Source organism: Vibrio sp. ER1A (genome assembly GCF_000733315.1).
Lineage (GTDB): Bacteria > Pseudomonadota > Gammaproteobacteria > Enterobacterales > Vibrionaceae > Vibrio > Vibrio mediterranei.
The window spans coordinates 1-57,671 of the sequence record NZ_JPJA01000096.1; the positions used below are offsets into that span (position 1 = coordinate 1).

The window sequence follows — 57,671 nt, forward strand, 5'->3', positions numbered from 1 at the left end:
ATAGGTTTATATTGTTAAAGAACATTCTCTTCAGAACTCTGCGTTTCGCTTTCCGTTTGAAGAGGCGGCTATTCTAGCGAGATGATTCTCAGTGTCAAACACTTTTTTCTAATTATTTTTGATTTTTTCAAATCTAACTAGAAGACCATCTTATTAGCTGAACGCCTTACTGACTCTTGCCTTGAACCCTTGTGGGCTCTGCCGTGTCAGTGAGGACGCATTATAGAGATCCGGATCACATTGGCAAGCGTTTTTTAAAGAAAATCTTTAAAAATAGGTCATTTGTAACTTTATTGACCAATAATGGCTAAAACAGAACGTTTTTCACTCATTAATCCTTTAACTTACCCCATATTGCATCTTGGTAAAGCCTTAGATGTCTGTTACACGTACGAATTCTATAGTAACTAATGAGCGTTATTGTCTTCAAAGTAGTAAGAAATTCGAGCTCGTGGGTTTAAGTATTCCCGAATCTCTTCTGGCAGCCTATCAGGGTGAATCACTGACTCCACTTTCAGCTCCTTCTCTTCAAGTGGAATGATGGGAGCTTGCAGTTTAGGTACGGTAGGATCGTAGATGAGTACATTCGGGCACAGTAAATTACCACTATTAATAGAAACGACGAGACCGACCATCTCATTAGAGAGTTTGACTACCGTACCAGGAGGATACACCCCCATATACTTAATAAGAATGTTTAGGTTTTCTTGGTTATACAACGCCTTTGTATGCTTATATAGATAAGACAAGGCGGTAAAAGGAATCTTTTTCTCACTCGGTATTTGGTGATGACATAGGTTATCAAACGCATTGGCAACAGAAATTATTTGTGCGAACGCATCAATTTCATCGCCTTTGAGACCCAACGGATAGCCACTGCCATCCAACAACTCGTGATGTTGTTCGATGACGGTAATGACTTCTTGAGGCAGTGTATCCATCATACCAGCGATGTTGCTACCATACTTGGTGTGAAGTTTTAGGTAGTTAGCTTCTGGCTCCGTGAGCGGCGTAGTTTTTCTCAAAATTGCCGGTGGAATCTTCACTTTACCAATATCATGAAATAGTGCAGAAAGCGCTACTAGTTTGATCTCCTCGGCCTCTAATCCCCTTGCTTTAGCAATCATCATAGACAGCACCGAAACATTTAAACTGTGAAAGTAGATGTCTTCAAATTCACTTTTACTGCCCATTAAGTGCAAGGTCACTTCATCTTCAGATAAGAGAGTATCGACAATATCATCTACTAACAAACGTGCTTCTTTCGTCGCTTGTTCTGGCCGACTTCTGAGTTTGGCCATGACATTTCTAATTCGAGCCAAAGAGCGATCAAACTCTTTTTCGCAACGAGAAACTCTTCTTCGATATGCGCTTAGTTGTTCTATACGCCTTTGCTTTTCTTCCCAAAGTAGATCCGAGCTTGCTTGAACATAAGCATTAGGTTTTTGAGAGGCTTGTTGAATAGGGAGCGGTAAAACATCACTTAAATCAGGGTTAACGTGGACGTACTTCACCCCTAACTGCTTAATAATGTGTACCTGCTCTTCTGATTTAATCTTAAAAACATTAAATAGAAACGGGTGGTCATTCCATTTGAGGGGAAGCCGGACATGAAGCCCAGGCTGAATTCGGTCCACTGAAATCTTGATACTTGCCACAATCCAACTGCAACTGACTGTAAAACACTCAGCGAGTTTAAAGAACTTCGTGCGCTAATTCATCTAATTATTATTAAAGTGTGACCAAATAATAAATTTGTAAACTAGCGCCTTTTCTATTGAGGGGACGCTACTCTTGCTCTTTTTCGCGATTACTAAGAATAGCCGCAATTCTAGGATCTAGCGATTTACCATGTTGCTGCTCAAACTCTTCTCGCTTGAGGTCAACGAGGTTTTTCACAGAGTGCTGAGCAAGGCCTTTTGGCACTTCTGTCACTAACTTGCCCTTCTCTTGCAAGCTCATCGCCTCACGATAAAACTCTTTAAAACGACGGACAATCAGAGATTGTGGCAATCGGCGAAGCTCATAGCCTTTGTTTTGCATAATCCACTTTTCAAGTTGATTATTGGGCTCTTTATTAACGACGCGATTCAAAGCTTCCAAAGACTCTGATTCAGTAAGCTGAGTCTTGAGCAATGTCAATTCACCCATAATGGGTGGCCATTTTTCGCCAGCTTGAAGTCTCTCTCGGCAATGCTGCATGACACGCATTAACTCAGCTTCCGTTAAACTATCTGCAAAATCGAGAAAACGTCCTGTTGGGCGTCGTCCGTAAGACTTAATCCACGTCGACTCATAAATACTCAGTAATGTACCGAATATATAGTTACACCAGTCACTAGGTTGACGTTCTTGTTCGACCTCGTTGATGCTTAAAGCCTTAGACGACGACGGAGTTGTCGTCGAGACTTGAGTCGACTGCGGCTCACGGCGACCCTTATCAACTTTTGGAGTAACAGCATTAGAAGCCTTTAAGTGCTCAAGGCTACCATTGACCCCCATTTCTCTGAGTTTCTTTTCCATTGTGCCAAAATCAACGTTTTTTGGCTTATTGCTGTTACTCATGTCTATTACCTATGTAAAGTGTGCACGCTGCGAGTCTTAAAAATTCGGATTCTTACCTTGTCCTCGTAAGTACTCACGAAACTCTTCTGAAGGACTCACATCACCAGACTTATTTGACGTTTGGTAAGATTGGCGACGTCTTTCTTCTGCTTGCTTACGTCGATCTTCTGCTTGTTTCTCGTTAACAATCCACAATCTAAGTTTATTAAGCATTTGAGTGACGTTGGTGTACTCATTTGCTCGGGTTTTGTAGTAAACCACAAACTTTTCCCAGAACAAGTTAGGATCAATCTCAAGTCGAGAAAAAGCGATCGTCTGCGACGCCCAGTCTGGTATTTCAAACTCATTGAGATCATGAGTTGATAAATATTGGCTGTTAGTGGCTGGCTGTGACTCTTTCTTACTAGAAGAAAACCCACTACTTTTATCCTTACGATAATTGGGTTGCTGTTCGCCAATCACCGCTTGTAAACTTCCCGAGCGTTTAGAGTATTCTAGCCAATCTTCAAGCTGACGCGCCAAACGAGTGATGTTCGTGGTGTTCGTCCCATGTTCACGTACAAAGTTTTGCCATACGCTGTCTCTGCTATTCGGCGGTACTTTATAGAGATCAAAGGAGGGTACTGCCCAACCTGGAGCACTCGATTCTTGCATCGTCGTAACGCGAGATGGCTGACGGACAACTGGAGCGGCACTTGAGGTTTCAATCACTGGCAATCGATTTGGTTCAGAACTTGCCAAAGTAAAGTGATGCCTTTGCCCTTGGGGGGTAGATTCAACCTCACCTTTGGTCAACAACCCCTTATTAGCAAGCGCAGTAAGCACATCTGCTAGCCCAAACTCTCCAAGTAAGCACTCTTTAGCAACATCTGACAGTGCGAAAGCCACATTCCCATCATTGCCGGAAATATCCGCTAACTTTAATAGTACTAACTTCTCACTAGCTGTGATGTCAGTTTGTTGCCAAGCAATATGGGTAAATTTTGCACTCACAGTAATTCTCCTATCTGTTACCTAGATTCTAGCGCTTCGACTGGTCATAAACAAACAGAGAAAAAGTGACCTTTGAGATTAGAACAGTATCAACGCTTATAAACGAGATTTATCGTCAATAGTTGGTAAGAGTTCGAAAAGAATGGGCTGCTGGATATGAGTCATCTTGCCGCAACGTGTTGGGCGTATCTCAACGTTTACATCTCGCAAAACGACGAAAGGCCGCTTAAATAAGCGACCTTTCTAATATGGTACCGGTGGGCGGACTTGAACCGCCACGCCCGAAGGCAACGGATTTTGAATCCGTCGTGTATACCAATTTCACCACACCGGCATCTTGGACTGATGTCCTTTGATGTTTGGCATTATACGTAAGCTCTCGTTGCGTGCAACAACAAAACGCTGAATATTCTATTGTTTGCTGATATTTTCGCCACAATGTGATGCTATTCGGGCAAAGAGGCTTTCTTCACGTCGATAGAATCGCTATCCTGTGGCCAGTTTTAGTTATTTAATGATGTATTCAATGGAAACTCAATCTCTTCCACCTGCGGGCTTTTTCAGACGACTTGGGGCGCTGTTTTATGACAGCTTAATTATACTTGCGGTTGTGATGATGGCCGGTGGCGTTGTTGTGGCAATAATGGAAGCGTTGGTCGCGGCAGGGCTAATGAGCTATGCACCGTATACCGATGCCAGTGATTTTCTCGGCAGCCATCCCTTTTGGAGCCCTGTTTACACCGCTTACCTAGCGTTTGCATGGATTTACTTCCTTGTGTTCTTCTGGACTCGCGCCGGACAAACATTGGGAATGCGAGCTTGGAAGATTGAGCTTCAAAACTTAGATGGTGGACGCATTACCGTGACTCAGGCGCTAATCCGTATCGCTACATCCGCGTTTGGTTTAGCGAACTTGTCAGTCCCTATCGACCCTCAAAAGCGAGGGTTTCATGATATTTGGGCGAAGACCAAGGTAGTTGTTTTACCTAAAGCAAAATAAATAGCGACGAATATAAAAAAGGTGCCGAAAGGCACCTTTTTTATTACAAACGGCTAAGCAGACAAAAGTTAAGCTTTGTATGCTTTAAACGCGTTGATTAGACCGTTAGTCGAACTGTCGTGAGAAGTGACTTCACTGTCGTCAGCAAGTTCAGGTAGGATTTGGTTAGCCAGTTGCTTACCAAGTTCTACACCCCATTGGTCAAAGCTGAAGATGTTCCAGATAATACCTTGAGTGAAGATCTTGTGCTCGTACATCGCGATTAGGTTACCTAGGGTACGAGGTGTGATTTGCTTCACTAGGATTGAGTTCGTTGGACGGTTACCTTCAAAGATCTTAAATGGTACAAGATCTTTCACTTCTTCCGCTGTCTTACCTGCTTTTGCAAACTCAGCTTCAACCGTCTCTTTAGACTTACCGAATGCAAGTGCTTCAGTTTGAGCAAAGAAGTTAGACATTAGCTTCTGGTGATGATCACTCACTTGGTTGTGAGAGATAGCAGGCGCGATGAAATCACATGGGATCAGCTTAGTACCTTGGTGAATTAGCTGATAGAACGCGTGCTGGCCATTTGTGCCTGGCTCACCCCAAATAATAGGACCAGTTTGGTAATCAACGGCTTCGCCATTGCGGTCAGTGAACTTACCGTTAGACTCCATGTTGCCTTGCTGGAAGTATGCAGCAAAGCGGTGCATGTATTGGTCGTAAGGCAGAATCGCTTCAGATTCAGCACCGTGGAAGTTGTTGTACCAAATACCGATAAGTGCAAGTAGCACGGGAATGTTGCTTTCTAGATCAGTTTCAGCAAAGTGCTTATCCATCTCATGAGCACCAGCAAGAAGCTCAACAAAGTTGTCGAAGCCTACAGCTAGAACAATAGATAGACCGATTGCAGACCAAAGTGAGTAGCGACCGCCGACCCAATCCCAGAATTCGAACATGTTGTCAGTATCGATACCAAACTCAGAAACTGCAGTTGCGTTAGTCGATAGCGCAGCAAAGTGCTTAGCAACGTGACCGTCATCTTGAGCCGAAGCTAGGAACCAATCGCGAGCAGAGTGCGCGTTAGTCATCGTTTCTTGAGTAGTAAATGTCTTAGAAGCAACCAAGAATAGCGTTGTTTCTGGATCTACTTTCTTAAGAGTTTCAGCGATATGTGTACCATCTACGTTTGACACAAAGTGCATGTTCAGATGGTTCGTGTAAGGCGCTAGCGCTTCAGTCACCATGTAAGGACCAAGGTCAGAACCACCAATACCGATGTTTACTACGTCAGTGATCGCTTTACCTGTGTAACCTTTCCAATCACCAGAAATGATGCGCTCAGAGAAACCTTTCATCTTCTCTAATACCGCGTTTACCGCTGGCATAACGTCTTCGCCGTTAACCATGATTGGTGTGTTGCTACGGTTACGTAGTGCAACGTGAAGAACAGAACGACCTTCTGTTTGGTTGATTGTGTCACCAGCAAACATGGCTTTGATTGCGCCTTTAAGCTCAGTCTCGTTCGCTAGAGCAAATAGGTTCTTCATTGTTTCATCGTTGATTAGGTTCTTAGAGTAATCAACAAGAATGTCAGAGCCGAAGCGCGTAGAGAATTTGCCAAAGCGGTCAGCGTCTTGTGCAAATAACTCTGCTAAGTCCATATCTTGCGCAGATTCGAAATGCGCAGTCAGTGCTTTCCAAGCTTCAGTTTGCGTTGGATTGATGTTTTTCAACATGGTCTCTATCCCAATTTTTAGTCGGTTTTATTCCCAATCCCCCCAAGGAAAAGGAACCCCCAGTTTAGCGAATAATAAACAGTATATTCTAAATACAGCCCAGTGCCTTTTTAGGTTCACTAGACGTTACAAACTTGTCTGTGGTTTACAAAGTGTAGACTTTGTTTTCGTAATAATTTTTCAGGCGTAATTATGAACCAGAGCCATTGCACTCACCTTGAGTTAGGTCACGTAACGGTTCACAATATAAACAAAATAGGTAAACACCCTACCATTAAGCAGCACTATAATACATAGGAGTGATTATGTGGCAACAAAAGACATTGTACCTCAGCGCTAAGGCGCGCGGTTTTCATCTGATTACTGATGAAATTGAACAACAACTGCCACAGTTACAAGACTACTCTGTAGGTTTACTACATCTCTTCATCCAACATACCTCAGCCAGTCTAACCTTAAATGAAAATGCCGATCCGACGGTACGTAGTGATATGGAAAGTCACTTCAATCGCTATGTCCCAGAGAATGCACCTTATTACAAACATACGTACGAAGGCAGCGACGACATGCCTGCTCATATTAAGAGCTCTCTTCTTGGAGCGAGCGTGACCATTCCAATTAGCCAAGGACAGTTAGCTTTGGGGACATGGCAGGGCATTTACTTAGGTGAACATCGAGATTTTGGTGGGGAGCGACGAATTATTGCAACGTTGCAAGGGCAGATTTGAGGTTAGAACCCTTGCGATGCCTTGGATGGCTAACTCCTTGTCTGCCTGTTGTGACGAGGCAGACAAAGGTTGGTTTGAAGGGCGCTGTAAGTAGATCCCTGCCTGCGCAGGGATGACAGTACTAGGGTTCGGTCCAATGCTTGGGCTCGGTATTGAAGTTCGGTATCGAATAGAGACCGACGTCACTTCGTACTGCTATAACTCATTTCAACGCGGGAAGTGAGCTTAGTCACCAGCTCATAAGCAATAGTACCAATGTGCTCGGCGACTTCTTCAGATGGGAGCGCTTCCCCCCATAAGATGGCTTCATCGCCCACCTGATCTAAGGCATCTGGACCTAGGTCAACAGTAAGCATATCCATCGATACTCGACCAGCGATTGGTACTTTACGACCATTCACTAGTACCGGTGTGCCATTTGGTGCTGTACGAGGGTAACCATCACCATAACCAATCGCAATCACCCCTACTTTAGTGTCTCTATGGCTGGTCCAAGTCGCCCCGTAACCCACACTTTCGCCTTTCTTTACATCGCGCACAGCAATCAAGTGAGACTTTAGAGTCATGACAGGCTTAAAGCCCATATCGGCTGCTGTCTTATCTCCAAAAGGGGATACTCCATACATAATGATACCTGGACGCACCCAGTCTAATCGACTTTGCTGCCACTCAAGTAGGCCAGCTGAGGCTGCCATAGAGCGCTCCCCATTGCAGCCTTCTGTTAGTGACAGAAACAGCTCTATTTGCTGTTGAGTCATGGTGTTATCAAGCTCATCGGCACAACCGAAATGGCTCATATAACGTAGCGGTTTAGCCACGTTATCACAGCGATGTAAACGCTCGACGAACTCTTGGTATTGTTCTTCACGAACGCCTAGACGGTGCATGCCGCTATCCACTTTAAGCCAAACAACGACCGGAGTTTCTAGCTCTGCCTGCTCTAGTGCATCGAGCTGTTCATAACAATGCACCACCGTTTGAATATTATTGGTCACCAACACCGGGAGATCATTGGGTGAGTAGAAACCCTCAAGCAGTAATATGGGTTTCACCACACCGCTTGCTCTTAGCTGCAACGCCTCTTCGATGCGAGCTACCCCAAATGCATCCGCACCCGTGGCATTTTTAGCAATGTGTCTCAAACCATGACCATAACCATTAGCTTTGACTACCGCCATGACTTTGCTATTCGGCGCTTTCTGTTTAATGCATGCTAGATTGTGCGCCAGCGCATCCAAATTAATGTGCGCTGTCGCTGCTTTCATATAACTCATACGTCTGCCCTACTACTCTTCGTCAAACGCAGGACCTGCGTAGTTATCAAAGCGAGAATATTGACCTTGGAAGGTTAAGCGAACCGAACCGATAGGACCGTTACGCTGCTTACCGATAATGATTTCTGCAATCCCTTTTAATGCACTGTCAGGGTGATAAACCTCATCACGATAAATGAACATGATTAAGTCGGCATCCTGCTCAATAGAGCCCGATTCACGAAGGTCTGAGTTAACTGGACGTTTATCGGCACGCTGCTCCAAGGAACGGTTAAGCTGCGACAAAGCAACAACAGGAACATTCAACTCCTTCGCCAATGCTTTAAGTGAGCGTGAAATCTCAGCGATCTCAAGGGTACGGTTATCAGAGAGTGACGGTACACGCATCAACTGAAGGTAGTCCACCATGATAAGGCTAAGGCCACCGTGTTCGCGAGCAATGCGTCGAGCACGAGAACGCACCTCGGTTGGGGTCAAACCAGAACTGTCATCAATGTACATGTTCTTTTTCTCCATGAGCATACCCATGGTCGTTGAAATCTTCGCCCAATCCTCATCATCTAATTGACCAGTACGGATCTTAGTTTGGTCAACACGAGACAGCGACGCCAACATACGCATCATGATCTGTTCGGCAGGCATCTCCAAGGAGAAGATAAGTACTGGCTTATCATCCGACATCGCCGCATTTTCACATAAGTTCATCGCAAATGTCGTCTTACCCATCGATGGACGTGCTGCGACAATGATAAGATCCGAACCTTGAAGGCCAGCCGTTTTCTTATTTAAGTCATTGAAGCCCGTAGTCACCCCTGTCACACCATCTTGTGGCGTTTTATACAGGATTTCGATTCGTTCTAGTGTTTTTTCAAGTATGTTATCGACATTTTGAGGGCCTTCATTCTCGCTGGTTCTTTCTTCCGCGATTTTAAAAACCTTACTCTCAGCCATATCAAGCAGATCTTCAGACGAGCGACCTTGTGGGTCGTAACCCGCATCAGCGATCTCGTTGGCCACACCAATTAGATTTCGTACCAGAGCACGCTCAGCAACAATATCCGCATAAGCATTGATGTTTGCTGCACTTGGGGTGTTTTTCGCTAGATCGGCAAGGTAGGCAAATCCACCAACATCGTCCAACTGCTCTCGCAGTTCAAGGAATTCAGATAAGGTAATCAAGTCAAGCGGCTTGCTCTCTTCTAACAGAGCTTGAATGCCTTCAAAGATTAGACGGTGAGGACGACTATAGAAATCACTGCTGATCACCTTCTCGGCAACGGTATCCCATCGTTGATTGTCTAACAACAGACCACCCAGTACAGACTGCTCCGCTTCCAATGAATGAGGAGGGACCTTCACTGATTCCACTTGAGCATCTTTTACTTTTTGATTTCGGATATCCGCCATGACTCTACTCGATAACACATTATGACCAGACATTATATACTCAACTAAGTGTGGGCTAAAGCAAAGAAAACGCGACTAAAACGAGGATTACTCCTTCAAAATTTGACCTATTGCTGACGATGGTCGAATATGCCACACATATAATCCCGAACCCCGTATCCGCTCCGAGAGGTTTTTGTGTCAAAGAAGGTACTTTTTGGTCTAGTATTGCTTGCTTCGCCTGCGATCTATGCTGAAGAATTTCTCCCGCCAAGCGACACGGAAGACTCGCCACCCTCACCACTTCAGTCCGAAGTGGAATTTGGCTATCAAGCACACTCGGGCAATACCGACTCTCAATCACTTAATGCGCGTGTTGCTGCGGAATATACCGAGGGACGCCATCGTACCAGTGGGGAATGGAAATATTACCAACTCTATAAGGCTTTGATGCGGAATTCAGCTAACGAGCGAGCGCTAGCTACTTAGCTGGCATTTTAAACAGCATACTGAGTTTCGGGCATACCTATCCCANNTTCGGCAACAAAGCCACTCTATAAAGACGGTGATGAAGATAAAAATCAGCAGAACTATTTATTGCAAACTGACTACAAGTTAGGCCCTAAAGCGTATTTGTACGGAAACTATAACGGCTTCTCTTCACTTTATAGCTCATATTATGAAGATCATACCGTTTCAGGTGGTTTAGGTTATCAGCTCGCCAATCGAGACAATTTCCTGTTTGAAGTCGAAGTCGGTCCGGGTTTTCGTTATCAAGAACCTAATCTTGATGAGATAGACGATAAAGACATTATTTTTAAGAACGTGGTTAAAGAAGCTATTATTCGAGGCAACATCAATTTGATTTGGAAGCCTTTGGATACTCTCACCGTCGGTACCAAGCTGACCGCTACATCTGGTAAAAGTAACACCCGTTTTGATACAGAATTAAATGTCACCAACGCCATTACTGAAACCATCGCGTTAAAGCTATCTTATGACAGCCAATACCACAGTAAAGTCCCTAGCCCTACTCTAAGCAAGCGCGACTCTATTTTCACCGTCAACCTGCTGTTTAGCTTCTAACCTTATAAAAAATGCAAAAAAAAACACCAGCCGAAGCTGGTGTTTTTCATTGTTCTTCTGACTGAGATTACTCAGCAGCAACAACTTGTAGGTTGATAGCAGCGAAAACTTCAGAGTGAAGTTGGATGCTGATTTCGAACTCACCAGTTGTGCGTAGAGCACCTTCAGGTAGGCGAACTTCGCTCTTAACTACTTCAACGCCAGCTGCAGTGATTGCATCAGCGATGTCGCGAGTACCGATAGAACCGAATAGTTTGCCTTCGTCACCAGCTTTAGAAGCGATAACAACAGCTTCTAGAGCGTTAACTTTCTCAGCACGAGCTTCAGCAGCAGTTAGTTGCTCAGCAACTTTAGCTTCTAGTTCAGCGCGACGAGCTTCGAACATTTCAACGTTACCTTTAGTAGCCATTACTGCCTTACCTTGTGGGATAAGGAAGTTACGAGCGTAACCAGATTTAACGTTAACTGTATCGCCAAGACCACCTAGGTTACCGATTTTATCAAGTAGAATAACTTGCATTGTTTAATCCTCTATCTAAATAAACGGTGCCGATTACTGATGCTTATCAGTGTATGGCAGTAGAGCTAGGTAGCGTGAACGCTTGATAGCGCGCGCTAGCTGACGCTGATATTTAGCGCTTGTACCAGTGATACGGCTAGGTACGATTTTACCAGCTTCAGTGATGTAGTTTTTAAGAGTTGCTACGTCTTTGTAATCAATCTCTTGTACGCCTTCTGCAGTGAAACGGCAGAATTTACGACGACGGAAGAAACGAGCCATGGGCTATCTCCTGATCTAAATTAAAGTCTTGTTGTCGGCAATTGAATCAATTACCAAGTACTAAATGAGTAACGAATTACTCTGCAGCTGCTTCTGGCTTAGCTTCAGTACGCTCTTCGCGACGTGGAGCACGCTCTTCTTTCTGCTTAAGCATGATAGAAGGCTCAGTGATTGCTGCTTTAGTACGCATAATCATGTTACGTAGAACTGCATCGTTGAAACGGAAAGCAGTCTCTAGCTCATCAATAGCTTCTTGTGGAGCTTCAACGTTCATTAGAACGTAGTGAGCTTTGTGAAGCTTGTTGATTGGGTAAGCCAGTTGACGACGACCCCAGTCTTCTAGACGGTGAACAGTACCGTTAGCTTCAGTGATAGAACCAGTGTAACGCTCGATCATGCCAGCAACTTGCTCGCTTTGATCAGGGTGCACCATGAATACGATTTCGTAATGACGCATTGGTTGCTCCTTACGGATTATTAGCTTCCACGTTTGGCTCGGTCGTCCAGAGGAAGCAAGGAACGAATAAAAAAGACCGAGAATTAAGGACCGCGAATGTTACAGAAAGGACGGAAAATAAGCAAGCAATTTTAGAGGTTTAAGAGGCTAAGCAATACTCCTCAATGCTTAGCCATCCAAAAAGCCTTGTTATTCATCAGCATAGATCTTTACAGTTAATTCACCATGGCAATCTACCGAGGCGCGGTACATGCCTGAGCTATTCATACCAAAATGAACATCACCTTGAGCATCCACTGCAATTAAGCCACCCTCGCCACCCATGGTTTTCAGTTCACCTTGAATTACCGCTTCACACGCCGTATGAACGTCTTCTTTTAGATAGCGCATTCGCGCCGCGACATCACCTGCAACGGTTTTACGGATAAAGTACTCACCCATTCCGGTAGTTGAAACCGCAACATTGCCGTTTTCAGCGAAGGTACCTGCGCCGATAATCGCAGTATCACCAACGCGGCCGTACTTTTTATTGGTTACACCACCAGTACTTGTCGCTGCAGCCAAGTTGCCATGGCTGTCCAGTGCCACCGCCCCTACCGTGCCGTATTTTTTGTCATCTGGATATTTCGATTCAGACAGGGCAAACAATCCTTTCTCTTTCATCGAAAGTAATTGTTCGTAGCGACGCTCAGTAAAGAAGTAATCTTGCTCGGTATATTCGTGTTGATGTTCAAACGCAAACTTCTCCGCGCCTTCTCCGATTAATAACACATGATCGCTATCGCGCATCACATCTCGCGCCAGCTCAATCGGGTTACGAATATGACGAACGCCAGCGACCGCGCCTGCATCCATAGCCGCGCCATGCATCACAGAAGCATCCATCTCAACCATTTCATCATGAGTTAATACCGAGCCTTTTCCCGCATTAAAATGTGGCGAGTCTTCCATCACTTTAACCGCTGCTACTGTTGCATCTAGAGCGTCACCACCCGCTTCCAATATCGCAGCGCCCGCCTGAACTGATTGAGTCAGTGCTGCCAATATCTCTTGCTTCAATGTCTCAGTCATCTGATCACGCAATATGGTTCCAGCGCCACCATGAATCGCAATTGCAAAAGGCTTAGTCATACCGTTCGTTCCTACTTCCCTACTGTTTAAAACCAAAAAGACCTCCCATAGGGAGGCCTTTCAAAACTCAACGATTAGTGAGAACCACAACCGCCACCACCGCAGCAACCGTCTTCTTTTTTCTCACCGTGGTCGTCACCACCACAACAGCCACCTTCTTCACCGTGACCTTCGCCGCCACAACAGCCGCCGCCCTGGTGAATATGACCATGTTCAATTTCTTCTGCCTTAGCTTCGCGAATCGCAACCACTTCAACATCAAACGTTAGTGTTTGGCCTGCAAGCATGTGGTTACCGTCAACCACAACTTCGTCACCGTCTACTTCCGTTACTTCAACAGGGATTGGACCTTGGTCTGTATCCGCTAGAAAACGCATGCCCACTTCGATAGTGTCAACGCCTTGGAATACATTCGCTGGTACACGTTGTACTAATGCGTCATTGTGTTCACCGTAAGCATCCTCTGGAGAAACAGTAGCTGTGAATTTATCACCCGCTTCTTTGCCTTCAAGTTCCTTTTCTAGACCAACGATTAGGTTGTTGTGACCGTGTAGGTAATCTAGAGGTGCTTCTACTGTTGATTGATCAACGACAACACCGTCTTCTGTTTTTACTTGGTACGCTAGGCTAACTACTGCGTTCTGAGTAACTTTCATGTGAGCTCCAAAGGATTGGCCTTGAGAGATCATTAAAGCAAAGCCTTTTTGCGAACAGCAAACCGACTCAAATGATCATCTCATCAAAAATTAATCCGCCTTTAAGCGGCGTGTTCGCATATTATGGGGTCAGAAATAAGAAACTCAATCATTCAGGCTTAAAAATTCCGATTAATTCCTCATCACTGCGTTCAGTTTTCTCTACAGCTTTTGGCGTGCGTTGTTCTTTGAATTCACACTCTACACACTCCACCCACTCAACATTGTTGTCTATCCACCAGCGCAAACTGTCTTGCTGGCTACACTTAGGGCAGCTTGCCCCCGCAATAAAACGTTTCTTGGTACTGCTCATGTTACTTCCTAATTCCGACCTTCAACCGCAATGGCTTTAACTTCAACGTTAATCCCAGAAATTACGCGATTGGCGATCATTTTCCATTTCACGGCCAAAGATTTCTTCGAGTTCTTTACGAGCTTCTTTCGATCTTTGTGCCAATTCTTTATCTTCACTGTGTTGAGGCAACAACTCTTTAAGCATGGCATTATCCAGCTTTCTAAAGTGCGCTTCTGCGCGCTTTGCCTCATAAGGATGAAATCCTAGCTCCACTAATGCCTGTCGACCTAAATCCAAGGCGCCCAAAAATGTCTCTCGCGAATAACATTGCACGCCATGATTCATAAGCTGATAGGCCTCTACTCGACTTCGAGCCCTTGCTAAGACTCTAAGCTTTGGAAAATGGTTATGACAAAGGTCCACCACTTCCATGATCTCCTCAGGAGAATCGGTACAGATAATGATAGCCTCGGCTTTATCGGCGCCCGCCGCTCTTAACAAATCCACCTGAGTCGCATCACCATAAAACACCTTATAACCGTATTTTCTTAACAGGTGAATTTGGCTCGCATCACTTTCTAATACGGTAACTTTGACCTTATTGGCGTACATCAAACGACCGACAATTTGTCCAAATCGTCCGAAGCCAGCAATGATCACTCTCGGCTGTCTATCCTCAACATCCGTTTTAATGGTGGTTTCTTCTACTTGATTGAGTGATTTCTCAAACCATTTTTTCTGTCCCATAAGCAGCAATGGTGTGGTTACCATGGACAAACTCACCACAACTAGCAGAAAGGCAGACTCTTCGGCAGGCAATAGCCCTTGCGCACTCGCCGCTGTAAAGATGACAAAGGCAAACTCACCGCCTTGGCTTAAAATCGCCGCCATTTTACTGCGCGATTTCGGTCCGATACCAAACAAACGGGCCAGTACGTACAAGATAAGCCCTTTGATAATGACCAAAGACACCACAGCAAACAGCACAGCGAGTGGTTCAGAAATCAGTAATCCAAGGTTTACCGCCATACCAACCGCGATAAAGAATAAACCTAGCAGCAGGCCTTTGAATGGCTCAATGGCGATTTCCAACTCATGTCGGTACTCACTTTCGGCCAGTAACACCCCTGCTAAAAACGTCCCTAAAGCCATGGATAACCCAAGCTTTTGCATAAAGGCAGCAATACCAATCACTAGCAGCAATGCGGCCACGGTAAACAACTCACGCACACCGCTCATGACGACATAACGAAACAGAGGACGAATCAGAAAGTGGCCGCCCACCAGCAAGCCTAAAACGCCCGCTAACATCCAAATAATGTCTGCCCAGTTGCCCGCTGTGTTGCCTGCTAATAATGGCAGTAATGCCAACATTGGAATAACCGCAATATCTTGAAACAGCAGAACGGCAAAGCCGGACTGTCCGGTCTCGCCGCCTCCTAGCCCTTGTTCTTCAATAACTCGAAGGGCTATCGCGGTAGATGAAAGCGCGAGGCCCATTCCTATCGCTAAACTGGTTTGCCAAGAGAGATTAAATAAAGAAGCAATCGCAGAAAGAATCAAAGTAGTGACGACAACCTGTGCGCCACCTAAACCAAGGATGGGAACTCGCATCTGCCACAGCTTCTTAGGATTCAGTTCCAAGCCAATTAAAAACAGCAGCAGTACGACACCAAATTCGGAGAAATGAAGTATTTCATCCACATCGCTAATAAGCCCTAGCCCCCATGGGCCAATGGCAACACCAGCCAACAGATAGCCGAGAACACTGCCCAATCCAAGGCGCTGGGCAATGGGAACCGCAACCACAGCAGCAGAGAGGAAAATAACACCGCTTTGCAAGAAATCGTTAGTCATCGCCATGTTCCACCTCCGCACCTTGCAGCGTGGACATCATCAAAGATTCATCAAACGGATGCATTAACCATTGGCGGTACAATTCCGCATGTTGATATCGATCCATATCACCGACACGTCGTGACCAATAGAGCACCAGCGGCTCCAGCCACTGCATTTTACACAAGGCAGCCGTTAGCTCGAATGGCTGCAAAATCTGCTCTAACGGGTACTTATTGTAGCCCGATTGACTAAAGGCAGACTCTTTACCTCCGGTAGTAATGACACTACGCCAGTACTTACCTTCCAATGCGCAATCATCACCGAAGGCAAAGCCTTTACCCAGCACACGGTCAATCCACTCCTTTAACAAAGAGGGGCAAGAGTACATATAGAGAGGATGCTGAAGCACAATTACATCGTGATCGAGCAAAAGCTGGTGCTCAGCTTTAACGTCAATAAAGAAATCAGGATACAGAGCGTACAGATCTCTTAGGGTTACATTATCAAGAGATTGAATCTTCTTGAGCATTACCTGATTGGCGATCGAGTTTTGCGGCTCTGGATGGGCATAGATGACCAGAACCTTGGGGGATGTGTTGGTGCTTTCGAGTATGGAAGTCATTCCTAGACGTCTATCCTTAAACCTAGCGATACCCTTAAAGCTTAAGGGTAGATAGATATGATTGTTATTTAAATCATTCTATTTTTGTTATCAGTTTGTTCCATCATAACCCAAACTTACGCCAAGGTGCAGGTTAGTTTGCGATGAGTAGGATCGGATAATGATCGACATTTAAACACTTTGCCCCTAGTATTCGTTGGTCAAAAACTCAATAACAAGCTAGCTGTATTCATATGATCACCTTCTCTGATATTCAATTGCTTCGAGGTGGTAAACCACTCCTCGATCAAGCCTCTGCAACCATTCACCCAGGTGATAAAGTAGGTTTAGTCGGTAAAAATGGCTGTGGTAAATCCACGCTCTTTGCTCTGCTAAAAGATGAGCTTTCCATCGATGCTGGCTCGTTTAGCCAACCTGCGCATTGGGAGTTAGCTTGGGTAGCACAGGAAACCCCTGCGTTAGATCGCAGTGCTATCGAATATGTCATTGATGGTGATAGAGAATATCGTGCACTAGAACAAGCTCTGGTTGAAGCCGAGAAACAAGACAACGGCACACTAGTGGCAGAGCTTCATGGTAAGATTGAAGTGATTGGTGGCTACAGCATCCGTGCACGTGCCGCTGAACTGCTTGATGGCCTTGGCTTTAGTCAAGCACAAATGAGTTGGAGCCTAACGCAGTTCTCAGGTGGTTGGCGTATGCGTTTAAACCTCGCGCAAGCTCTACTGTGCCGCTCTGATCTACTGCTACTCGACGAACCAACCAACCACTTAGATCTAGACGCCGTCATGTGGCTAGAGCGCTGGCTGCAAAACTATCCGGGTACCTTGGTTCTGATCTCGCACGACAGAGACTTTTTGGATCCGATCGTTGGTCGCATTATCCATATCGAAAACCAACTGCTAAATGAATATACGGGTAACTACTCTTCGTTCGAAGATCAGCGTGCGCAAAAGCTGATCTTGCAACAAGCGCAGTATCAGAAGCAACAAAAGCAGATGGCTCACATGCAAAGCTATATTGACCGCTTCCGTTATAAGGCGTCTAAAGCTCGCCAAGCACAAAGCCGTATTAAAGCATTAGAACGCATGGAGAAGGTGCTTCCCGCTCAGTTTGATAATCCATTCAGTTTCGAATTTAGAGAGCCAGCCGCGCTTCCTAATCCTATCATTATGATGGATGACGTCTCGGCCGGTTACGACGATAACGTCATATTAGAGAAGATTCGTCTAAATCTCGTTCCCGGTAGCCGCATTGGTCTGCTAGGTCGTAATGGCGCAGGTAAATCGACACTGATTAAGCTGCTCTCTGGAGAGCTCAACGCAAAGGGTGGCGATCTCAACTACTCGCAAGGCGTGAAAATCGGTTACTTTGCTCAGCATCAATTAGAGACACTTCATCCGGAAGAAACACCTTTACAGCACATGATGCAAATTGCGCCTCAACATACCGAGCAGCAGCTTCGTGACTACTTAGGTAGTTTTGGTTTCCAAGGAGAAAAAGCACTGGAGAAAGTCGCGCCTTTTTCTGGGGGTGAAAAAGCACGTCTGGTGTTGGCTCTGATCGTTTGGCAAAAACCAAACTTACTACTACTCGATGAACCGACCAACCACTTAGATCTTGATATGCGCCAAGCGCTAACTTTGGCACTGCAAACCTTTGAAGGTGCGATGGTTATCGTCAGTCACGACCGCTATTTATTGCGTGCGACCACCGATGATCTTTATCTTGTGCACGATCGCCAAGTGGCACCATTTAATGGTGATTTGGTGGATTACTATAAGTGGCTCACCGACCAGCAGCGACTAGAGCGCAAAGAAGCCCAAGAGAACGAGCCAGAGAAAAGCTCTAACAATAGCGCAGCAGCGAAGAAAGAGCAGAAACGTAAAGAAGCTGAGTTTAGAAAGCAAACTGCACCAATTCGCAAAACACTGACAAAACTTGAAGAAAAAATGGATAAGTTATCCGCCCTTGTCGCTGAGGCAGAAGAGCAATTGTCCGATACTTCTCTGTATGATGCGGAAAATAAAGCTAAACTCAATGAAGTACTTGCCAAACAGGCTTCTAGCAAATCCGAGCTCGAAGACGTAGAAATGGAGTGGATGGCCCAGCAAGAAGTTCTTGAGCAAATGGAACAGGAATTTAATCAGTAATGACAACAGAGCACGTATCTTCCACACTCACCCTAGAACACCTTTGGCAGTTTAGCCTGCAATATTACGGTGTGCGTGAAGTGAAAGAAGCGTGCTTAAATTTGCAAAATCAATTTCATGGTAATGTGAATCTGCTGCTGTTGCTGAAATGGCTCGATGAACAATCGGTTCGCTTTCAATCTGAAGACTGGCATCTAGTCCAGTCTTGCTTAGGTCGAACCGAACAGCTCCTGCACCAATATCGCGATATCCGTCGCCAACTCAAACACAACGTAGTTGATAGCCTTTATCGTGAAGCCCTAGAATTTGAACTCAGTCTGGAAAAACAACAGCAGTCCGATCTTGTTGACTGTATCAATAGCCTTGCACTGATCCCCCACGATCACGAGCCACTGGTACTGATCTACTGTCGACAACTTGGCGCCGAACATCTGGGATTGATCTTCGCTAAGCCGATCAGCGAACTCCCTACCAGATAAACACCACACAAGAAGCCGTCAGCGCCGCCATGCTAGAGTTAAAGCGTCGCCACGCAGTGGGAGTCGACAGCCAACGACGAATAAAGGTGCCAAAACCAACCCACACAGACGAAGTTTGTAGCTGAACCACTAGAAAAATCACCGAAATGCCAATCAAGGACCACCAATAATACTCACCAGCAATGGCAAATGAACTGACCGCCGTAACTGACATAACCCACGCCTTAGGATTCAGATATTGAAACAACATGGCTTCCAAGCATGTCATAGGCTTTGCCTGCTGAGCACCATCTCCTTTGTTAATGCCAGCGGTTAGAATGCGCCAAGCCAAATACAACAAGTATGCACTACCAAGCCATTTCAAAACTTCTTGCACCACTGGGTAAGTCTTAAACACCACACCTAAACCCACCCCATTGAGCAAGATGAGGCTAATCAAGCCAAATCCAATACCGAAAAAATGAGGTATCGAGCGCATGTAGCCAAAGTTCGCGCCTGAAGCTGTCAGCATGACATTATTTGGGCCTGGGGTCCCAGTCATGACAACGGCAAAAAGTGCCACAGACAAGAAAAATGACCAATCCATATGATTCCTCCAAAATTGTACCGATACAATTACAAAAATTACGTTGCTTTATTGTTAATTAGCGACCAAAATAACCCTAACAAACGATCAAAACAGACGCAAAAGGTTTATTGTCACCATGACAATCGAAACAATTACGGTATACAAGCAGGATCCAACACCGATCTACAAACAGATCGCCGATCAGATCGCACATCAAATTGAGTCAGGAGAATTGGCAAGCAACAGCAAGTTACCGACCCATCGTTGGCTTGCTGATCAGCTGCATGTCACGGTTGGCACCATTACTCGCGCCTACTCTGAAATCGAGCGTCGCGGCTTAGTTGAAGCGCGAGTAGGTGCCGGAACTTATGTGGCAGATACCAATAAACCCAGCTGGGCGTTTGAAGAAAGCAGTGTCGATCCGAATGAATACAATTTTGGTTATAACATTCCACCGCAGCTGGATCGCAGTGACATGCTGAAGCAAGCGATGCAGAGGATCTCCAGCTCTCCGGCTCATTTGAACCAACTAATGATCTATCAGCCTCCTTCTGGTCTGGATGCGCATCGTTCGATTGTCACTAAGTGGTTAAACAGCAAAGGCATTAAACTGCACGCCCACAAGTTACTATTTAGCTCGGGGGCTCAACATGCCATTCAAATGGTTTTAGATACTTTCACCAGAGCAGGTGATACGGTGTTGGTTGAAAAGTACACTTATCCAGGCGTCATTAGCCTAGCGCGCCAGAACCAATTGACCCTAAAAGGGGTTGAGATGGATGAGTTTGGTGTCACTCCAGAATCGCTTGAAGTCTGTTGTCAGCGCTATTCACCTCGATTTATTTATCTCACGCCGACACTACAAAACCCGACCACGGCAATCATGCCTGAAGAGCGTCGACTCGATATTATTCGTGTGTGTGAGCAGTACAATGTTTACATCATTGAAGATGAAATCAACGGATTGCTACTCGAATCTCCACCAGCCCCTATGGTGAATTACGCCCCAGAACGAGTGGTTCATATTGGCGCTTTCTCAAAATGCCTCGCTCCCGGGTTGAGGGTGGGCTATGTCCATGCACCAGAAAAACTGTATCAAAAGCTATTGGTGACGCTACAAACTCATAGCTGGATGATTAGCCCTCTACTCACTGCACTAACCTGTGAAATGCTAATCTCTGGTGACGCAGAACGTAACTTAACGCTCATACACAGAGAGATGAAAGCGCGTATTGATATTGCGACACGTGCTCTCAATGGTTTTGAGCTAGGCTATCAAACAGGTGGGTTTCATATTTGGCTAACCCTCCCAGAAAACTGGCGCCTTAGTGAGTTCGTTAGCAAAGCCCAAGAGATGGGTATTATCGTTAAATCCGGTGAACTGTTTGCCCCACCCGGTGGCTCGGTAGCGCCGGCAGTGCGTTTGTCGTTAAGCTCGCCACAAACGATCGAACAACTTCAAATCGGCGTAGACAAATTAAAAGCCCTGTTATTATCCAACACAGTCGATGAATTCACCTTATGAGTACTGCTAAATTTATTGCCGCCAAAGGACTTGGTAACCCACACATACAAACCTTGATTCCTCGCTTCGTAAGAAGAAAGCCTTTGTTTGAACCAATTTGGGAAACGTTGGACACGCCAGATGGCGACTTTGTTGAGCTTGCATGGAGTGAAGAGCCTCATTCATCAAGCGCGAAAAGCAAACCTGTTTTTGTTCTGTTTCATGGGCTAGAAGGCTGTTTCAATAGCCCTTATGCCAATGGCTTAATGCACGCTTTTGCTCAGCAAGGCTGGCTCTCTGTTATGATGCATTTTCGCGGCTGCGGTCCCAACCCGAACCGGCTAGCTCGTGCCTATCACTCTGGTGAAATTGGTGATGCTAGGCAGTTTATCGAGCTTTTGGATCATCGTTACCCAAATGCCAAGAAGGCTGCTGTAGGCATTTCGTTAGGGGGCAACATGCTGACGAATTATCTTGCTCACTACCAGAATGACAGCAAACTGGATGGTGCAACGATTGTCTCTGCACCGTTGGATCTCGGTGCATGTGCTCGACGAATTGAGCAGGGCTTTTCCAGGCTATATCGCTCATACCTACTCAGCTCAATGAAAAAGAACGCGCTAAACAAACTGCATCTTCTCAGTGATGTATTAGGTCTTACGGCGGAAAAAATCCAAAACATGCGCAAACTGTACGAGTTTGATGACCTAATCACCGCACCACTGCATGGTTTTCGGGATGCTGAAGACTATTACAATCAATGCTCTGGATTACAAAGAATGTGTGACATTACTGTTCCCACTCAATTTATCCACGCAAAGGATGACCCATTTATGAGCCATGAAGTCATTCCAAACTTCGCCCTCCCTGCTCATATTGACTATCGCCTGCACGAACGTGGCGGCCATGTGGGTTTTATGTCTGGCAGTCTGCGTCAACCTAAGTTTTGGCTAGAAGAAACCTTGCCAAACTACTATCGCCACCTACTCCACTCGTCCACATGACGGTATACTCTCCCGTATCATAGAGTGATGAGGTATTTATGATTATTCCATGGCAACAAATCGCAGCAGAAACGCTAGATAATTTGATCAAAGAATTCGTATTGCGTGAAGGTACTGACTACGGTGACACTGAGTGGTCGTTGGACGATAAGGTATCGCACGTCAAAGCTCAACTAGAGAACGGAGAGGCTGTAATTGTCTTCTCCGAATTACATGAAACCGTCGATATTCAGCTACGTCGTTCGATGTAAATGACGTGAGCATGACAATCTAGTGCTATAGTAAAACGCTATTGAACCTAAATGAGCAAACAACGTCTAAATAGTTCATAGGGTTAACAAAACAAAATTATAACTATCATTACACAGGAAGTGTTATGTCTGCAAAACACCCCATTATTGCGGTGACCGGCTCTTCTGGAGCAGGTACAACAACAACGTCAGAAGCGTTTCGCAAAATGTTCAACATGATGAGCGTGAAGCCCGCTTTTATTGAAGGTGACAGCTTTCACCGCTTTACTCGTCCAGAAATGGATATCGAGATCCGCAAAGCCAAAGAGCAAGGAAAACACATCAGTTACTTTGGCCCGCAAGCAAATGACTTCCCTGCGTTAGAAGAATTCTTCCGCAACTACGGACAAAATGGCACAGGTCAGTTCCGTCGTTACCTGCATACGTTTGATGAAGCTGTACCATACAATCAAATGCCTGGCACATTCACGCCTTGGCAAGATCTGCCTGAAAATTCCGATGTACTGTTTTATGAAGGCTTACACGGTGGTGTTGTCGACGGAGAGGTAAACGCAGCTCAACATGTCGACTTACTTATCGGCATGGTGCCGATAGTCAACTTGGAGTGGATTCAGAAATTTGTTCGTGATACTCGCGATAGAGGGCATTCCAGAGAAGCGGTTACCGACTCTATTGTCCGTTCAATGGATGATTACCTTAGTTATATTACCCCGCAATTCTCACGCACTCATATTAACTTTCAACGCGTCCCTACGGTGGATACCTCCAACCCACTCAACGCCAAAGGCATTCCAAGCTTAGATGAAAGCTTCGTGGTGATTCGTCTACGTGGTATCAAAAATGTCGATTTCCCTTATCTACTGGCAATGATAGATGGCTCGTTCATGTCGCGACATGACACCATAGTGGTACCGGGCGGTAAGATGAGTTTTGCGATGGAATTAATCGTCAGACCAATACTTCAACAGCTCATAGAAACTGGAAAAATAGGTTAGCTTTCACGCTTTAACCGTAGATGATTTTTTATACCGTGATCATGTGCACAGTTTTGTATAGAAAAATGGTCTGATGACACGATTAAAATCAAGAAAAATGGCGCAAAAAAGGATACTATTTCTAGGAAACAGAAGATCGCTTGCGCCATCTTCAAAGTGCTTTTATGCTAGTAAGTCTTAACCAACGGGCTTGCTAACAAATATGGAAAGCAGCAAGCATACCCTGCAGAGGAAGTAAGATATATGGTTCTAGGTAAACCTCAAACCGACCCAACGTTAGAGTGGTTCCTTTCACACTGCCACATTCACAAGTATCCTTCTAAAAGCACGCTAATCCATGCGGGCGAGAAAGCGGAAACTCTTTACTACATCGTAAAAGGTTCTGTAGCGGTACTGATCAAAGATGAAGAAGGCAAAGAGATGATCTTGTCTTACCTTAACCAAGGTGACTTCATTGGTGAACTTGGCTTGTTCGAAGAAGACCAAGAACGTACGGCATGGGTACGTGCAAAATCTCCTTGTGAAGTTGCGGAAATCTCATTCAAGAAATTCCGTCAGCTGATTCAAGTTAACCCTGATATTCTAATGCGCTTATCTGCTCAAATGGCAAGTCGTCTACAAGTGACTAGCCAAAAAGTAGGTGACTTAGCGTTCCTAGACGTAACAGGCCGCATTGCTCAAACGCTACTAAACCTAGCGAAGCAACCAGACGCAATGACTCACCCAGATGGCATGCAAATCAAGATCACTCGTCAAGAGATCGGCCAAATCGTTGGCTGTTCACGTGAGACAGTGGGACGCATTCTTAAGATGCTAGAAGAGCAGAACCTAATCTCTGCTCACGGTAAGACTATTGTTGTTTACGGTACTCGTTAATTTCTAGCGACGTTACTTGTACAAAAGCTAATAGCTAAAAAGCCACCGCAAGGTGGCTTTTTTATTATTGTTTTCACGCTCGGTTACTAGATAAGGCGTGTTCCTATCTCAAATTTTCGTCTCTCTGCTGGCCGTGCGCCTGCAAAAGCAGGAGTCTGCCCAAAGCTGTCACCCGCTGAAACAAGATCCCTGCCTTCGCAGGGATGACCGATTATTTTTGGAGTAGCAATGCTAAGAATGACTATATGCTTATCTCCGAAGTTCGTCACTCCTGCCAACAATAAAGCTTATTGGTGCGTGCTCTCAAAAATCTTATCCGCAGATGCTGCGACGAAGCCTTGATAGTAACTGCCGTCCGCCATTTGATATCGCTTAGCAAACTCATAGAAGCCGCCAGGGATAGTCTGTTCACCATCGGTGAACATCACTGGCACTTTATCCGCCATTGTTGAAGACTGCTCAAGTAACACCTCAGGAGAACCTTTCACTTCGCCGCCAGATTCATTGATAGCAAAACCGGCCTCACGAAGGTGTTGGTTTACTTCTACGACTTCCTGAAAACGATCCAGCTGATTTACGCTCACCGTAAAGTGGTTAGCGCCATAACCGTGGGCAGCCAACCACGATGCATACTCGCTCTCTTCGGCTAGCGTCTGAAAATCAGCGTAACTCAAGTCCCATAGACGCCCACCATAAAGGAAGTCTGCGCTATCCAACTTCGCCGCTTCAACTTGAGCCACCAGTTTAGCGACAATATCTTGCAGCTGCTGCGAACACAGTTCGACTCTAAGCTCACTAATAAACACTTTTGGTAATAGAGCATTACTATGCTCTAAATGAATCGCAGAGAGCTTCTTAGCCTCAAACACATAATCACCAGAGACTTTGTAGCCAAGAGCGATAAAGTGCTTTGCCAACGAATCGATGCCCAGAGGGCCGACATTAAAAGTACGTAGCGCAATGTGGTCGTTAATCAGCGCTTCATCCTCTTTGAGCAGAGCATGGACTTTATCAGCAGAAGGGCAAAGACGGCGAATATAGTCTTGCCATAAATGGTTAAATAGAGCGTCTACAGTCATAACAGAAGTTCCTTAGAGTTCAATACCAGGGCTTAGCGTTGCAGGAAGCACGGTATTGTCTCCTTCCATGGACGCCATAGGGTATGCACAGTAATCGGCCGCATAGAAAGCACTTGGTCTTAGGTTACCTGATGCACCAGGTCCTCCGAATGGCGCATCACCACTCGCTCCAGTAAGCTGACGGTTACGGTTTACAATGCCTGCACGAATATGGTCAACGAAGTACTGCCACTCTTCATCGCTTTGCGAAATCAAACCTGCCGACAAACCAAAGCGAGTATCGTTTGCGAGTTCTACTGCTTGTGGTAGCGTTTCATAGCGTACTAGCTGTAACAAGGGACCAAAGTACTCTTCATCTGGTAGCTGCTCGATATTCGTTGCATCAATCAACGCAGGCGTAACGAAAGCAGCTTGTAGGCGTTTCGCTTCCACTAAGCTCTTGCCACCTAGTTTCAGGAGCTCGGCTTGCGCCGCAATAATATGGTCAGCCGCCTGTTCAGAGATTTGTGGCCCCATAAATGGTGCTGGTTCGGCGAAAGGCTCATCGATACGAATCTTACCAATTGCAGAAACTAAGCGTTCAACCAGTTGATCACCTCTTTGCCCAAATGGCACATAAAGGCGTCTTGCACAGGTACAGCGTTGTCCAGCACTAATGTATGCCGATTGCAAAATGGTATAAACCGCAGCATCCATATCCCCAAAGTCTTCACTGATCACCAGCGGATTATTACCGCCCATTTCTAGCGCTAACATCTTGCCCGGTTGCCCCGCGAATTGCCTATGCAGAATGTGTCCCGTATTGGCGCTACCTGTGAACAGTACGCCATCAATGCCTTTAGAATCAGCAAGCGCAATGCCCGTCTCCTTGCCGCCTTGAACAAGGTTAATGACACCAGATGGAAGACCAACCTCTTCCCAAAGTTTCATTGCTAACTCACCAACTAGCGGCGTCTGCTCAGACGGTTTAAAGACCACTGTGTTCCCTGCTAGTAACGCAGGCACAATGTGACCGTTAGGTAGGTGACCAGGGAAATTATAAGGCCCAAATACAGCCATGACACCAAGAGGCCTGTGACGGAGGACGATTTGGTTGCCAGCGGCTTCGCGTTGGGTCTCGCCGGTACGCTGATGATAAGCACGAATAGAAATCGCAATTTTGCCAGCCATCGCTCCCGCTTCAGTGCGCGTTTCCCATAACGGTTTACCCGTTTCTTTGGCGATGGCTATGGCAATATCTTCACTACGTTCTTTCACTTTCTCTGCGAAAGACAAAACGATGGCTTCACGCTCTTCAAATGGACGCTTCTTCCACTCGATAAATGCCTGACGAGCAGCAGAGACGGCGCTTTCAACCTGTTGAGCAGTGGCTGACTGACCTTCCCAAATAGTTTGATTGTTGTATGGGGATAGTGACTGAAAAGTGTCACCTTGGCCTGCAACCCAGTTACCTGCGATCCATTGAGTCATAGTGAAGTTCCTTAAATTGAATGAGCTAAGAGCAAGCAGAACTTCCGCTTCTCTTAAACCGTGGTGGTAATCGACCACCATCTTATTATTTGACTGTTATTGAGCCAGCATACGCACCATATCGCCCTCGGAGACATTCAGTGCTTGTGCTGCTTCTGCTGTGAGCAATACCTTGCCACTTTCTGGGTCGTATGCCGCTTTGGCCGCGACCGCTCGGAAGTTCTCAAACGAGGTATTTGCCACCAAATAATCTTGAGAGCTCGAATGCTCTGCAATCGCTACTTGAGCTCGGAAAGAGTCACGAACCGCTTGAATATTGCGAAGGTCACATTCAACCGTTGGGCCTGCATCGAAAATGTCGACATAGTTACGGCAAGTAAAGCCTTCGTTTTCAAGCAGCTTCAAAGCCGGACGCGTATTCTCATGCACCTGCCCAATCACCTCTTGCGCTTCTTTGCTGAGCAAGTTGATATAGATAGGAAGCTTTGGCATTAGATCTGCGATAAAGCCTTTTTTACCAATTCCGGTCAGATAATCTGCCAATGTAAAATCGATAGAAAAGAAATGCTCTTGTAACCACTTCCAAAATGGAGAATTGCCTTCCGCATCGGACACACCACGCATTTCAGCAAAAATCGTTTTAGAAAAACGTTCTGGGTGCTCTGCCATCATCAAAAAGCGGCATTTAGACATCAATCGACCATTCAATCCGCCACGGAATTCAGGGCGTAAGAACAAGGTACAAATCTCACTGCATCCAGTGTAATTATTCCCAAAGGTCAGAAGCTTAACGACATTGTTGACGTTGAGTTTTGGTGACGAGTGCACCACCGTACTAATGTGATAAGAATAGAAAGGGACATCCCAGCCAATCGCACCTTCTATACCTGTGGTACCCGCCACTTCACCAGTGTCTGTATCAACACCCACCATCAAATAACCTTCGTCGGTCGGTGTCGTCACACCTTGCTTGGCAAAACTGTATTCAGAATGGGTAATTCGGTTAGTAAGAAGCTCTTCATTCACAGGAAGAGAAGTAAAACCGTGTCCTGATTCTACCGCGCAAGTATGCAGCGCGTCGTAATCAGACATAGAGATAGGACGAACAACAAGCATCAATAATCCCTCCTGACGCAAACTCTCCCGGCACATCCAAACATCCGAGAGAGTATTTAATTGCTAACTAAGTTTACGACGCCACTAAGGTGCTGATCGCTTTATCCAGTTTAGCTAATCCTTCTTCAACTTCTTGTTTGGTAATCACTAGTGATGGGGTAAAACGAACCACATTTGCACCCGCAACCAAGACCATTAGGCCTTGTTGGCCTGCAGCTACTAGAACATCACGAGCACGACCTTGCCACTCTTCATTCAGCGCAGCACCAAGAAGTAGGCCTTTTCCACGAATTTCGCTGAAAATACCGTATTTTGCGTTTATTTTTTGTAGACCATCGCGGAACCACGCTTCACGCTCAGCGACACCAGCCAGAACATCTGGGCTCGACACTACATCCACAACCGCTTCTGCTACCGCACACGCTAACGGGTTACCGCCGTAAGTAGAACCGTGCGTCCCCACTTTCATGTGTACAGCAAGTTTCTCAGTCGTTAGCATAGCGCCAATCGGGAAACCACCACCAAGAGATTTCGCCGTGCTCAAAATATCGGGCGTTACACCTAGACCCTGGTAGGCGTAAAAGTGACCAGTACGGCCATTACCCGTTTGCACTTCATCAAAAATAAGCAGTGCATTATATTTATCACATAACTCACGAACCGCTTGAACAAACTCAGGCTGAGGAGAAACAATACCACCCTCACCTTGTAGCGGCTCCATCATCACTGCACAGGTTTTCTCTGACATCTGAGCTTCAAGCGCAGCGATATCATTATAAGGAATGTGTGATACGTCGCCCGGCTTAGGACCAAAACCGTCAGAATAAGCAGCTTGACCACCAACAGTGACCGTAAAGAAAGTACGACCGTGGAAACCTTGGTTAAAAGCAATGATTTCTGACTTTTCAGTACCATGAACATCTGCCGCCCAGCGGCGTGCTAGTTTCAGCGCCGCTTCATTGGCTTCCGCACCTGAGTTAGCGAAGAAAACTCGTTCAGCAAAGCTAACTTCCGTCAATTTTTTCGCCAAGCGCAGTGCTGGCTCGTTGGTCATAACATTACTCAGATGCCAAATCTTGTTAGCTTGTTCAGTAACTGCAGTTACCATCGCCGGATGGCAGTGGCCTAAACAACTCACGGCAATACCACCCGCGAAGTCGATATATTCATTCCCCTGCTGGTCCCAAACGCGAGCACCCTCGCCTTTTACTGGAATCATTTCCATTGGGTTGTAGCAAGGTACCATTACCTCATCAAACCACTCGCGAGTTACCGCTTTTTCCGTTGTCATAACACATTCCTTCTCATTACAGCATGTGGGAGAAAGGCGCTTCACTCTTCCATTTTAAGTTACGGACCAAGAGCGATCCCTCGAACTCATAAAGAAAGAAAAGATTTTCTATCGCTTTTCCACAGATGCAGCATTGTATTTACAATTATTTAACCATAGCAATAGTGAAAAATACTTTTTAAGTAGCTAAAGAACAAAATTCACCGCTGCCTCATGAGTATTTATGCATCAAAAATGAATGAGAATGAAGCGTTTTTTCCTGCATCAACCGAGAAAGTCAGCAAATAAGGTTTTGCTCACTTTGATATCAGTAAAGACGAATAATCTTTCAATTTAATAAGTAAAACTTATGATGGATAAGAAAACAGAAAAGAGTGATCAAGATCGACTATTTTTGAGACAGGAAATTGTTAAGAAGTTCGTGACCTTGTTCGGTTTTGATAGATTCTGGGTGGAATTGAACCGCATGTAGACAAAGCGACTTGTGCTGATAACCCATAATTTCGTCGAAATCGCCATTCTCTAACTCAGTCCAAGCCGTTACTTCAAAGCAATCTGGAAGCGACTCTTTTTCGACGATTAATGAGTGATAACGGGTAACAGTTAATGGGTTATTGAGGCCAGCAAACACACTTTTGTTGTTATGACGAATGGGTGAGGTTTTACCATGCATCACTTCACGAGCACGGATCACCTTACCACCAAAGACCTGAGCGATCGCCTGATGACCTAAACAAACACCGAGTAGTGGCAATTTACCTGCAAAGTGCTTGATCACCTCTAAGGAGATTCCTGCCTCATTAGGTGTACAAGGTCCTGGAGAGATAACTAAATGAGAAGGGTTTAACGCTTCAATACCAGCAATATCAATTTCATCATTGCGCACCACTTTTACTTCGGCACCCAGTTCAGAAAAATACTGAAACAGGTTAAAAGTAAAGGAGTCGTAATTATCAATGATGAGTAGCATAGCGCTCGCTGTGGTATTGAGTTTGCGAAAAATAAGGCGGTATTTTGCAACAAGATGGCAGAAAGGCAAGTAAAAATGGGGAGAAAAAAAGCAGCAAGGCTGTAAACACCTTGCTGCAGAGGTTAATTATCCTTGTTTACGTCGACGTAGACCTAACAGCAACATCGCTGATAAACCCACTAAGCCAACCGAACCACCACGCATATTCAGATCAATCACCGCTGGATCATGGTCAGAAGAGCGGTAATGGTCTTGATACTTAGGCAAATCACCTTTGTACTCATCGTTATAGTCAAACAGCGTCGACTCCGCCGCATTGATGTGCCACTCAGTGGCATCAACGACACGCTTCGACAAGCTTGGACTAATAAGGATATGGTCGAGCGCGCCGACTTCATCATTGTATGAGTAACTCCAACCTTGTGGATGCATCTCTCCGAGTACGTTGACGTAACCATAGCTGTGGTCAATGACCGCACCGTCATCACCAAATTGCTCTTGCTCACCAATAAAGGTATTGCGAGCAGCACGAATGGTTTTGCCATACTTCTCTTGACTGTAGTCAGTTAGAATCAGCAGTGGATCTTCTTTTCCATACGCATTGAAATCACCCAAGACAATTTTATGTCCTTTAATCGCTTCTAACGCATCACCTAACGCAACAGCCGCTGCAACACGGAAGTTTTCACATGACCCTTGCTGGTCAGTATCTTTGCCTGCTTGGCCACCTTCAGCAATAGGAGCTGCATCTTCCCAACATTTAGAACCTTTTGATTTGAAGTGATTGACCGCTACCGTCAGCTTCTCCTTCGCCCCTTTCACCTTAAAGGTTGGTGCCAGAGTATTACGTTGATAGTTCTTACCGTCTTCAATCACTTTGCCATCCTCATCCAGCACTTCAGGCGCAACCTGACGAGGCATTTCCAGTACATTAACTTGTTTTAGTTTCACTTGCTTAGGACGATAAATAACGCCAGTTGTAATGGCATCGGTACCCACTGCATCAAGCTTATCGATGACACCATCTTGATTGCTGTCTAGCGAAACAAAGTCGTAGTGCAATTTCTTGTTATCTATACGAGCGTTAAGCTCTCTGACCAACTGAGCAATGGCTCCATTGTCACCAAAACCGTTGTTCTCAATTTCCATCAAACCAACAATGTCGGCATCAAGCTTGATAAGCGCATTGAGTATTTTCTCTTGCTGGACTTCAAACTCAGCAAAGTTGCTAGCACCTCGATTGCTGCCGAAGCGGTTTTCATCACCACCGAATGGCGAGGTAAAGTAGTTAAGAACGTTAAAGGTCGCAACACGTAGGTCTTTCTTGTTCCATGGCTGCTCAGCAAGCTCAGGAACTTCAGTGCGCGGTGTATTACGAACGAAGTTATCAGCAGAAATAGTATTCGTCACAAACAGGCGGTAGTCACTGTAGCTGTACCCAATGACCCCTTCAATATCGAACAAGGTATCGTTGATACGAATGTAATCTTCCGTGCTGCCATCTTGGTCCACATCGGTACGACCAAATTCTGGGTAGTACGGCACTTTGCCATTTGGTGCTGCCGTTGGTGACTCAACAAATAGTCGACGTAAGCCGTTATCTTCGCTTTGCGCTTTGGCTTCATCAGAACCTGCGGCAAACTGCTGATTTGGATGTAGATTCACGCGTTCATGCGCCAACACCACATTGTTGCGACGTGCGCCATAGTCATAGCCAAAGGTGCGACTAATACGCATATCAAGCGCTTTTGGTAGGCGTACTAGCATGCCTTCGTAACGCTCTAATGTCTGCTCAAAGTTCTCATCGGACTCAAGCACTTCAATTGCTGTCGCTTGTGGGGCGGCTTGTTCTCCTTGCTTAAACCAATCTTGTTCATTGAGCTTAAGCTGAGTCTGTCCATAGAACTCTTGGATTTGACCACGAACACAAACCACATCGCCAGCTGCTAGGCTTGGATTTGCTTGAGTGTAAACATACAAACCATTAGACGTTAACGGGTTATGATCATCCTGCAATGCCTCTAAATAGAAGCCTTGATTAATGCCCGTGCTTACCGCCGAGACCACGCCTTGAACAAAATACTGTTCACTAGTGATGTATGGGTAGCCATTGATATAAGGAGAACTGCTGCCTTCACCCTGAATCGCTTGAATGTCAGTAAAGGTTGGCGAAGAACCGTTGTCGAGACATTGGAAAGGTGCTGGTGGTGTTAGGTCCTCCAACTGACCTAAACCGGTAACATCGTTCTTACTCAGTGTTGCCCATTGATCTGGTTGGTAAGTCACTGATGGTTGATGATAAGGCGTGTAGCGTACTAAGGTTTTATCTGCACCAAAGTTGTCGCCCATAGTGCCAATCATATCGATGATTTGGCCATTGCTATCCATCAACGCAATCGGGTCGTCACCATTAAAATTCAATACTTGATCAAAGGTTGAAAGCGTTGCGACACCCAGAATGGCATCGTCTGCGCGAGAGTTTGCGAACACAAGTACTGACTTAGCTGGAATGACATAACTAGAGAGATCTAGTGTGCTCCAACTGCCGTTACCATTTGGCGATTTAGCCAGTTGGTAACCCACCAACTGAACTTCTGAGTCACCAGAGTTGGCTATTTCAACTGCCTTGTTATAACCGCTTCCCTCCACATATTGCGAAAGAAAGACCTCAGCGTTGGCACCTCCGGCTAATGCGGACGCTATCGCTAACGCTAACCACTGCTTTTTATTTGTGCGTGTCATCATTCACCTCGAATTAACTGGCAATGTTATCCCTTGCCTTATTGCACTTTGTTGAATATAAAAATGATTATTTTCGAGACGAGTGTTGTCATTTAGAGTGCAAATGAACAATGAATATTCAGTTAACTGAGATACACCTCTCATTCAAAGTTTGAACAATTTAGCCTGTGCCAAAAATTCAACAGGAAACGTTAGTAAGAGAATGCAGTGCGATAACACAAAAAAAGCCCTTTGGCGAACCAAAGGGCTTTTCAATATCTGGGAGTACAGCTTGTGCTATGGGCGAGTCACAAAACCTACCGCTTTGTAGGCTTCAGCCAGTGTCACTGCTGCACGAGCAGAGGCCTTTTCAGCGCCCTGGCGCATGACTTCATCCATATAAGCACGGTCGGCACGAATACGGTGGTATTCCGCTTGAATTGGCTCAAGCATAGCAACCAGCGCTTCACCTACATCTTTCTTAAACGGACCGTACATCTCCACACCAGCATATTGCGCTTCAATTTCTTCAAACGTTTTGCCCGTTGCTGCAGAGTAAAGGCCCATTAGGTTAGAGATGCCCGCTTTGTTTTCCCAATCGTTGGCAATGCGTGGCGGTGTCTCAGCATCGGTTTGCGCTTTATTGATCTTCTTGATGATCGACTTAGGCTCCTCGAGCAGAGTAATCACGTTCTTACGGTTATCATCCGACTTAGACATCTTCTTAGTCGCATCTTGTAAGCTCATAACACGAGCGTTCACCGTTGGGATATAAGGCTCGGGAATAGTGAAAATCGGTGCTTCAGGGCTGTAGATATTGTTGAAACGAGTCGCGATATCACGCGCTAACTCTAAGTGCTGCTTCTGGTCACTACCCACTGGTACTTGGTGTGCACCGTAAAGCAGAATATCTGCAGCCATTAGCACTGGATAATCATAAAGACCAACGTTAACGTCATTAGCGTAACGCTGTGATTTGTCTTTAAACTGAGTCATACGATTCAGTTCGCCCATTTGGGTATAACAGTTAAGAAGCCAACCAAGTTGAGCATGCTCAGGTACGTGTGACTGTACAAATAACGTGCTCTTCTTCGGATCAACACCAACTGCAAGGCAGATTGCGAGTGCGTCTAGTGTCGCTTCATGCAGTGCTTTTGGATCTTGACGAACCGTAATCGCATGAAGGTCAACAACGCAGTACTGGCAATCGTAATCATCTTGCATCTGTTGCCATTGACGTAGAGCACCCAAGTAGTTTCCGATACTTAGTTCACCTGACGGCTGAACACCACTCAATACGATGGGTTTGCTCATGATAATGATTCCTTCGACTTCTTAACGAGATAATTAGGATAATGAAAAACCGCGTAATTCCTTACGCGGTTCTAGCAGTGTACTCATTGGCGAGTATATTTCTAGTACTTTACTTGGCTTTTCACTCAGCAAAGCACTTTTTGTCGCGATTTAGCTGTCAATTCCCACGGCTTCAAGCACGTTCGACACGATATCAGCAACAAAGTCAGGGTTCGCATTGGCAATAGGTTCACCGTGGTTGTAACCATAAGTGAGTCCGAACGCTTGGCAACCTGCGTTACGCGCCGCCAAGATATCGTTTTTAGAATCCCCGACCATCAACACTTGTTCGGCAGATAACTGCTCTTGCTCCATCAACCAATGTAATGCAATTGGATCCGGTTTGCGTTTCGGGAACGCATCGCCGCCCAGTACATGCTTAAAGTACTTATCGAGCTTATGTTGCTCTAGCAATTCTGGAACAAACTTCGATGGTTTGTTGGTGAGCAGAGCTAAAGTAAAGCCATTCGCCACCAAGGTATCCAAGGTTTGATGTACAGCTGGATACAAGTGACTTAGCTTATGCCCACTGGCTTTATAAAAGTCATCAAACAAAGTACGAGCCTTCGCAAGCAACTCCGGCGACAACTCAGGGTCAACAGTGATACTTTGGCTTAATGAGCGACCAATTAAAATATCGGCACCGTTACCTACATAGTCACGAACTTGTTCTTCGGTGACACTCGGATAACCTAACTCTTGAACCGCCTGATCAGCCGCTAATGCCAAATCAGGTACGCTGTCGAGTAACGTCCCATCTAAATCAAAAACAACGAGTTTAATTGCGCTCATGTCTACTAATTCCAAATCTTATTTGCTGTTTACTTTTGCCAGTTCAGCACGCATCTCGTCGATAACTTCTTTGTAATCTGGACGATTAAAGATAGCGCTACCGGCAACAAACATGTCTGCGCCCGCTTCAGCAATTTCTCGAATATTATCGACTTTCACGCCACCATCAATTTCTAAGCGAATGTTACGACCAGAAGCATCAATGCGTTTACGAACTTCACGTAACTTGTCTAACGTCGACGGAATGAAAGATTGACCACCAAAGCCTGGGTTCACTGACATCAGTAGAATCAAGTCCACTTTGTCCATGATGTAATCAAGGCAAGAAAGAGGCGTTGCTGGATTGAGTACTACACCAGCCTGACAGCCGTGTTCTTTGATAAGTTGCAGTGTACGATCTACGTGCTCAGACGCTTCAACGTGGAAAGTAATCATACTCGCACCTGCTTTAGCAAAGTCAGGAACAATGCTATCGACAGGTTTAACCATTAGGTGAACATCGATTGGAGCGGTAATGCCGTAGTCGCGTAGAGCTTTACAGATTGGTGCACCAAACGTCAGGTTAGGAACATAGTGATTGTCCATCACATCAAAGTGAACAACGTCAGCACCCGCAGCGAGTACTTTTTCAACGTCCTCACCTAGACGAGCAAAATCTGCAGAGAGAATGGATGGAGCAATTAAAAAGTCTTTCATACCTAACCTCAGTTGAATTCAAAGCAAGCGAGTATCGCCAAGTTCGCGCAATTCTACCGAAGCGGTTGATTAAATCCTAGCCCTTACCAAGCAGTTATTGATCTTGCGGCTCAAATAACGCCAATAATTCGTCAACCTTATTACGACCTGCACCATTACGGCTGATGGTTCGCTTAACCTTGACCACATTCAGTTGCGCACCGTGATACAGGCGACGTGTCAAAGTGGTGTCGTGGTTAGAAATCAGCACAGGAATACCACGATCAAACGCAGCGTGCTCAGCAACGTCAGCAAGTGCAGCTTGGTCATCAAGACTAAACCCATTACCCGCATAAGAGGTAAAGTTGGCCGTGTTCGATAGTGGTGCGTATGGCGGGTCGCAATATATAACGCTGCCTTTGCGCGCTCGTTTAAAAGTGTCGTGATATCCCTCGCAAACAAACGTGGCTTTCTTCGCTTTCTCAGCAAAGAAAATCAGCTCATTTTCTGGGAAATACGGTTTTTTATAAGAGCCGAAGGGCACGTTAAAGCCACCTTTTTTGTTGTAACGGCACAAGCCGTTAAAACCAAAACGGTTCATATAAAGAAAGGCGACGGAGCGAAACAAGACGTCGTCAGTCTGATTAAACTGGGCGCGAATATCCAAATACACTTCTTTGCGATTGTGTTCAGCAGTGAATAGGCGCTTTGCTTCAGCGACGTAGGTCTCGGGATCTGTTTTTAACAGATTATAGAGGTTAATTAAATCGGGATTGATATCGGCAAGTAAATACTGATCGTAGTCAGTATTTAGGAAGATAGACCCAGCACCAACGAAAGGCTCTACCAGCTTTCTTGCGTCTGGCAAATGCTTTTGAATGTCTTCAACCAAGCCATATTTTCCACCAGCCCACTTAAGAAAGGCGCGTTGCTTTTTCATTACTTGCTCTATCTACTGCCACCCCAAAAATTAAGGCTGGGGAATATATCATAATTCAATTTGTTATGTTGACCTTTCTAGCAGAAAGGTCAGCGAAAATCACCCTCAGTGTTCACTGGAAGGTTACTCTTTCCAACGAGTAATTTCTCGCTGTACTTGGCTAAGAGATTTTGGCCAAGGTCCAAGAGACTGGATTTCTTCCGGTAACGCTTCCGCTGCATCACGTGCCGTTTGAATACTTGGATACACATCGTAAGTCACGATGTACCACTTCTCATCTCCACGCAACGTTGGATAAACACGGACTGGTTTGTCAAACGTGTGTTGGTTCAAAAACAACTGAACGTCTTTTAGCTCAGTCATCGCTGCGATTTGCAACGTGTAGTTGTTTGCAGGTAGGGCATTGAGTTCTTCACGAGCGAAGGAAAACGTAATTGGAGTCTGCAGTTTCTGCGCACTATCCACGTCAACTACTTCCACTTTTGGTGTGACCACATTTTGAACCTCAGCCGCTTTTGCCACTGCGACAGCAGTATTGTCATCTAATAAGGCATCTACGACGTCCGAGGTAATTACTACGCGCTCACCAGATTCTGCTACACCGACACTCGCGGTTTCTGATGTTACCGAAGGCGGTAGCGAAGCGGTATCATCCGTGGGCTCTAACTGGGACGGCATTTCTTTGTTAGCCCCTTCTGCTTGTTCTTCAGTAGCGGCATCGACTGGCCCATCTAAGGTAGGAATCACCGTTTGCTCAATCGGTACTTCGCTAGGCTCTGTGCTCTGCGGCGTTGGCGATTTTAGTAGCCAGCTGTAACCTAAAAATAGCAGCAAAACGATAACTGCCACTGTTGCTGCAATCTTGGCAGGTGAACCAACCAATGAACGAATAATCACCTTCTTTTCCATTTTTTGCTCTCCTAACGCCAAAATTTCACCCGGAAGCGGTTTAATGCTAGTAAACGCGCTTTTGACTCTTTTTTCAACGCTTTCATCAATATAGCGCAGCACAAGAGTATCAAAAAAACGCTCAGCCTCCGCGTCGGTCAGTTCATCAACATCCAGCTCTACCGGTTTACTATCAAGGCCATGACTCAATCGCGCTAGTCGAGAACTGAGCGAATCGCTAGCACTGAATAATACGATACTGATGTTCTGTTTAGTGACATGCAAAGAGGCGGTATACAACAGCCATAGCTCGGCGAGTAAGGCTTGTGAGATGTACTGAGCATCATCGACAACAATCACAATATTGCTCGCCTCACCCTCCAGAATACGCTCAACGCTGTCATGCAGTGAGTCGGTAGCGCTGTACATTGAATGAGGAAAGAGTTGACGAAGAATATTACTGCGGTTCACTTCATCATCTTGATTCGCGAAACAGGTAATCAGTGATTGGTTTTTGCCATGTGCCCAGGCTTCGAGATAGCGGTGTGCAAGCCAAGTTTTCCCGGCGCCAGACTCACCTTTGATAACGACAAAACTCGACGCAAATTGAGTCAGTAGCTGCACACGCTCTAGTAGTTGGGTCTGCGAATCTAATTCCAATACTCGCAGCTCATACGACAAACTCATTCTGATCCTATTTACCTAGTCATTAAACCTAAAAAAGGCCCCATTACGGAGCCTCACATCTAACTTACCTTCAATAGCATCGACAATATCGAACTACTGTCGGCACAAGTCGATAGCTTGTTTGATGATGTCACTCGGAACGTCAGAAACCACCTGAGCAGTACCAACAGACGTTGGTAGCACAAGGCGTAACTTACCCGATAAGACTTTTTTATCACGCATCATATGCTTGATAAAGTCTTCAAAACTCATTGATTCCGGAGTGTGTACAGGCAATTTAGCGCGCTCTAGCAAAGTGATAATACGGGTCACTTGCTCTGCGGTTATATCACCAAGCAAATGCGCGGTATGGGCGGCCATAGCTGTACCGGAAGAGACTGCCTCTCCATGTAACCATTTACCATACCCTAGTTCTGCTTCAATCGCATGACCAAATGTATGACCTAGATTCAATAACGCGCGAATACCCGACTCTTTCTCATCTTGAGCCACAACCTCAGCTTTAATCTGACAGCAGCGGGCAATAGCATAAGTCAGGGCTTGTTGATCCAATGCATAAAGCTTATCGAGGTTTTGCTCTAGCCATTCAAAAAAGGCTTCATCATAGATGATGCCATACTTGATCACCTCAGCAACACCCGCGGCGAATTCACGCGCTGGTAAGGTCTTAAGACAGTTGGTATCAATGATGACAGATTGAGGCTGATAGAAAGCACCAATCATATTTTTGCCAAGCTCGTGGTTAACGGCCGTTTTGCCGCCCACAGATGAGTCGACTTGGGATAATAGCGTGGTTGGGATTTGAACAAAATCCACGCCACGTTGATAGCAAGCGGCAGAAAAACCGACAAGATCGCCAATCACACCACCACCAAGGGCAACAACTACTACATCACGACCATAGTTACCTGACAGTAAATGAGTCATGACTGTATTGAAAGTGTCTAGTGTCTTGTATTGCTCACCATCAGGCAGTTCGAGTAATGAGGTTTTGCAACCTTTGTTATCAAGCTGCTTCAGAATAGCATCAGCGTAGAGGGGGGAAACGGTGGTGTTAGTGATAACAACCACTGATTTTCCATCTGGAATTTGGGCAAATTGAGCCGAGTCATTAAATAACCCGGCACCAATTGAAATTGGGTAGCTACGCTCACCAAGTTCGACCGTAATCCGTTCCATGGGTTGCTCTCCTATTGAAGAAAGAAAGTTAGACTTGACCTTCTTCTAGCATTTTTACGATCTGGTTGGCTACCACTTTTGCACTTTGATCATCAGTACGAACCACATAGTCCGCCACATCTTTGTAAAGATCATTGCGCTCGTCCGCTAAAGACTCAAGTACTTCGCGCGGGTTGTCCGTTTGAAGCAGCGGGCGTTTTTTGTCGCGATTTGTGCGAGCAAGCTGTTTTTCGATGGTTGTTTCAAGATAGACAACAATACCACGCGCAGAAAGGCGATTACGGTTGTCTTTACTTTTAACTGAACCACCACCTGTAGCAAGTACAATACCTTGCTGTTCGGTTAGATCGTTAATAACGGTTTCTTCGCGTTTGCGGAAACCTTCTTCACCTTCAACGTCAAACACCCATGCGATGTCTGCGCCTGTACGCTCTTCAATTACTGTATCAGAGTCAACAAACTCCATGTGTAGTTGTTGAGCTAGGTGTCTACCGATTGTACTTTTGCCGGCACCCATAGGGCCAACAAGAAAAATATTACGTTTCTCAGCCATGTTTAGCATTAATTTACAACGTTAATTCAATGACATCGCCACAAGAAAAGACCGAAAAGGAGCCTCGGAAAAAGGGCTTGTGGCACCAATTCCTCACAGATAAGTCGTGATAAGACCCGAAATTATCAAGGTAAGGTGCCTTGAATGCAACTTTATTTTTAGTCCTTTTGAATTATTTGATACTTTACAGATAGTTACTGAGTAATAATCTTAGGAGTTACGAAGATCAGTAACTCATTCTTACCGATGTTTTCATAGGTTCGTCTAAATAATGCCCCCAACCCCGGAATATCACCAAGAAGTGGCACTTTATCTACCTTGCTGGTCATGGCATGTTGAAAAATACCACCTAACACCACAGTTTCACCATCGTTAACCAGAACTTGAGTTCCTATCCTTTGAGTATCAATCGCCACTGTTTCACCCTCTAAAGTTTTCAACACTTCTCCAACCCTGTCTTGAGTCACATCTAAGTCGAGAATAAGGCGATTGTCGGGTGTGATCTGCGGAGTCACCGTCAAGGAAAGCACCGCTTTTTTGAACTCAACTGCTGTCGCTCCACTCGATGTCGATTTCAAATAAGGAATCTCTGTTCCCTGCTCTATATAAGCAGACTTTTTATTGGTTGTGATAAGACGTGGACTGGATATGATTTCGGCTTTCGATTCACTTTGTAATGCAGACAACTCTAGATCAAGTAACGTATTTGAGCCGAGGCTTGCTACTTGAAATGCGATACTGGCGGCATTGTCAGACAGCGCCCCCAAGTTAACATTAAGGAAGTCATCAATGTCCACTTCTCCCCCACCGATGCCAGACGAAGCAAGGTTGCCTTCTATCGTACTGCCGATCGTGGTGTCACCATTTATCGATGTATAACCCCACCGTATCCCCAACTCTTCAATATTACCCTCTTTGATAGTGACCACTCGCGCTTCAATTTGTACCTGTTTCACGGGTATATCGAGTGAGGCAATAATCTCTTTAATCACGCGAAGATTTTCAGGCAGTTCTCGCACCAATAAGGCGTTGGTGCGCTCATCGATAGCAACTGAACCTCGTTCAGATAACATACTGACATCACTATCTCCACCAATCATGGCCGCTACATCCGCCGCTTTAGCATAGTTAATATTAATGATTTCCGATTTTAGTTGACCGATTTGCTCGGCCAAGCGATTCTTTTCTAACGCCTGCTTCTCTTGTAAATCTAACTCTGCTTTAGGGGCCACCATAATGATGTTGCCCTTGACCCGTTTATCTAACCCTTTTACTCGCAGGATAATGTCTAGGACTTCCGTCCATGGCACGCCATCTAAACGCAAGGTTAAGTTGCCTTGGACACTATCGGATGCCACTAAATTAAAGTGGTTATAGTCAGCCAGAAGCTGTAATACACTGCGCACAGGAATGTCTTGGAAATTGATTGAAGTGAGCTTGCCACTATGACTACCAAACAATTTTTGTTCATCACTTTGTTGCTGAGACAGAGGTAAAATTGTCACTTTCAGTTGTTTACCATGCATCGTATATTGATATTGAACTGCCATAGCGGTCTCAACAAAGATCCGAACATCGGGACTATCATCAAATAGTTCTATCTGATTCACTGCGGTAGAAAAATCCGTGACATCCAAAATCGCCAGCTTGTCTGACGCTATCTGGGTTTGCTTTACCACTATCTTTATTCCTTGCGACTCGGCGCTAATATCTACAACACTACCAACATGAGAAAGCTCAACAACGACTACTGCACGCTTCTGTTTATCCAGTTCAAATGAGACATCAACAAGTTGATTAGTTTGGGGCGTGGCGATCAAATCAGTACTGATGATTAACGCCCACAAATAGACAGTCCCCCTCCAAGTGGACAACATTTTTCTCGTCACTGTTTGTATCTCCATTACTTCAGTGCCAATGTAATTTGCCTTTGACGCCAACACCCTAATCCATCGGGAAGCGTCTCATGAATAATTAGCTTATCTGCTGTTATCTGTTTAATTAGGCCGCTGTTTTCACCTATGTATTGTCCCGCGCTCACTGTCACTATTCGATTTATAGGTAAAGCCACTAGTCCTCTGCGCTGCTCCCCTTTCCCCATCACTCCTTTCAATTGCATGTCATCAAGCGAGTAACGCTCTAAAGGCACTTTGCTACGGATCTTAGGCTGCCAGCAAGATAAGTTGGCCACAGATTGAGAGTGATTCTGAATCATTGCAGGCAAGTCAAAAGGCGAGCTCCGATTTATGGGCGTAAACTTAATAACCTCGATAGTAGGGAAAAAAGGCGTATCGGCTTGTGTTGTTTTCGCCTCTCGCAACACCTGAGTAACGAACTCATTCAATGGGTCCTGTTTTGCTCGACAACCCATTAACACTGCAATGCTGATAAGCATTAAACTAATTCTTACCAGCATCGCCTTTCTCCCCAAAATCCTCATGCAATTGATAGGTTGCAGCTTGAACTCGGAAATGTAATACACTGCTTTCCTGACTCACTCGCTGCCACTCAGCATCTTCGATAAGCACCATTCGAGATAACTGTGCAATGGCCTGACTAAAGTGACCAATGTCATTGTAATTTCCGGTGAGTTCTATATTTATTGGCAGCTTATAGAGAAAGTGCTCCGAAGCGCGCTTGCCCCAGTCAATTCGAGTGAAAGTGAGTTGGTTGTGCAGTCCTTCTTGGTTGACACCGGCAAGTAGTGTCGCGAGTTCTTGTTGAACCGGTAATAAATGAAGTAACCGTTGATAGCGACTTCTCACCAGCTCAAGTTGCTGCTTTTTATTAGGCAGGTTCGCCGTTTGCGCAACTACTGTTTTTAGCTCTAGTTTTAACCGTTGTTCCAACTGCACAGCTCGTTCTAACTCATCAGAATAAGACTTTGCTGAAAACCAAAACCATGCATAACTCGATGACATGAAAACCAATAGGCCGATAACAAGCTGGTAGTTAAATGGCCAATCTTTTATGTCATCCAGTTCAAAGTCCAACACTTGTCGTTACCCCACTTCTTTTGACTGAAATATCTTTAGTGCTGGCGGCAACAAAGTACTCAGAGATACTTGAAACGAGAGTTCAAATGCTTGGTAGCTTTTATCAAACCGCTGATGCCCATGAACAATAGAGTGAATTTCGACATAACTAACAGTGGGTTCCTGTTCAAATCGTTCCAACATTTCGGCCAGCAGCGCTGTATTTTCACTGATACCAAACAATTTAAAACGCTTTCCTCGCATACGAATCTTATCGATGTACACACCTTGAGGAATCAGGGCTGGAATCAGATTCATTACTGCTGTTGTTTTGCCTCGTTCCGCTTGCAGTGTTTGCACCAACTCTAGACGCTGCAGAAGATTTTCGTATTGAGTGGCTACATCCGATAGCTGATTCATCCGCAGCCTTTGCTCAGTGATAGCCTTTTGAAGATAGACAACACGCTGATTCTGAATCGCCACCTCCGACTCGAAATGGTGCAGCGCTAATGTACAAATAAAGTAGCCACCTAATACAGCAGTGATGTTCAATATTACAAAGCGTTGTCGGTGATGACGACGCTGCTGCTCACGCCAAGGCAGTAAATTAATCACTGACATTTAGTGCTCCTGAGTCCAGTGAATCGCGTTAAGCGCGATGCCCAACGCAGTAGCATAAGCACAGCCTAATTTATATTGGTTATCACTCAGCGAGGTGAGATAGTCACTGATGTACTCAACGCTCATATTGGTGCGGGTGGTAATCAAGTCCACCACATCGCTGTCTTGAACATGACCACCGGTAAGGAACAGCCCTCCAACTTGATGTCCTTCAAGCATGGAACGGAATAATTGTAATTGCGCACTCACTTTATGCAGCACGGTCCCAAACTGCGTTGAAATAGCGGAGTTATAAGGCGCTTGAATAGCGAGATGAGCGTCTTGATCGCACGTTATGATCCAAGCTTTGTGCAGCTCTAAAGGCAGTTGAAGCGGCGGCAGTAATGACACATTTTTCTGTCCTACATCTAGTAACACCCAATTACTGAACTGTGGGTAGGTCGTCAACACTAACTTCTGAACACTGCGCAACGCATGAATATTAGTGCTAATCAGTTGTGGTTTAAAACCAAGTGCTTTGACTACTTGAATCCGATTATCAATGATATTGTGACGCGCTACATGAACTTGATAGGCTGCTGTCTCTTGATTGGGATGTGGCTCGTTTTGGAGTGGCACAGCGACATAGTCAATCGCTAAAGCCTCTGAATCATACGGCGTTTGATAGCTCATTGCTTGGTGAACGGCGTACTCAAGTTCATCATTAACAAGTCTAGCGTCCAAGTTAATCACTTTACTCACCACGGTACTTTCTGGAATCGCTATGGCTGCCTGTTTACGGAAAATGGGCACGATCTTTCGGAGAATTTTAAGTTTCTTAACAGTTTCTTGATGTTTGAGCGTATAGGGATCAGCGAAAATGGCGGCGCAACCATTAAGCTCTAGTTGGTTTACAATTTTGATGTCAGAACCTTCATACGTCAGCACGACTGCTTTCGTACTGTGATGACCGATATCGATACCTGTAATCCATTTTCTTGCCATTTAAATAACCTCAACGAATGCATTAACAACGTGAAAAGGTTGAGATCGACGCTCAAATAAGCGTTAATTAACCCTAATAGGTAAATTTTTGGTCTAGAGTACAAGTAATTGCCTACCCATAACCTTAATTAATCAGGGAATCTCCGGTGAAGTTCATAAAGAGACTGTTGGTTTTTGCATTGATTTGCATGCTGCTTGGAGTCGGTACCATCTTCGGGTTTTACTACTACGTAAAACCTGAGTTACCCGACGTTGCAACGTTAAAAGATGTACAGCTACAAACTCCAATGCAGGTGTTTAGCCAAGATGGGAAGTTGATCGCACAGTTTGGCGAAAAGCGTCGTATTCCAATATCTTACGATGAGATCCCTCAAGAGCTTATCGATGCGCTGATTGCGACGGAAGACAGTCGCTACTACGACCACTATGGTTTTGACCCAATTGGTATTACACGTGCTGCAGTAGCCGTCATTGCTTCTGGTAGCGCGTCTCAAGGTGCGAGTACCATTACCCAACAGTTAGCTCGTAACTTCTTCTTATCTAACGAGAAGAAGGTCATGCGTAAAATTAAAGAAATCTTTATTGCGGTACACATTGAGCAATTGCTAAGCAAGCAAGAGATCATGGAGTTGTACGTCAATAAAATCTTCCTAGGTTATCGCTCATACGGCTTTGGTGCAGCAGCACAAGCTTATTTTGGACGCGACCTTAAAGATCTAACGCTAAGTGAAATTGCCGTGCTGGCTGGTTTGCCTAAAGCGCCATCAACAATGAACCCGATCTATTCGGTCGAGCGTGCAACGCAGCGCCGCAACGTGGTGCTCTCTCGTATGTTGTCAGAGAAGTACATCACTCAAGCGCAATTTGATGAAGCTCGTGCCGAACCTATTATTTCTCAATATCATGGTGCAGAGATCGAACTCAGCGCACCTTATGTAGCAGAAATCGCTCGCGCTTGGATGGTAAGTCGCTATGGTGAAGCCGCTTATGAATCTGGTATGCGCATCACCACAACCGTTGACTCTAAGCTGCAAAAAGCGGCTCATATTGCTGCCATCAAAAACTTACTTAGCTACGATGAACGTCACGGCTATCGCGGTGCTGAAAAAGTACTTTGGAAACCAGACCAAACAGCAATGAGCCAAGAAGAGATCGCCAAACATCTTCGCAGCCAGCCAACATATGGCGAGCTACGCCCAGCCGTTGTTGAGAAGGTCGAAGGTAAAACAGCTACGGTATACGTTAAGAGCTACGGCGAGCAAACCATTGATTGGGACAACATGAAATGGGCACGTAAGTTTAGAACCGATGACCGTCAAGGCGATGCACCTAAAACAGCGTCAGATATCGTAGCGGTTGGTCAGCAAATTTGGGTACGCGCTGCCGATTTAGACGGTACACCAGATGTGGCTCCTGAAGATAAAGAAGTACAAACCGAGGAAGGCGAGATACCAGAACCCGTAGCGATTACGTGGCGTTTAAGCCAGGTTCCGAATGCAAATACTGCTTTCGTCGCTATCAACCCTGAAAATGGTGCTGTGCTTTCTCTAGTTGGTGGTTTTAACTTTGTTCACAGCAAGTTTAACCGCGCTACTCAGTCAGTAAGACAAGTAGGTTCTAGTATCAAACCATTTATCTATGCCGCTGCATTGGATAAAGGGATGACACTGGCAAGCCTAGTCAATGATGCCCCAATCAACAAATGGGACAAGAGTGCAGGTACCGCATGGCGCCCGAAAAACTCACCACCGACCTATACTGGCCCTACTCGTCTAAGAATTGGTCTAGCACAATCTAAGAACGTCATGGCTGTACGAGTGCTACGTGAAGTTGGTTTAGATGAAACTCGTGATTACCTGACTCGTTTTGGCTTTGATAAATCGAAGCTACCACGTTCAGAAACGATTGCTTTAGGTGCAGGTAGTTTGACACCTGTCCAGATGGCACAGGGTTTCTCAGTATTTGCCAATGGTGGTTACTATGTAGAGCCTTATTACATCAGTAAGGTTGAGGACCCATTTGGTAAGGTCGAGTTCGAAGCGAATCCAAAAGTAGTGTGCCACCAAGACTGTCCACAAATGCAAGCACCTGAAATGAACAGTGCAAGCGATGATGACAGTGCAGCACCAAGCATTGAAGAAGCGACAAATGCGACAGAGCTTACACCAGTCGACATTGCTCAGTTCAATGAGGAGGACATGAACTCGGACGAACCACGCTATGCGCCAAAAGTTCTATCGGAACAAACTGCGTTCTTAACTCGAGAAATGCTCTACAGCAACGTCTGGGGTGGCGGTAACTGGCGAGAAGGCACTGGCTGGAACGGCACTGGTTGGCGAGCTCAGAAGCTCAAGCGTCGTGATATCGGCGGTAAAACCGGTACGACTAATGACTCGAAAGATGCATGGTACAACGGTTATGGTCCAGGCATTGTTGCCACTGCGTGGGTTGGCTTTGATGACCACCAGCGCAAGCTAGGTCGTACCACAGCAAACCCGAACCTAGGTAAAGACCAAATTACTGGCGCAGAAGCTGGTGCTAAGACTGCGCAACCAGCTTGGGTTGACTTTATGCATGTTGCTTTAGAAGGTCACCCTCAACAAGCGAAGCAAATCCCGAATGACATTACTCGTGTTCGTATTGATCGTGATTCAGGAATGCTAACCAATAAGACCGATGGTTCTACCATGTTTGAATACTTCAAAATTGGTACCGAACCAAAAGAGTATGTCCAAGACAGCCTTACTGACACCTTATATTCAAGCGATGAATCGGGTGGCGATAGTCTGTTCTAAGTTTGAACGATAAATAAGAAAAAAGGGGCGTTTACGCCCCTTTATGATATCTGAGAGTTGCTATTTTGAGCAGTCTCAAAGCTAGCCTGATCGTTAGCTTAAATACTCGGTAATCGCCTTAGCCAACTTTTCAAACCTTGCGCGAAGCGGCGAGCCTGGTCGATAAGCAAGGACAATACTTCGAGAAGGCGTTGGATTAATGGCAGTCACATAACAAACACCATCTTTCACTTTTTCAGTCGGTAAGGAGAGCTCTGGCAATAAAGTAATACCTGCGCCAGCTGCCACCATATTTCGTAGCGTCTCAAGACTCGTCGCCTTAAAACGCTCGTCATCCCGAGCGCCAGCAGCAAAACAGAAACCTAATGCCTGGTCGCGTAAACAGTGTCCATCGCCTAATGAGAGTACGGTCTGGCCATTCAACTCTGCCATTTCGATCTGGTCCTTGTTAGCCCATTCATGATCACAAGGTACAGCCACACTCATTGGCTCGTTATATACTTCAATTTCTTTAAAAGGTGCCGTTTCGGGTACCGAAGCCAGAACTAAACAGTCCAATTTACCTTCTTCCAACTGTCTTACTAGCTGATGAGTTTGCGCTTCATGCAAATAAAGCTCTAGCTCCGGAAACGCATCTTTCAGTTTAGGGATGATTTTAGGAAGTAAATAAGGTCCAACGGTGGGAATGAAACCAATGTGCATAGGTCCAGTCATTTCACCACTCTGCCCTGCCGCCATCTCACGAAAGGTTTTTACTTCTTTTAACACACGCTTAGCCTGCTCCACCAACTGCAAACCCGCATCGGTGAACAACACTCTTCGACTGCTGCGTTCGAGCAGTGAGGTGCCAATTTCATCTTCGAGTTTACGAATTTGACCACTTAAGGTCGGCTGACTGACAAAACATGCCTCAGCAGCCTTACGAAAATGCTTGTGTTCCGCTAGAGCGACGAGGTACTCAAAATCGCGAATGTTCATTGCTGACTCCGATAGAATATAGCTATCGATACCATAACAATAAACGATTAGAACTATCAATCCATTTTTTTGATAATGGTCTCAACGAAGCACAGCAGTAAGCGCTAAGCTCACAGAGATTTTCAAGTTAATCGAATTTAAGATTCCATAAGGACAAGATTATGTTTGCATCTAAAGAAGGCCAAGCCGTTCCTCAAGTGACATTTCCAACTCGTCAAGGTGACGCATGGGTTAATGTAACCACTGATGAACTTTTTAAAGGTAAAACGGTTATCGTATTCAGCTTGCCGGGTGCTTTCACACCAACCTGTTCTTCTAGCCACTTGCCACGTTACAATGAACTGTTCCCAGTCTTCAAAGAACATGGCGTAGATGAAATTCTTTGTGTGTCTGTAAATGATACATTTGTAATGAACGCTTGGAAGAACGACCAAGAAGCTGAGAACATCACCTTCATCCCAGATGGCAATGGTGACTTCACTGAAGGCATGGGTATGCTGGTTGAGAAAAACGATCTTGGCTTTGGTAAGCGCTCATGGCGCTACAGCATGTTGGTGAAAGATGGCATCGTAGAAAAAATGTTTATCGAACCAAACGAGCCGGGTGACCCGTTCAAAGTCTCTGACGCAGATACTATGTTGGGCTACATTGCACCTGATTACCGAACTCAAGAATCAATCACAGTATTCAGTAAACCTGGTTGTCCGTTCTGTATGAAAGCAAAACAGAACCTGATTGACCACGGCTTGCAGTATGAAGAGGTCATTCTGGGTAAGGATGCAACAACGGTAACACTGCGCGCTATCTCTGGTCGTACTACAGTTCCGCAAGTCTTTATCGGCGGTAAACACATTGGTGGTAGCGAAGAGCTAGAAGCTTATCTAGGCTAAAGCTTCTTACACTCAAATAGACACTAAAAAAGCGAGTCCCATATGGGCTCGCTTTTTGGTTTCATCTTAGGGTAGCTTTTGGCTTACTTTGTCTCAATTTCAGCAGCAATAACAGAAATCTCTACCAACAGCGCTTCACGCGCCATATCACCAGTCACACACGCACGAGCTGGAGCAAAACCAGCGGGAACCCAAGCATCCCATACTGCGTTCATTGCTTGGAAATCTTGCATGTCTTTTAGGTAGATAGTTGCCGACAGCATGTGCTCTTTGTCACTACCGGCTTCCAAAAGCAACGCTTCAACCTTATCGAGCATGGTTTGTGTCTGCTCTGTAATATCTTTCGTCGCGTCTGCACAAACCTGACCACATAGGTAAATAGTACCGTTGTGCTTAACAATGCGGCTCATGCGCTCTTTCGTATGGATGCGTTCAATCATTCTTATCTTCTTAGTCTCAGAGGACGGCTTATAGTGAAACAGGAAAGCGTATTCTAACGGATTCGATAGAAGTTCAACACGACTACACTGTGACATGCTTGGCGATAACAGAATTCAATCAAAGATTTGCCGAACGGCAGAAAGAAAAAAGCCCCGTAGTCAACCTTGACTCGGGGCCTTCTTAGATTCTTCTAAGAAAAAGCAGTGGTACTTTAATAGACCGCGCCTTTTCTTAATTGTTCCCAGAAAAATGATCTTTTTTAAAATTTTTTCGATCTTTTTCTTACTCAGTTATTTTTCAATGAGTTAGGCAACATTCATCTTAGTAATTATTTGCTCTACTAAGTTAACTTCCAACGCTACCTCATCACAAGCATGCTGTCTTGGACACTGATCACAGTCTTTCAGAACTTTCTCAGGCAATAGCGTCTTCGACGTTGGAATGAAGTCATGCTTCATAAAGAACTCTGGCGTACGGGTCAGTACAAAGACCTTCTTAATCGCCATCTTACGCGCTTTCTCAACCAGGTGTTGCACAATAGCAGTACCTTGCCCTTGACCTTGCCAACCTGCTTCGACACCTAGTGAGCGAATTTCAGCCAGTCCTGAGTCATACACATACAAGGATGCACAACCTGTTACTTCCCCATGATGCTCTGCTACCGCAAATGAACCAATGTCACGCACTAGTTCATTACGACTGCGCGGTAAGTTCTCTCCAAGGTTAGCCCAATAAGCCACCATGCTTTCCAACGCATCGATATCAGTGAGTCTTGCAGAACGGACTTTCACTGCCGAGTTATCACGAGCACTTAGACGCTTCTCGGCCTGGTCAACTGCATAAGCCACTTGCTGAGGCGCAACACCACCTAGGGCACTACGTTTCTCAAGACAGCTTTCAATAGTAAGAATGTCATACACATCTTGTTCAATGACTGGAGAGAACTCTTGCAGCTCAACAATAGATAATTCTTCTAGAGCACAGCCCTTAGCAATTGCACTCACCACCGCAACGCCAACAATATGGTGCGCCTCACGGAACGGAATACCTTTAGCAACCAGGTAATCAGCAAGCTCGGTCGAGTTTGCGTAACCTTGCTTCGCCGCTTCAAGAGTACGTTCACCATTTACCTTGATACCATCAAAACACAGTGCTGCCATTTCCATGCAGTCGTTCCAGGTATCTAGTGCATCGAATAGACCTTCTTTGTCTTCCTGCATATCTTTGTTGTAAGCAAGTGGCAACGCCTTTACTGTCATCATCATGCCAGCCAATGAACCATAGACACGGCCCGTTTTACCACGAATTAACTCAAGCGCATCCGGGTTCTTTTTCTGTGGCATTAGAGAAGAGCCAGACGTCACTGTATCTGCGAGCTCAATGAAATTAGATTCACCAGAGTTGTAGAAGATCATGTCTTCAGCGAGACGAGATAGATGCAACATCGAGATAGATGCGATAGACATCAGCTCCATAACATGGTCACGGTCTGATACGGAATCCAGACTATTACGTGTTGCTCTTCTGAAACCAAGGTTATGAGCTAGCTGCTCACGATCCATCGGATAAGCCGTCCCAGCAAGTGCTCCTGAGCCTAATGGGCATGTATCCAGACGCTTGATAGCATCTTCCAAACGCGAATAATCACGCTCAAACATCTCTACGTAAGCCAAACACCAATGGGCAAATGTCACCGGTTGAGCACGCTGCAAGTGAGTGTAGCCAGGAAGCACAGTATCTTGATGGACTCTCGCCACCTCAACCATTTGCGATTGCAGTCTATCTAAACCGAGTAATAGCTGTTGACCTTGCTGACGACACCATAACTTTAGATCGGTCGCTACTTGGTCATTACGAGAACGTCCAGTATGCAGTTTTTTGCCGAGGTCGCCGACTTTGCTAATAAGCTGTTGTTCAACCCAGCTATGAATATCTTCCGCATCAGAGCGTAAGATTTGCTTAGGGTTTTCCATGACCTCAAGCTTAAGTTCGTTTAATGCCAACTCAAGCTTTTGCTGTTCTTCCTCAGTTAATACATCCACCGATACCAGCGCTTTTGACCAAGCAATTGAGCCAACAATGTCTTGCTCAGCAAGTCGGTAATCAAAGCGCAATGAATCATTAAAGTCTTTGAATCTCGTATCTGCTGCTTGGGTAAATCTTCCGCCCCATAATGCCATCGTGTCTCTCCTAACTGCTCAATCTTCACTGCTTTGTTCGGCTTGAATCTGATGCAACTCAGTTTCTTTATTGTTAGGGTTCAACTTACGGCAAATTGAATTAAAAATAAAGTAAAAATTCATTTATTTCACATAAATATTCAAAATAAATCAATTTAGTGACTGACGTTGCGGCAAAAAACAAGAAACCCATTTGATATCAAATGGGTTTCGTTATTTCAATCAGTATAGCGAAGCATGCGATCTCATGCAGGGTGATATGAGATTACTTTCTCTTCACTTCGTTAAGAGCACGGATACGGCTTGAAAGTGAGTACAGGCGGATAAAGCCTTCTGCATGACTTTGGTCATACACTTCATCTTCACCAAACGTAGCAAACTCTTCGCAGTACAGGCTGTTTACACTGCGTTTTTGCGTCACAATCGCTTGACCTTTGTATAGTTTGATAACAACTTCGCCGTTAACGTCTTGAGCAAGCTCTTCTGACGCCGCGAGAATTGACTTACATAGCGGTGTAAACCAACGACCATCATAAACAAGGTGCGACGCTTTAATGCCTAGCTCTTCACGAAACTCAAACGACGTTTTATCCAAAACAAGTTGCTCAACCGCACGCAGCGCTTCCATCATAATAGTGCCCCCCGGAGTTTCATAACAACCACGAGACTTCATACCAACCAAACGGTTTTCAACGATATCAATACGACCAACACCGTGCTTCGCACCTTTCTCATTTAGGTACACTAGCGCATTGTATGGCGTCATTTGCTCGCCATCGACAGCAACGACTTCACCTTGTTTCACTTCTAAAGTCACATACTCCGCCTCGTTTGGCGCTTGCTCTGGGTCAACAGTCCATACCCAGCAATCTTCATTTGGCGCATTCCAAGTATCTTCTAGAACACCACCTTCTGTAGAGATATGCCATGCGTTCGCATCACGTGAGTAAATCTTGGTCAGAGAAGCAGTACACGGAATATTACGCTCTGCTAGATAGTCTAAGCACTCCTCACGGCTAACGAGATCCCATTCACGCCAAGGTGCTATCACTTTTAGGTCAGGGGCAAGCGCTGCAAATGCACCTTCAAAACGAACTTGGTCATTACCCTTACCTGTACAGCCATGACACAGTGCGTCCGCGCCTACTTTACGTGCCACTTCAACCTGAGCCTTCGCAATGATAGGACGTGCCATTGACGTGCCTAGTAGATATTTGCCTTCGTAATACGCACCCGTTTTTAACGTAGGGAAGATATAATCTGCGACCATTTCTTCTTTAAGGTCAGCGATGTAACACTCTGATGCACCCGATGCTTTGGCTTTTTCTTCAATGCCGATAAGCTCTTCTTCGCCCTGACCAACATCCGCCACAAATGCTACAACTTCACAGTCATAGTTTTCTTTTAGCCATGGAATGATCACAGACGTATCCAGACCGCCGGAATAGGCTACAACAACTTTTTTTACAGATGGTTTGCTCATGTTTCTCTCCTTGTCCGAGCCTGATTTTGGCGGTCAGTGCCTCGGGTTACTCAACTATTCAGATAACTGTTTTAACAAAAATTAATTGGGTACGAACTGGGTGCCGATGCTTTTACCAGCAAACAATTCGACTAACTTATTCGGATAGCGCCACGTGGCGACTTCAATTGGACGGCCAAGATCGTTCGCCGCTTCCAGAGCAGCTTGAACTTTAACGATCATGCCGTCGGTAATCACTTTGCCTTCAATCAAGGCATCCGCCTCTTGCTGAGTTAAGCTCGGCAACAAATGACCTTTGCCATCTAATACTCCACTCACGTCAGAGAGCAGGACTAATTCCGCATCTAATGCACCCGCTACAGCAACAGCCGCTTGGTCCGCATTAATATTCATTAGCTGACCTTGGTTATCAAGACCGATGGAACTAATGATAGGCAGAGCGCCGGTTTTGAGGACAGCTTGTAATACCGCAGGGTTACCTGGTTTCGCACTACCAACAGCACCTAGTTCAGGATCTAACTCGCTCACTTCACACAAGCCGCCATCAGCAAGGCTCAAACCTACCGCATTAATACCCGCTTTGATGGCATCACCTTGAAGCAACTTGTTGGCCGTACCAGCCAGTGCGCCAGTAATTAATGGAATTTGGTCGTAAGGAGTAACACGTAGCCCTTGCTTTTTTACTGTTGGAAGATTCAATTGCTTCATTAAATCATCCACCAGGTAGCCACCACCATGAACAATCACAATCTCTCGTTGTGCTTGTTTCTGATAGTCGGAGATTGCTGCAAACAGTTGCCCCAGTGTCTGTGAACAAGACAGCGCAGCACCACCTAATTTGATAACTAATGGTGTATTTTGATTACTCATTCCGCGTTCCTCGCTCTAGATAAGTGCCGTTAACTGGGCAAACTGGTTTTTAATGTTTAGGCACTGCATTGCTTGGCTCGATGCCCCTTTTAGCAAGTTATCAATGGCTGAAACAACGATGATATGTTGACCCTGTAGCTTCCAACCTAAGTCGCAGAAAGGGGTGTTCTCAACATCTTGAATTCTTGGAATCACATTACCTTTAACGCGTACACCAGGCTGTCCTTGATACGCTGACGCGAATGCAGCTTCCACTTGTTCCTCAGTCACACCCTCATTGAGCTTCATGGTAATCGTTGCAAGGATGCCACGTTTAAAGTTGCCTAAATGAGGCGTAAAGATCACATCACAACCTAAGTGTGTGGCAATCTCTGGCTGATGTCTGTGATTGAACAACCCGTATGGTTGCAGGCTCACTTCACAAAAACTATTGGTCATGGTCGCTTTGCGGCCCGCACCTGTCACTCCACTAGTGGCGTTAATCACTGGCCACATTTGAGTATCGATAATGCCAGCTTCCAGCAAAGGCTTAATCGCCAGTTGCGAAGCGGTTGGATAACATCCCGGAACAGCAACTAATTGAGCCTGCTCGATATCTTGTGCATTCCATTCAGCTAAGCCATACGCCGCCTTGTCCAACCAGCTTTCATTTTGATGCTCAAAGCCGTAGAACGTGGTATAAAAATCGTCGGCTTTAACCCTATAAGCACCTGATAAGTCAAACACTTGGCAACCTTGTTCTAAAAATTCTGGTGCCAAGTCATGACTGACTTCATGCGCTGTGGCAAGAAAAACAATATCGCATTCACTTGCCGCCTTTTTGACGTCGTTTAATGGTTGAACCGACATATCGACTAAGCCTGCAAGTTTGCCATGCAGTTGTGAAATCGGCTTACCTGCATCCACACTATTGGCGGACACGTATAAACCTGATAGCGTGAGTTCAGGGTGTTTTGTGACCATAAGAGCGAGCTCCGCTCCTGTGTATCCTGTTGCGCCAATAATGGTGGTTTTCAGCATTTCTCTACATCCGTTAATGAGTCTGTTGAACTAGGCTTGTTATATCGGTTTATGAATATGGCAATTAATGACTATAAATATAAAAAAAAGCTCTTTAATTGATTTTTTATTCATTAATTTTGATTTAATATGTGTTTTACCGTCTTAAGATTAATCTGTCAACAGTAGAAGCGAAGATAATATGCAATTACCCAGTTTTTTAGAGGTCTACAAAGGCCTAATTAGCACTCCTTCGATCAGCTCCACCGATCCGAGTTGGGACCATGGCAATGCAAAAGTCATCGAAAAGCTGGCGACTTGGATGAAGGATCTTGGCTTTGACGTTGAAGTTATCGAGGTAGAGCCAAACAAATTCAATATGATTGCGAAGAAGGGCCAAGGTGAAGGTGGCTTACTCTTAGCTGGCCATAGCGATACCGTACCTTTTGATGAAGGCCGTTGGAGCTTTAACCCTCATGAACTAACCGAAGCTAACGATCGTTTCTATGGTCTAGGAACGGCAGATATGAAGGGCTTCTTCGCCTTCATTTACGAGGCAGTGAAGAAAATTGATTGGAGCAAACAGACCAAACCTCTTTATGTCTTGGCCACGTGCGATGAAGAAACCACAATGCTTGGCGCACGACACTTTACGGATAATGCACCTTTCAAACCTGATTATTGCATTATTGGCGAACCAACCAGCTTGGTGCCTATCCGCGGTCATAAGGGGCACGTGGCTAACGCCATTCGTGTAACAGGAAAGTCCGGTCACTCGTCAGATCCTGCGCTTGGCGTTAATGCGATTGAGATTATGCACGAAGTGTTGTTTGCCATGATGAAGCTGCGTGATCGCTTAATCAAAGAATACCATCACCCTGGATTTGCAATACCTAGCCCAACCTTGAACCTTGGACATATTCACGGTGGTGACAGTGCCAATCGCATTTGTGGCTGCTGTGAGCTGCATTATGACGTCAGACCGCTACCGGGAATTAGCTTAGATGGACTGGATAATTTGTTACGAGATGCATTAAAAGAAGTCGAAGCTAAATGGCCAGGCAGGTTATCCATCACTGCGTTGCATGAACCTATTCCCGGATACGAGTGCGATCACCATCATCCGTTTGTTGGTGGCATGGAGGCACTATGCGAAATTCCGTCAGAAACGGTTAACTACTGTACTGAAGCACCGTTCTTACAGCAATTGTGCCCTACTTTGGTGCTTGGACCAGGCTCTATTGACCAAGCACACCAACCTGATGAGTTCTTGAGTTTCGATTTTATCGATCCAACCATCAATATTTTGGCTAAATCTATACGCCAATATTGTTTCGAGTAACTTACAAGCTGTAATAAAATTTCAACAATTCAATGAATAAAGTTCACTAAGTGTGCGGATTTCGTGCCAACACGATAAACGCAAACTTGGTTTACTTTATTTGACTCGCACTAGCATTTTTAGCTAGATTGTGAGGCTGAGAAGGAATAATGGATGTAGTTAAATTACAAGGCAGGACGACTATGAACGAAAAATATGCCCCATTGAAGAGCAATGTTAGGATGCTAGGGCACTTGTTGGGTAACACCATCAAGGAAGCGCATGGAGACGAGATTCTCGAGAAAGTAGAGAAAATTCGTAAGCTTTCCAAATCCGTTGTGCGTGCAGGCAATGAAGCCGATCGTGAATTACTAATTGAAGAGATTACCAACCTGCCGAATGAGCAACTCACACCTGTCGCTCGTGCATTCAACCAATTTCTAAATTTGACCAACATTGCCGATCAATACCACACCATTTCACGTAGCTGTGAAGCAGATGTGTGTGAACCGGATCCAATTTCGTCATTATTTTCAAAACTAAGCCAAGAAAACATCAGCAAGCTCGATAGCGCTCAAGCGGTTCGTGATCTTAATATCGAACTTGTGCTAACGGCTCACCCAACCGAAATCACTCGTCGCACCATGATTAACAAGCTGGTGAAAATCAATGAGTGCTTATCTAAATTAGAGCTAAACGAACTTTCGGTTAAAGAACGTAAAAGAACCGAGCGTCGTCTGGAACAATTGATTGCCCAAAGCTGGCACTCAGATGTAATTCGTCAGCAACGCCCAACGCCACTTGATGAAGCAAAATGGGGCTTTGCGGTTGTTGAAAACTCGCTTTGGGAAGCAGTACCAGAATTCTTACGTGAATTTGATGAGAAGCTGAAAGGCTTCCTTGATGAAGGTCTGCCTATTGATGCGCGTCCAGTACATTTCTCATCTTGGATGGGGGGTGATCGCGACGGTAACCCATTTGTGACTCACAAGATCACGCGTGAAGTCATGCTTCTCT

52 protein-coding genes, 1 tRNA gene and 1 pseudogene (1 of these 54 running past the window's edge) are annotated in these 57,671 nt (G+C 45.3%); 14 read left to right on the top strand and 40 right to left on the bottom strand.

Annotation, left to right across the window (positions count from 1 at the left end; translation table 11 throughout):
- Positions 1 to 407: 407 nt before the first annotated feature.
- From HW45_RS26110 to HW45_RS26125, 4 genes are all read right to left on the bottom strand, one after another.
- Positions 408 to 1,658, bottom strand: a complete 1,251-nt coding sequence (locus HW45_RS26110) for an HD-GYP domain-containing protein (RefSeq protein ID WP_038230913.1) — start codon at positions 1,656 to 1,658, stop codon at positions 408 to 410.
- Between the two features lie 130 nt (positions 1,659 to 1,788).
- Positions 1,789 to 2,565, bottom strand: a complete 777-nt coding sequence (locus HW45_RS26115) for a hypothetical protein (protein ID WP_051868411.1) — start codon at positions 2,563 to 2,565, stop codon at positions 1,789 to 1,791.
- 36 nt (positions 2,566 to 2,601) lie between these two features.
- Positions 2,602 to 3,558: a hypothetical protein gene (locus HW45_RS26120; RefSeq protein WP_038230916.1), complete on the bottom strand. Its 957-nt coding sequence runs from the start codon at positions 3,556 to 3,558 to the stop codon at positions 2,602 to 2,604.
- 249 nt (positions 3,559 to 3,807) lie between these two features.
- A tRNA-Leu gene (locus tag HW45_RS26125) sits at positions 3,808 to 3,892 on the bottom strand.
- 192 nt (positions 3,893 to 4,084) lie between these two features.
- Here HW45_RS26125 and HW45_RS26130 point away from each other — a divergent pair.
- Entirely contained in the window at positions 4,085 to 4,558 is a 474-nt protein-coding gene (locus HW45_RS26130) for an RDD family protein (protein WP_038230918.1), read from the top strand.
- A 68-nt stretch (positions 4,559 to 4,626) separates the two neighbouring features.
- Here the strand turns inward: HW45_RS26130 and pgi are convergent, their stop codons facing one another.
- On the bottom strand, positions 4,627 to 6,279 hold the full coding sequence (pgi, locus tag HW45_RS26135) for a glucose-6-phosphate isomerase (RefSeq protein WP_038230919.1): 1,653 nt from the start codon (positions 6,277 to 6,279) through the stop codon (positions 4,627 to 4,629).
- Between the two features lie 305 nt (positions 6,280 to 6,584).
- Between pgi and HW45_RS26140 the strand changes: the two genes are divergently transcribed.
- Positions 6,585 to 7,007 (top strand): secondary thiamine-phosphate synthase enzyme YjbQ, encoded by a 423-nt coding sequence (locus tag HW45_RS26140; protein ID WP_038230922.1) that lies wholly within the window; start codon positions 6,585 to 6,587, stop codon positions 7,005 to 7,007.
- Between the two features lie 182 nt (positions 7,008 to 7,189).
- Here the strand turns inward: HW45_RS26140 and alr are convergent, their stop codons facing one another.
- The gene (alr, locus tag HW45_RS26145) at positions 7,190 to 8,281 is read right to left on the bottom strand and encodes an alanine racemase (protein WP_081875910.1); all 1,092 of its coding nucleotides are present in this window, start codon (positions 8,279 to 8,281) and stop codon (positions 7,190 to 7,192) included.
- Between the two features lie 12 nt (positions 8,282 to 8,293).
- Positions 8,294 to 9,688 carry a replicative DNA helicase gene (locus HW45_RS26150; RefSeq protein ID WP_006075652.1) on the bottom strand — a complete coding sequence of 465 codons (1,395 nt, stop codon included), beginning with the start codon at positions 9,686 to 9,688 and terminating at the stop codon, positions 8,294 to 8,296.
- Between the two features lie 177 nt (positions 9,689 to 9,865).
- Here HW45_RS26150 and HW45_RS30100 point away from each other — a divergent pair.
- Positions 9,866 to 10,753 (top strand): annotated as a pseudogene (locus tag HW45_RS30100) (DUF481 domain-containing protein).
- Between the two features lie 67 nt (positions 10,754 to 10,820).
- On the opposite strand, the gene rplI reads toward HW45_RS30100, so the two are convergent.
- The 8 genes from rplI to kefG form a co-directional block, all read right to left on the bottom strand.
- Positions 10,821 to 11,273, bottom strand: a complete 453-nt coding sequence (rplI, locus tag HW45_RS26160) for a 50S ribosomal protein L9 (protein WP_031493946.1) — start codon at positions 11,271 to 11,273, stop codon at positions 10,821 to 10,823.
- Between the two features lie 33 nt (positions 11,274 to 11,306).
- Positions 11,307 to 11,534 (bottom strand): 30S ribosomal protein S18, encoded by a 228-nt coding sequence (gene rpsR, locus HW45_RS26165; RefSeq protein WP_000090472.1) that lies wholly within the window; start codon positions 11,532 to 11,534, stop codon positions 11,307 to 11,309.
- Positions 11,535 to 11,610: 76 nt separating this feature from the next.
- Positions 11,611 to 11,991 carry a 30S ribosomal protein S6 gene (rpsF, locus tag HW45_RS26170; protein WP_006074804.1) on the bottom strand — a complete coding sequence of 127 codons (381 nt, stop codon included), beginning with the start codon at positions 11,989 to 11,991 and terminating at the stop codon, positions 11,611 to 11,613.
- A gap of 189 nt (positions 11,992 to 12,180) precedes the next feature.
- Entirely contained in the window at positions 12,181 to 13,122 is a 942-nt protein-coding gene (locus HW45_RS26175; RefSeq protein WP_038230924.1) for an isoaspartyl peptidase/L-asparaginase family protein, read from the bottom strand.
- A gap of 74 nt (positions 13,123 to 13,196) precedes the next feature.
- Positions 13,197 to 13,778 carry a peptidylprolyl isomerase gene (gene slyD, locus HW45_RS26180; RefSeq protein WP_038223079.1) on the bottom strand — a complete coding sequence of 194 codons (582 nt, stop codon included), beginning with the start codon at positions 13,776 to 13,778 and terminating at the stop codon, positions 13,197 to 13,199.
- 148 nt (positions 13,779 to 13,926) lie between these two features.
- Positions 13,927 to 14,130 carry a YheV family putative zinc ribbon protein gene (locus tag HW45_RS26185; protein WP_006074807.1) on the bottom strand — a complete coding sequence of 68 codons (204 nt, stop codon included), beginning with the start codon at positions 14,128 to 14,130 and terminating at the stop codon, positions 13,927 to 13,929.
- A 48-nt stretch (positions 14,131 to 14,178) separates the two neighbouring features.
- Positions 14,179 to 15,975 (bottom strand): glutathione-regulated potassium-efflux system protein KefB, encoded by a 1,797-nt coding sequence (gene kefB / locus HW45_RS26190; RefSeq protein ID WP_038230925.1) that lies wholly within the window; start codon positions 15,973 to 15,975, stop codon positions 14,179 to 14,181.
- Entirely contained in the window at positions 15,962 to 16,573 is a 612-nt protein-coding gene (gene kefG / locus HW45_RS26195) for a glutathione-regulated potassium-efflux system ancillary protein KefG (protein WP_038230926.1), read from the bottom strand. Before kefG ends, kefB begins: the two co-directional genes overlap by 14 nt.
- 233 nt (positions 16,574 to 16,806) lie before the next feature.
- Here kefG and HW45_RS26200 point away from each other — a divergent pair, with 233 nt between their 5' ends.
- On the top strand, positions 16,807 to 18,726 hold the full coding sequence (locus HW45_RS26200) for an ABC transporter ATP-binding protein (protein ID WP_038230927.1): 1,920 nt from the start codon (positions 16,807 to 16,809) through the stop codon (positions 18,724 to 18,726).
- On the top strand, positions 18,726 to 19,205 hold the full coding sequence (locus tag HW45_RS26205) for a TIGR02444 family protein (protein WP_038230928.1): 480 nt from the start codon (positions 18,726 to 18,728) through the stop codon (positions 19,203 to 19,205). The genes HW45_RS26200 and HW45_RS26205 overlap by 1 nt, the downstream gene beginning before the upstream one ends.
- Here the strand turns inward: HW45_RS26205 and HW45_RS26210 are convergent.
- A complete protein-coding gene (locus tag HW45_RS26210) occupies positions 19,195 to 19,791 on the bottom strand; it encodes a LysE family translocator (RefSeq protein ID WP_038230929.1) in 597 nt (198 codons plus the stop codon). The genes HW45_RS26205 and HW45_RS26210 overlap by 11 nt on opposite strands.
- Positions 19,792 to 19,909: 118 nt before the next feature.
- Here HW45_RS26210 and HW45_RS26215 point away from each other — a divergent pair, with 118 nt between their 5' ends.
- The 5 genes from HW45_RS26215 (at position 19,910) to crp (ending at position 24,403) form a co-directional block, all read left to right on the top strand.
- Positions 19,910 to 21,298 carry an aminotransferase-like domain-containing protein gene (locus tag HW45_RS26215; protein WP_038230932.1) on the top strand — a complete coding sequence of 463 codons (1,389 nt, stop codon included), beginning with the start codon at positions 19,910 to 19,912 and terminating at the stop codon, positions 21,296 to 21,298.
- Positions 21,295 to 22,281 carry a hydrolase gene (locus HW45_RS26220; RefSeq protein ID WP_038230934.1) on the top strand — a complete coding sequence of 329 codons (987 nt, stop codon included), beginning with the start codon at positions 21,295 to 21,297 and terminating at the stop codon, positions 22,279 to 22,281. The genes HW45_RS26215 and HW45_RS26220 overlap by 4 nt, the downstream gene beginning before the upstream one ends.
- A 38-nt stretch (positions 22,282 to 22,319) precedes the next feature.
- Complete coding sequence (locus HW45_RS26225; protein WP_038230936.1) at positions 22,320 to 22,532, top strand: YheU family protein; 213 nt, start codon at positions 22,320 to 22,322, stop codon at positions 22,530 to 22,532.
- A 125-nt stretch (positions 22,533 to 22,657) separates the two neighbouring features.
- Positions 22,658 to 23,527, top strand: a complete 870-nt coding sequence (locus HW45_RS26230; RefSeq protein WP_006074816.1) for a phosphoribulokinase — start codon at positions 22,658 to 22,660, stop codon at positions 23,525 to 23,527.
- A gap of 243 nt (positions 23,528 to 23,770) precedes the next feature.
- On the top strand, positions 23,771 to 24,403 hold the full coding sequence (crp, locus tag HW45_RS26235; protein ID WP_004410522.1) for a cAMP-activated global transcriptional regulator CRP: 633 nt from the start codon (positions 23,771 to 23,773) through the stop codon (positions 24,401 to 24,403).
- Between the two features lie 287 nt (positions 24,404 to 24,690).
- Here the strand turns inward: crp and HW45_RS26240 are convergent, their stop codons facing one another.
- From HW45_RS26240 to pilM, 18 genes are all read right to left on the bottom strand, one after another.
- A complete protein-coding gene (locus HW45_RS26240) occupies positions 24,691 to 25,482 on the bottom strand; it encodes a DUF1338 domain-containing protein (protein ID WP_038230938.1) in 792 nt (263 codons plus the stop codon).
- A gap of 12 nt (positions 25,483 to 25,494) precedes the next feature.
- Positions 25,495 to 26,952, bottom strand: coding sequence for a succinylglutamate-semialdehyde dehydrogenase (gene astD / locus HW45_RS26245; protein WP_038230940.1), 1,458 nt, complete (start codon positions 26,950 to 26,952; stop codon positions 25,495 to 25,497).
- Between the two features lie 96 nt (positions 26,953 to 27,048).
- Positions 27,049 to 28,068 carry an arginine N-succinyltransferase gene (gene astA / locus HW45_RS26250; RefSeq protein WP_038230941.1) on the bottom strand — a complete coding sequence of 340 codons (1,020 nt, stop codon included), beginning with the start codon at positions 28,066 to 28,068 and terminating at the stop codon, positions 27,049 to 27,051.
- Between the two features lie 73 nt (positions 28,069 to 28,141).
- Positions 28,142 to 29,359, bottom strand: a complete 1,218-nt coding sequence (locus tag HW45_RS26255) for an aspartate aminotransferase family protein (protein ID WP_038230944.1) — start codon at positions 29,357 to 29,359, stop codon at positions 28,142 to 28,144.
- A gap of 388 nt (positions 29,360 to 29,747) precedes the next feature.
- Positions 29,748 to 30,329, bottom strand: coding sequence for an aminodeoxychorismate/anthranilate synthase component II (locus tag HW45_RS26260; protein WP_038230946.1), 582 nt, complete (start codon positions 30,327 to 30,329; stop codon positions 29,748 to 29,750).
- A 126-nt stretch (positions 30,330 to 30,455) separates the two neighbouring features.
- Complete coding sequence (locus tag HW45_RS26265; protein WP_038230949.1) at positions 30,456 to 33,071, bottom strand: ExeM/NucH family extracellular endonuclease; 2,616 nt, start codon at positions 33,069 to 33,071, stop codon at positions 30,456 to 30,458.
- A gap of 276 nt (positions 33,072 to 33,347) precedes the next feature.
- Complete coding sequence (trpS, locus tag HW45_RS26270) at positions 33,348 to 34,364, bottom strand: tryptophan--tRNA ligase (RefSeq protein WP_038230950.1); 1,017 nt, start codon at positions 34,362 to 34,364, stop codon at positions 33,348 to 33,350.
- A gap of 150 nt (positions 34,365 to 34,514) precedes the next feature.
- Positions 34,515 to 35,195 (bottom strand): phosphoglycolate phosphatase, encoded by a 681-nt coding sequence (locus tag HW45_RS26275; RefSeq protein WP_038230951.1) that lies wholly within the window; start codon positions 35,193 to 35,195, stop codon positions 34,515 to 34,517.
- A gap of 18 nt (positions 35,196 to 35,213) precedes the next feature.
- Positions 35,214 to 35,891: a ribulose-phosphate 3-epimerase gene (gene rpe, locus HW45_RS26280; RefSeq protein ID WP_006074826.1), complete on the bottom strand. Its 678-nt coding sequence runs from the start codon at positions 35,889 to 35,891 to the stop codon at positions 35,214 to 35,216.
- Between the two features lie 94 nt (positions 35,892 to 35,985).
- The gene (locus HW45_RS26285) at positions 35,986 to 36,810 is read right to left on the bottom strand and encodes a Dam family site-specific DNA-(adenine-N6)-methyltransferase (protein ID WP_006074827.1); all 825 of its coding nucleotides are present in this window, start codon (positions 36,808 to 36,810) and stop codon (positions 35,986 to 35,988) included.
- Positions 36,811 to 36,933: 123 nt separating this feature from the next.
- On the bottom strand, positions 36,934 to 38,385 hold the full coding sequence (locus HW45_RS26290) for an SPOR domain-containing protein (RefSeq protein WP_038230953.1): 1,452 nt from the start codon (positions 38,383 to 38,385) through the stop codon (positions 36,934 to 36,936).
- 93 nt (positions 38,386 to 38,478) lie between these two features.
- Positions 38,479 to 39,564: a 3-dehydroquinate synthase gene (gene aroB / locus HW45_RS26295; RefSeq protein WP_006074829.1), complete on the bottom strand. Its 1,086-nt coding sequence runs from the start codon at positions 39,562 to 39,564 to the stop codon at positions 38,479 to 38,481.
- Between the two features lie 28 nt (positions 39,565 to 39,592).
- A complete protein-coding gene (gene aroK, locus HW45_RS26300) occupies positions 39,593 to 40,117 on the bottom strand; it encodes a shikimate kinase AroK (protein ID WP_038231065.1) in 525 nt (174 codons plus the stop codon).
- Between the two features lie 194 nt (positions 40,118 to 40,311).
- The gene (locus HW45_RS26305; protein WP_038230954.1) at positions 40,312 to 42,021 is read right to left on the bottom strand and encodes a type IV pilus secretin PilQ; all 1,710 of its coding nucleotides are present in this window, start codon (positions 42,019 to 42,021) and stop codon (positions 40,312 to 40,314) included.
- On the bottom strand, positions 42,021 to 42,533 hold the full coding sequence (locus tag HW45_RS26310; protein WP_038230956.1) for a pilus assembly protein PilP: 513 nt from the start codon (positions 42,531 to 42,533) through the stop codon (positions 42,021 to 42,023). Before HW45_RS26310 ends, HW45_RS26305 begins: the two co-directional genes overlap by 1 nt.
- Positions 42,517 to 43,113, bottom strand: a complete 597-nt coding sequence (locus tag HW45_RS26315; RefSeq protein WP_038230958.1) for a type 4a pilus biogenesis protein PilO — start codon at positions 43,111 to 43,113, stop codon at positions 42,517 to 42,519. Before HW45_RS26315 ends, HW45_RS26310 begins: the two co-directional genes overlap by 17 nt.
- A gap of 6 nt (positions 43,114 to 43,119) precedes the next feature.
- Entirely contained in the window at positions 43,120 to 43,713 is a 594-nt protein-coding gene (locus HW45_RS26320) for a PilN domain-containing protein (protein WP_051868412.1), read from the bottom strand.
- A complete protein-coding gene (pilM, locus tag HW45_RS26325) occupies positions 43,714 to 44,697 on the bottom strand; it encodes a pilus assembly protein PilM (RefSeq protein WP_038230959.1) in 984 nt (327 codons plus the stop codon). It lies immediately after the preceding gene.
- Positions 44,698 to 44,843: 146 nt separating this feature from the next.
- Here pilM and HW45_RS26330 point away from each other — a divergent pair, with 146 nt between their 5' ends.
- Positions 44,844 to 47,492, top strand: a complete 2,649-nt coding sequence (locus HW45_RS26330; protein WP_038230961.1) for a penicillin-binding protein 1A — start codon at positions 44,844 to 44,846, stop codon at positions 47,490 to 47,492.
- Positions 47,493 to 47,585: 93 nt separating this feature from the next.
- On the opposite strand, the gene oxyR is transcribed toward HW45_RS26330, so the two are convergent.
- Entirely contained in the window at positions 47,586 to 48,470 is an 885-nt protein-coding gene (oxyR, locus tag HW45_RS26335) for a DNA-binding transcriptional regulator OxyR (RefSeq protein WP_006071140.1), read from the bottom strand.
- A gap of 161 nt (positions 48,471 to 48,631) precedes the next feature.
- Between oxyR and HW45_RS26340 the strand changes: the two genes are divergently transcribed.
- Complete coding sequence (locus HW45_RS26340; RefSeq protein WP_006071142.1) at positions 48,632 to 49,360, top strand: redoxin family protein; 729 nt, start codon at positions 48,632 to 48,634, stop codon at positions 49,358 to 49,360.
- A gap of 83 nt (positions 49,361 to 49,443) precedes the next feature.
- Here the strand turns inward: HW45_RS26340 and HW45_RS26345 are convergent, their stop codons facing one another.
- From HW45_RS26345 to argC, 5 genes are all read right to left on the bottom strand, one after another.
- Positions 49,444 to 49,800, bottom strand: coding sequence for a RidA family protein (locus tag HW45_RS26345; RefSeq protein ID WP_006071144.1), 357 nt, complete (start codon positions 49,798 to 49,800; stop codon positions 49,444 to 49,446).
- 306 nt (positions 49,801 to 50,106) lie between these two features.
- On the bottom strand, positions 50,107 to 51,981 hold the full coding sequence (gene argH / locus HW45_RS26350; protein ID WP_038230963.1) for an argininosuccinate lyase: 1,875 nt from the start codon (positions 51,979 to 51,981) through the stop codon (positions 50,107 to 50,109).
- A gap of 265 nt (positions 51,982 to 52,246) precedes the next feature.
- Complete coding sequence (locus tag HW45_RS26355) at positions 52,247 to 53,464, bottom strand: argininosuccinate synthase (protein ID WP_006071150.1); 1,218 nt, start codon at positions 53,462 to 53,464, stop codon at positions 52,247 to 52,249.
- An 81-nt stretch (positions 53,465 to 53,545) separates the two neighbouring features.
- On the bottom strand, positions 53,546 to 54,334 hold the full coding sequence (gene argB / locus HW45_RS26360; RefSeq protein WP_038230965.1) for an acetylglutamate kinase: 789 nt from the start codon (positions 54,332 to 54,334) through the stop codon (positions 53,546 to 53,548).
- Between the two features lie 15 nt (positions 54,335 to 54,349).
- A complete protein-coding gene (gene argC / locus HW45_RS26365) occupies positions 54,350 to 55,354 on the bottom strand; it encodes an N-acetyl-gamma-glutamyl-phosphate reductase (RefSeq protein ID WP_038230967.1) in 1,005 nt (334 codons plus the stop codon).
- 181 nt (positions 55,355 to 55,535) lie between these two features.
- Here argC and argE point away from each other — a divergent pair, with 181 nt between their 5' ends.
- Positions 55,536 to 56,675: an acetylornithine deacetylase gene (gene argE, locus HW45_RS26370; RefSeq protein WP_038230971.1), complete on the top strand. Its 1,140-nt coding sequence runs from the start codon at positions 55,536 to 55,538 to the stop codon at positions 56,673 to 56,675.
- Between the two features lie 182 nt (positions 56,676 to 56,857).
- Positions 56,858 to 57,671: the 5' portion of a phosphoenolpyruvate carboxylase gene (gene ppc / locus HW45_RS26375; protein WP_038231069.1), read on the top strand. The gene runs 1,820 nt beyond the window's last position; the window shows 814 of its 2,634 coding nt (coding positions 1–814); its start codon is at positions 56,858 to 56,860; its stop codon lies beyond the right edge, outside the window.

Coding starts and splice junctions, on each gene's coding strand:
- HW45_RS26175 (WP_038230924.1), bottom strand. CDS start 13,122: ATGACTAAGCCTTTTGCAATTGCGATTCATGGTGGCGCTGGAACCATA.
- HW45_RS26215 (WP_038230932.1), top strand. CDS start 19,910: ATGACAATCGAAACAATTACGGTATACAAGCAGGATCCAACACCGATC.
- argB (WP_038230965.1), bottom strand. CDS start 54,334: ATGAGTAATCAAAATACACCATTAGTTATCAAATTAGGTGGTGCTGCG.
- HW45_RS26345 (WP_006071144.1), bottom strand. CDS start 49,800: ATGATTGAACGCATCCATACGAAAGAGCGCATGAGCCGCATTGTTAAG.
- alr (WP_081875910.1), bottom strand. CDS start 8,281: ATGAGTTATATGAAAGCAGCGACAGCGCACATTAATTTGGATGCGCTG.
- HW45_RS26310 (WP_038230956.1), bottom strand. CDS start 42,533: ATGCTGGTAAGAATTAGTTTAATGCTTATCAGCATTGCAGTGTTAATG.
- HW45_RS26355 (WP_006071150.1), bottom strand. CDS start 53,464: ATGAGCAAACCATCTGTAAAAAAAGTTGTTGTAGCCTATTCCGGCGGT.
- HW45_RS26255 (WP_038230944.1), bottom strand. CDS start 29,359: ATGACAACGGAAAAAGCGGTAACTCGCGAGTGGTTTGATGAGGTAATG.
- HW45_RS26230 (WP_006074816.1), top strand. CDS start 22,658: ATGTCTGCAAAACACCCCATTATTGCGGTGACCGGCTCTTCTGGAGCA.
- astD (WP_038230940.1), bottom strand. CDS start 26,952: ATGACTCAATGGATCGCAGGTAACTGGGTTGCAGGCCAAGGTGACACT.
- HW45_RS26320 (WP_051868412.1), bottom strand. CDS start 43,713: ATGTCAGTGATTAATTTACTGCCTTGGCGTGAGCAGCAGCGTCGTCAT.
- crp (WP_004410522.1), top strand. CDS start 23,771: ATGGTTCTAGGTAAACCTCAAACCGACCCAACGTTAGAGTGGTTCCTT.
- HW45_RS26225 (WP_038230936.1), top strand. CDS start 22,320: ATGATTATTCCATGGCAACAAATCGCAGCAGAAACGCTAGATAATTTG.
- trpS (WP_038230950.1), bottom strand. CDS start 34,364: ATGAGCAAACCCATCGTATTGAGTGGTGTTCAGCCGTCAGGTGAACTA.
- HW45_RS26340 (WP_006071142.1), top strand. CDS start 48,632: ATGTTTGCATCTAAAGAAGGCCAAGCCGTTCCTCAAGTGACATTTCCA.
- rplI (WP_031493946.1), bottom strand. CDS start 11,273: ATGCAAGTTATTCTACTTGATAAAATCGGTAACCTAGGTGGTCTTGGC.
- HW45_RS26115 (WP_051868411.1), bottom strand. CDS start 2,565: ATGAGTAACAGCAATAAGCCAAAAAACGTTGATTTTGGCACAATGGAA.
- argE (WP_038230971.1), top strand. CDS start 55,536: ATGCAATTACCCAGTTTTTTAGAGGTCTACAAAGGCCTAATTAGCACT.
- HW45_RS26220 (WP_038230934.1), top strand. CDS start 21,295: ATGAGTACTGCTAAATTTATTGCCGCCAAAGGACTTGGTAACCCACAC.
- astA (WP_038230941.1), bottom strand. CDS start 28,068: ATGCTTGTTGTTCGTCCTATCTCTATGTCTGATTACGACGCGCTGCAT.
- HW45_RS26275 (WP_038230951.1), bottom strand. CDS start 35,195: ATGAGCGCAATTAAACTCGTTGTTTTTGATTTAGATGGGACGTTACTC.
- aroB (WP_006074829.1), bottom strand. CDS start 39,564: ATGGAACGGATTACGGTCGAACTTGGTGAGCGTAGCTACCCAATTTCA.
- HW45_RS26290 (WP_038230953.1), bottom strand. CDS start 38,385: ATGAGTTTGTCGTATGAGCTGCGAGTATTGGAATTAGATTCGCAGACC.
- pgi (WP_038230919.1), bottom strand. CDS start 6,279: ATGTTGAAAAACATCAATCCAACGCAAACTGAAGCTTGGAAAGCACTG.
- HW45_RS26265 (WP_038230949.1), bottom strand. CDS start 33,071: ATGACACGCACAAATAAAAAGCAGTGGTTAGCGTTAGCGATAGCGTCC.
- rpe (WP_006074826.1), bottom strand. CDS start 35,891: ATGAAAGACTTTTTAATTGCTCCATCCATTCTCTCTGCAGATTTTGCT.
- argH (WP_038230963.1), bottom strand. CDS start 51,981: ATGGCATTATGGGGCGGAAGATTTACCCAAGCAGCAGATACGAGATTC.
- pilM (WP_038230959.1), bottom strand. CDS start 44,697: ATGGCAAGAAAATGGATTACAGGTATCGATATCGGTCATCACAGTACG.
- HW45_RS26285 (WP_006074827.1), bottom strand. CDS start 36,810: ATGAAAAAGCAACGCGCCTTTCTTAAGTGGGCTGGTGGAAAATATGGC.
- HW45_RS26240 (WP_038230938.1), bottom strand. CDS start 25,482: ATGACTGTAGACGCTCTATTTAACCATTTATGGCAAGACTATATTCGC.
- HW45_RS26210 (WP_038230929.1), bottom strand. CDS start 19,791: ATGGATTGGTCATTTTTCTTGTCTGTGGCACTTTTTGCCGTTGTCATG.
- HW45_RS26150 (WP_006075652.1), bottom strand. CDS start 9,688: ATGGCGGATATCCGAAATCAAAAAGTAAAAGATGCTCAAGTGGAATCA.
- slyD (WP_038223079.1), bottom strand. CDS start 13,778: ATGAAAGTTACTCAGAACGCAGTAGTTAGCCTAGCGTACCAAGTAAAA.
- HW45_RS26185 (WP_006074807.1), bottom strand. CDS start 14,130: ATGAGCAGTACCAAGAAACGTTTTATTGCGGGGGCAAGCTGCCCTAAG.
- HW45_RS26260 (WP_038230946.1), bottom strand. CDS start 30,329: ATGCTACTCATCATTGATAATTACGACTCCTTTACTTTTAACCTGTTT.
- kefB (WP_038230925.1), bottom strand. CDS start 15,975: ATGGCGATGACTAACGATTTCTTGCAAAGCGGTGTTATTTTCCTCTCT.
- rpsF (WP_006074804.1), bottom strand. CDS start 11,991: ATGCGTCATTACGAAATCGTATTCATGGTGCACCCTGATCAAAGCGAG.
- HW45_RS26140 (WP_038230922.1), top strand. CDS start 6,585: ATGTGGCAACAAAAGACATTGTACCTCAGCGCTAAGGCGCGCGGTTTT.
- kefG (WP_038230926.1), bottom strand. CDS start 16,573: ATGACTTCCATACTCGAAAGCACCAACACATCCCCCAAGGTTCTGGTC.
- argC (WP_038230967.1), bottom strand. CDS start 55,354: ATGCTGAAAACCACCATTATTGGCGCAACAGGATACACAGGAGCGGAG.
- HW45_RS26205 (WP_038230928.1), top strand. CDS start 18,726: ATGACAACAGAGCACGTATCTTCCACACTCACCCTAGAACACCTTTGG.
- aroK (WP_038231065.1), bottom strand. CDS start 40,117: ATGGCTGAGAAACGTAATATTTTTCTTGTTGGCCCTATGGGTGCCGGC.
- HW45_RS26305 (WP_038230954.1), bottom strand. CDS start 42,021: ATGGAGATACAAACAGTGACGAGAAAAATGTTGTCCACTTGGAGGGGG.
- HW45_RS26130 (WP_038230918.1), top strand. CDS start 4,085: ATGGAAACTCAATCTCTTCCACCTGCGGGCTTTTTCAGACGACTTGGG.
- oxyR (WP_006071140.1), bottom strand. CDS start 48,470: ATGAACATTCGCGATTTTGAGTACCTCGTCGCTCTAGCGGAACACAAG.
- rpsR (WP_000090472.1), bottom strand. CDS start 11,534: ATGGCTCGTTTCTTCCGTCGTCGTAAATTCTGCCGTTTCACTGCAGAA.
- HW45_RS26200 (WP_038230927.1), top strand. CDS start 16,807: ATGATCACCTTCTCTGATATTCAATTGCTTCGAGGTGGTAAACCACTC.